This is a genomic window from Coleofasciculus sp. G2-EDA-02 (assembly GCF_040226375.1).
Classification (GTDB): Bacteria; Cyanobacteriota; Cyanobacteriia; order Cyanobacteriales; family Coleofasciculaceae; genus Coleofasciculus.
Genome location: NZ_JAVKEW010000193.1, coordinates 1 through 50806, shown reverse-complemented (window position 1 = coordinate 50806; position 50806 = coordinate 1). Strand labels below are relative to the sequence as shown.

General features: G+C 44.4%; 41 protein-coding genes, 1 tRNA gene and 1 pseudogene. 15 read left to right on the top strand and 28 right to left on the bottom strand.

Annotated elements, in window-relative coordinates; translation table 11 throughout:
* Window positions 1-315: 315 nt before the first annotated feature.
* The 4 genes from RLO19_RS22900 to trpS form a co-directional block, all read right to left on the bottom strand.
* Complete coding sequence (locus RLO19_RS22900) at window positions 316-510, bottom strand: hypothetical protein (protein ID WP_446359717.1); 195 nt, start codon at window positions 508-510, stop codon at window positions 316-318.
* A gap of 325 nt (window positions 511-835) precedes the next feature.
* A complete protein-coding gene (locus RLO19_RS22895) occupies window positions 836-2458 on the bottom strand; it encodes a mucoidy inhibitor MuiA family protein (protein WP_446359716.1) in 1623 nt (540 codons plus the stop codon).
* Window positions 2459-2789: 331 nt separating this feature from the next.
* The gene (locus tag RLO19_RS22890) at window positions 2790-3695 is read right to left on the bottom strand and encodes a methylenetetrahydrofolate reductase (RefSeq protein WP_446359715.1); all 906 of its coding nucleotides are present in this window, start codon (window positions 3693-3695) and stop codon (window positions 2790-2792) included.
* Between the two features lie 69 nt (window positions 3696-3764).
* Entirely contained in the window at window positions 3765-4775 is a 1011-nt protein-coding gene (gene trpS, locus RLO19_RS22885; protein ID WP_446359714.1) for a tryptophan--tRNA ligase, read from the bottom strand.
* A 657-nt stretch (window positions 4776-5432) separates the two neighbouring features.
* Here trpS and psb28 point away from each other — a divergent pair.
* The 3 genes from psb28 to RLO19_RS22870 all read left to right on the top strand — a co-directional run bounded on the left by psb28 (window position 5433) and on the right by RLO19_RS22870 (window position 6568).
* Entirely contained in the window at window positions 5433-5768 is a 336-nt protein-coding gene (gene psb28, locus RLO19_RS22880; RefSeq protein ID WP_446359719.1) for a photosystem II reaction center protein Psb28, read from the top strand.
* Window positions 5769-5912: 144 nt separating this feature from the next.
* The gene (locus RLO19_RS22875; RefSeq protein ID WP_446359713.1) at window positions 5913-6416 is read left to right on the top strand and encodes a MogA/MoaB family molybdenum cofactor biosynthesis protein; all 504 of its coding nucleotides are present in this window, start codon (window positions 5913-5915) and stop codon (window positions 6414-6416) included.
* 79 nt (window positions 6417-6495) lie between these two features.
* Window positions 6496-6568, top strand: a tRNA-Glu gene (locus RLO19_RS22870).
* Between the two features lie 148 nt (window positions 6569-6716).
* On the opposite strand, the gene RLO19_RS22865 is transcribed toward RLO19_RS22870, so the two are convergent.
* The 3 genes from RLO19_RS22865 to RLO19_RS22855 all read right to left on the bottom strand — a co-directional run bounded on the left by RLO19_RS22865 (window position 6717) and on the right by RLO19_RS22855 (window position 8959).
* The gene (locus RLO19_RS22865; protein WP_446359712.1) at window positions 6717-7064 is read right to left on the bottom strand and encodes a ribulose bisphosphate carboxylase small subunit; all 348 of its coding nucleotides are present in this window, start codon (window positions 7062-7064) and stop codon (window positions 6717-6719) included.
* A gap of 125 nt (window positions 7065-7189) precedes the next feature.
* Window positions 7190-7579, bottom strand: coding sequence for a RuBisCO chaperone RbcX (rcbX, locus tag RLO19_RS22860; protein ID WP_446359711.1), 390 nt, complete (start codon window positions 7577-7579; stop codon window positions 7190-7192).
* A 561-nt stretch (window positions 7580-8140) separates the two neighbouring features.
* Window positions 8141-8959 (bottom strand): RNA methyltransferase, encoded by an 819-nt coding sequence (locus RLO19_RS22855; protein WP_446359710.1) that lies wholly within the window; start codon window positions 8957-8959, stop codon window positions 8141-8143.
* Between the two features lie 418 nt (window positions 8960-9377).
* Here RLO19_RS22855 and RLO19_RS22850 point away from each other — a divergent pair, with 418 nt between their 5' ends.
* The 5 genes from RLO19_RS22850 (at window position 9378) to RLO19_RS22830 (ending at window position 15337) form a co-directional block, all read left to right on the top strand.
* On the top strand, window positions 9378-12137 hold the full coding sequence (locus RLO19_RS22850) for a putative Ig domain-containing protein (RefSeq protein WP_446359709.1): 2760 nt from the start codon (window positions 9378-9380) through the stop codon (window positions 12135-12137).
* A 105-nt stretch (window positions 12138-12242) separates the two neighbouring features.
* Window positions 12243-12395 (top strand): DUF2256 domain-containing protein, encoded by a 153-nt coding sequence (locus tag RLO19_RS22845; protein WP_446359708.1) that lies wholly within the window; start codon window positions 12243-12245, stop codon window positions 12393-12395.
* A gap of 34 nt (window positions 12396-12429) precedes the next feature.
* On the top strand, window positions 12430-13362 hold the full coding sequence (locus tag RLO19_RS22840; protein ID WP_446359707.1) for an isoaspartyl peptidase/L-asparaginase: 933 nt from the start codon (window positions 12430-12432) through the stop codon (window positions 13360-13362).
* A gap of 319 nt (window positions 13363-13681) precedes the next feature.
* The gene (locus RLO19_RS22835; protein WP_446359718.1) at window positions 13682-14674 is read left to right on the top strand and encodes an Rpn family recombination-promoting nuclease/putative transposase; all 993 of its coding nucleotides are present in this window, start codon (window positions 13682-13684) and stop codon (window positions 14672-14674) included.
* Between the two features lie 312 nt (window positions 14675-14986).
* Window positions 14987-15337 (top strand): Mo-dependent nitrogenase C-terminal domain-containing protein, encoded by a 351-nt coding sequence (locus RLO19_RS22830; RefSeq protein WP_446359706.1) that lies wholly within the window; start codon window positions 14987-14989, stop codon window positions 15335-15337.
* A gap of 18 nt (window positions 15338-15355) precedes the next feature.
* Here RLO19_RS22830 and RLO19_RS22825 read toward each other — a convergent pair whose 3' ends face one another.
* From RLO19_RS22825 to RLO19_RS22805, 5 genes are all read right to left on the bottom strand, one after another.
* Window positions 15356-17419 carry a prolyl oligopeptidase family serine peptidase gene (locus RLO19_RS22825; RefSeq protein WP_446359705.1) on the bottom strand — a complete coding sequence of 688 codons (2064 nt, stop codon included), beginning with the start codon at window positions 17417-17419 and terminating at the stop codon, window positions 15356-15358.
* 371 nt (window positions 17420-17790) lie between these two features.
* Window positions 17791-18042, bottom strand: coding sequence for a hypothetical protein (locus tag RLO19_RS22820; protein ID WP_446359704.1), 252 nt, complete (start codon window positions 18040-18042; stop codon window positions 17791-17793).
* An 85-nt stretch (window positions 18043-18127) separates the two neighbouring features.
* Complete coding sequence (locus RLO19_RS22815; protein ID WP_446359703.1) at window positions 18128-21508, bottom strand: ATP-binding protein; 3381 nt, start codon at window positions 21506-21508, stop codon at window positions 18128-18130.
* Window positions 21509-21666: 158 nt separating this feature from the next.
* A complete protein-coding gene (locus RLO19_RS22810) occupies window positions 21667-23028 on the bottom strand; it encodes a DUF3754 domain-containing protein (RefSeq protein WP_446359702.1) in 1362 nt (453 codons plus the stop codon).
* A 220-nt stretch (window positions 23029-23248) separates the two neighbouring features.
* Complete coding sequence (locus RLO19_RS22805) at window positions 23249-24994, bottom strand: LIC_10190 family membrane protein (RefSeq protein WP_446359701.1); 1746 nt, start codon at window positions 24992-24994, stop codon at window positions 23249-23251.
* A gap of 18 nt (window positions 24995-25012) precedes the next feature.
* Between RLO19_RS22805 and RLO19_RS22800 the strand changes: the two genes are divergently transcribed.
* Window positions 25013-25180, top strand: coding sequence for a hypothetical protein (locus RLO19_RS22800; protein ID WP_446359700.1), 168 nt, complete (start codon window positions 25013-25015; stop codon window positions 25178-25180).
* Between the two features lie 208 nt (window positions 25181-25388).
* Entirely contained in the window at window positions 25389-25772 is a 384-nt protein-coding gene (locus RLO19_RS22795; protein ID WP_446359699.1) for a response regulator transcription factor, read from the top strand.
* A 38-nt stretch (window positions 25773-25810) separates the two neighbouring features.
* On the opposite strand, the pseudogene RLO19_RS22790 reads toward RLO19_RS22795, so the two are convergent.
* The 11 genes and pseudogenes from RLO19_RS22790 to kaiC all read right to left on the bottom strand — a co-directional run.
* Window positions 25811-26236 (bottom strand): annotated as a pseudogene (locus tag RLO19_RS22790) (MFS transporter); the annotation flags it as partial.
* A gap of 33 nt (window positions 26237-26269) precedes the next feature.
* Window positions 26270-26494: a hypothetical protein gene (locus tag RLO19_RS22785; protein WP_446359698.1), complete on the bottom strand. Its 225-nt coding sequence runs from the start codon at window positions 26492-26494 to the stop codon at window positions 26270-26272.
* Window positions 26495-26641: 147 nt separating this feature from the next.
* Window positions 26642-26902, bottom strand: a complete 261-nt coding sequence (locus tag RLO19_RS22780; protein ID WP_446359697.1) for an MFS transporter — start codon at window positions 26900-26902, stop codon at window positions 26642-26644.
* A gap of 92 nt (window positions 26903-26994) precedes the next feature.
* Window positions 26995-27330, bottom strand: a complete 336-nt coding sequence (locus tag RLO19_RS22775) for a DUF760 domain-containing protein (protein ID WP_446359696.1) — start codon at window positions 27328-27330, stop codon at window positions 26995-26997.
* Between the two features lie 254 nt (window positions 27331-27584).
* Window positions 27585-28424: an HAD-IIB family hydrolase gene (locus RLO19_RS22770; RefSeq protein ID WP_446359695.1), complete on the bottom strand. Its 840-nt coding sequence runs from the start codon at window positions 28422-28424 to the stop codon at window positions 27585-27587.
* Between the two features lie 307 nt (window positions 28425-28731).
* Window positions 28732-30297 carry an ATP-binding response regulator gene (locus tag RLO19_RS22765; protein ID WP_446359694.1) on the bottom strand — a complete coding sequence of 522 codons (1566 nt, stop codon included), beginning with the start codon at window positions 30295-30297 and terminating at the stop codon, window positions 28732-28734.
* A gap of 29 nt (window positions 30298-30326) precedes the next feature.
* A complete protein-coding gene (locus tag RLO19_RS22760) occupies window positions 30327-31838 on the bottom strand; it encodes a diguanylate cyclase (protein ID WP_446359693.1) in 1512 nt (503 codons plus the stop codon).
* A 137-nt stretch (window positions 31839-31975) separates the two neighbouring features.
* Window positions 31976-35545, bottom strand: a complete 3570-nt coding sequence (locus tag RLO19_RS22755; RefSeq protein WP_446359692.1) for a PAS domain S-box protein — start codon at window positions 35543-35545, stop codon at window positions 31976-31978.
* A 187-nt stretch (window positions 35546-35732) separates the two neighbouring features.
* On the bottom strand, window positions 35733-36101 hold the full coding sequence (locus RLO19_RS22750) for a circadian clock KaiB family protein (RefSeq protein ID WP_446359691.1): 369 nt from the start codon (window positions 36099-36101) through the stop codon (window positions 35733-35735).
* Between the two features lie 68 nt (window positions 36102-36169).
* Window positions 36170-36484: a circadian clock KaiB family protein gene (locus RLO19_RS22745; protein ID WP_446359690.1), complete on the bottom strand. Its 315-nt coding sequence runs from the start codon at window positions 36482-36484 to the stop codon at window positions 36170-36172.
* 89 nt (window positions 36485-36573) lie between these two features.
* On the bottom strand, window positions 36574-38274 hold the full coding sequence (gene kaiC, locus RLO19_RS22740; RefSeq protein ID WP_446359689.1) for a circadian clock protein KaiC: 1701 nt from the start codon (window positions 38272-38274) through the stop codon (window positions 36574-36576).
* 286 nt (window positions 38275-38560) lie between these two features.
* Between kaiC and RLO19_RS22735 the strand changes: the two genes are divergently transcribed.
* On the top strand, window positions 38561-39697 hold the full coding sequence (locus RLO19_RS22735) for a flagellar assembly protein H (RefSeq protein ID WP_446359688.1): 1137 nt from the start codon (window positions 38561-38563) through the stop codon (window positions 39695-39697).
* Between the two features lie 33 nt (window positions 39698-39730).
* Here RLO19_RS22735 and RLO19_RS22730 read toward each other — a convergent pair whose 3' ends face one another.
* From RLO19_RS22730 to RLO19_RS22710, 5 genes are all read right to left on the bottom strand, one after another.
* A complete protein-coding gene (locus tag RLO19_RS22730; RefSeq protein ID WP_446359687.1) occupies window positions 39731-41329 on the bottom strand; it encodes a hybrid sensor histidine kinase/response regulator in 1599 nt (532 codons plus the stop codon).
* A gap of 161 nt (window positions 41330-41490) precedes the next feature.
* Window positions 41491-41682 carry a hypothetical protein gene (locus RLO19_RS22725; protein ID WP_446359686.1) on the bottom strand — a complete coding sequence of 64 codons (192 nt, stop codon included), beginning with the start codon at window positions 41680-41682 and terminating at the stop codon, window positions 41491-41493.
* Complete coding sequence (locus tag RLO19_RS22720) at window positions 41655-43448, bottom strand: PAS domain-containing protein (RefSeq protein WP_446359685.1); 1794 nt, start codon at window positions 43446-43448, stop codon at window positions 41655-41657. Before RLO19_RS22720 ends, RLO19_RS22725 begins: the two co-directional genes overlap by 28 nt.
* An 808-nt stretch (window positions 43449-44256) precedes the next feature.
* Entirely contained in the window at window positions 44257-48105 is a 3849-nt protein-coding gene (locus tag RLO19_RS22715) for a hydantoinase B/oxoprolinase family protein (protein WP_446359684.1), read from the bottom strand.
* 4 nt (window positions 48106-48109) lie between these two features.
* Window positions 48110-48472, bottom strand: coding sequence for a hypothetical protein (locus RLO19_RS22710; RefSeq protein WP_446359683.1), 363 nt, complete (start codon window positions 48470-48472; stop codon window positions 48110-48112).
* A gap of 198 nt (window positions 48473-48670) precedes the next feature.
* Between RLO19_RS22710 and RLO19_RS22705 the strand changes: the two genes are divergently transcribed.
* The 4 genes from RLO19_RS22705 to RLO19_RS22690 all read left to right on the top strand — a co-directional run bounded on the left by RLO19_RS22705 (window position 48671) and on the right by RLO19_RS22690 (window position 50547).
* Window positions 48671-48865, top strand: a complete 195-nt coding sequence (locus tag RLO19_RS22705; protein WP_446359682.1) for a hypothetical protein — start codon at window positions 48671-48673, stop codon at window positions 48863-48865.
* A 239-nt stretch (window positions 48866-49104) separates the two neighbouring features.
* Complete coding sequence (locus tag RLO19_RS22700; RefSeq protein WP_446359681.1) at window positions 49105-49656, top strand: hypothetical protein; 552 nt, start codon at window positions 49105-49107, stop codon at window positions 49654-49656.
* A gap of 12 nt (window positions 49657-49668) precedes the next feature.
* The gene (locus tag RLO19_RS22695; protein ID WP_446359680.1) at window positions 49669-50280 is read left to right on the top strand and encodes a hypothetical protein; all 612 of its coding nucleotides are present in this window, start codon (window positions 49669-49671) and stop codon (window positions 50278-50280) included.
* Between the two features lie 15 nt (window positions 50281-50295).
* Window positions 50296-50547, top strand: a complete 252-nt coding sequence (locus RLO19_RS22690) for a UPF0175 family protein (protein ID WP_446359679.1) — start codon at window positions 50296-50298, stop codon at window positions 50545-50547.
* Window positions 50548-50806 lie beyond the last annotated feature (259 nt).

The window sequence follows — 50806 nt, the reverse complement described above, 5'->3', positions numbered from 1 at the left end:
AAACCTAGACGGCTTTTAAACTATGAGCTGGCAAGCACCCATAGATTCCATGACCCCAATAACGTAGCGTTTGCTGAGACTGGCTATCCATCAATGGAATGATCGTGTTGTCCACGGTTGTCCAGTGTTAGGCGGATAGCTCTATTCCATCAGGCGACGACCTTTGCCAGCAGTGGACGCACAGACAAAGGCAGAAGTGGCAGCTTTAGAACAGCTCTTTGAACGGTCTGCTGAATCAGTCTTGTGGTGGAGGCAAGAAGCAGGAAGCAGGAGGGAATAGTAGTGCGAGCGAGACGCTCGCTATTAAATTATTAATTATCTCCTATCTCTAATCCTCTGCAAATCTTGCCAAAATTCCTCCCGCGTTACAGAATCAAGGATTTCTCCTCTTTCCTGAGTATAGTTACCATTTCCCCATCCCATTTGTTGCAAAAAGCGAATCGTATCGACTTGTCCCAAATGGCTAACCAAAATCTGATAACCCTTTTCTCTTAACTCCAATGGTGTCATAATTAACTTCTCCTTTTACTTAGGATTGCCATAAATTCATCAACCAAATAACAGGGTTGCTTACTGCTACTTTTAAAGCCTCTTGATGTCGGATAGCATTTTTTAGCAGGCGATCATCAGTAGAGAGAAATATGTCAGCCTGAGCCGCCTCCGCACAAGCTAGATGAAACGAATCATAAAGTCCAAAACCTAACCCCTCCAATTGTTGCGATCGCAGGTCAATATTTTCGTTAATTTACTGCGTCACTGTTGCTAATTCTAAGAGTTCTAATATATAGGCTTTTTTGTCCAGATTACGCATTTTTTCCCGTGATTAATTTTATGGCTAAATATCTAATCCTATCACCCTAAATTCCGGCAAATACTCCACCGTAAACTGATAAGATAACTCCTGAGAGGCAAGGGAAGGCAGAGCCAGTAACCATTCCAACACACCAAATTCACCAACTTGAACTTGGGGATTAGCATCAGTGAGCCGAACTTTCAGTTGGGAATGACAACTCACCGGCAGTTGTTCCATCACCTTAACTTGTGCATCTTGCTCCCGTAAATTCGCAACAGTTAACCGATAAGCATAAGTAGCCACTTCCCGCTGCTGACTCCCAATCAGCTTCTTATCCATCTGTCGTTCTACTAAATACCGCTCAATTTTCAGCCCATCGTCCACACCCAAATCGATTTGAAAATCCTGACCTGGGGCAATATTCTGGATTTCGGTTGTGCCAATAAACGTATTATCGCGAAAGATGGTAATCTGTCCCGGTAATAAAGTAACGCCATTCAACGGATTGGTAACCGTTGCTTTCAGGTAAGCAAAGTTAAGTTGGCGCGACATCGCCACATATTCAGCCCTACAGGGATAATCATCTCTGTAGAAAATAGAAACCTTATGGCTCACCCCATCACTAGGAATCGTGGCTTGACTATCGAGGGTAAAAGTAACAATACCCTTTTGTCCCGGACGTTCCCAGAGTTCCTTTTCGACTCTCAACCGCTCTAACTCTTCATCTATCTTCGGTTCGGGTTCTGGCGCTATCCCAGGAAAGGGCATATTCACCAAGGTGGGGCGAGGTGAGTTATGCTCCTTTGGGTTTGTGGTTGCCCGATTTGCCAAGGCGCTAGGCTGTTGCAAATCGATATACCAGGGTGTAATCGGGGGAATTTCCCGCCCAACTCCGGGCTGGGCGGTGGAAAGGGTAAGGGCTACACCTAACCAATCTTCACCCGTGTTTTGAGTAATTTGAGCCAAGTAACTAAGGCTAACGGCTTGGAGGTTATCTTGCCAATGTAAATCATAGACGGGTTGCCAACTTACCCCTGTAACTTTGTAAGAAACTTCGATGGCTAATTCCCCCGAACCCGATGGTTCTAGGGTGACAATGATATTAAAGCTGTCATGAATCTGGGGGGTAGAGAGCTGCTGAAACTGCCCTCGCACCGCCTGTAACTGAGTGTTAAGCTGTTTTTGCTCGTGATCCTGTTGCGCGATCGCACTAGATAAATCATGCCATCGTTCTCCCACAAAATCCAGCAATTCCCCAATTTGAGTCAAGTTTAAAGGCTCAGGGTTTTGGGATTTTGTCAAGCGCTCCAGATACTGATTCCCTAAATTTTTGATAAAATTCCGCTGTAGATTCAGCAACGTCAGCACATCTTGTCCCTGACGTTTTTGCTCTTCTAACTGACTAATTTCCTCAGAAAGTTGGCTAACTTTTGGGTGAGTCGCTTCACGAGTACTGCTTTGTTCCGTTCGCACCTCTAATAATCGCCCACCGACACAACCTGTACTCGACACCTGAACGGATTCGCTTAAAATCGTTATGGGTAAATTAGTAATGACCAGTTCCCGTTCCTCACCCGTTAGCTGTACAACGCCCCGGCGCTTAACTAGCGCCTGGTCATCATACACTGTAACGTTACAAATCTCGGTATCTACCGTCTTATTCATCCGTTCTTTTTCCTCAAATCAAGCCCCCTGCAATCATTTCGGCGCTTGAATACAGACCAAAAAATTAATTAAACGTCAAAATCCTTGGTGTTCAAGGAGCCTGATTTTTGACGTTTTAGCTACACCTGATTTCTCCTCATTCCCAGCCTGTCAATCAGGACATTGCCCAGAAAGTGAGCCATTGCGAGCAGCCAATCTCTCCTGCACGAATGCCGAAAGAGCTACGGTGAGGTATCTAAAAAACGATAATCTTTCCCTACTCCCAGACGCGCCATGGCACGTCTCTACATTAGCTCGCAACCAAAAACGTTTCGGTTCACTGAAATTCGTTTTACCTGTTCAGAGGAGGGATTCCCGCTAAATCGAGAATCTGGGGAATTAAATCTTCTCGCTTAATTACCATAATATGGACACCCTGACACAGTTGTTTCGCGAGTTGGATTTGCTCAGCGGCAATTTTCATCCCTTCTTGCAGTGGATCGACGGCGGCTGCCAGTCGATCAATAATAGACTGGGGAATGTTGACACCGGGAACGTATTTATTGAGAAATTGAGCATTTTTCGCCGATTTAATCAAAAATATCCCAGCTAAAATCGGCTTATCGGTGTCAGCCGCAATCTTATCCATAAACATTTCCAGCCGATGGAAATCAGCAATCAGTTGGCTCTGGAAAAACTGGGCACCCGCTTCTAGTTTACGCTCAAATCGACGCTGTAATCCAGACCAACTTTTTAACTGAGGGTCAACGGCTGCTCCAGCAAACAAGTCTGTATTTCCATCAGACAATGGTTTATCATTGGCATCGAAACCGCGATTGAGTTTACTGATTAGCTGGAGCAAACGTACTGATTCTAGATCAAAAACTGGCTTGGCGTCAGGATGATCACCGACTTTTACTGGATCGCCAGTAAGGGCAAGAATGTTACGAATACCCAATGCTTGCGCCCCCATAAGATCCGCCTGCAATCCCAGTCGATTGCGATCGCGGCAAGCCATCTGACAGATGGGTTCAATTCCATTTTGCTGTAAAATAGCGGCGGCTGCCAAGGAAGACATCCGCAGGACAGCCCTAGACCCATCCGTAATATTAACAGCATGAACACGCTGTTTAAGCGGTTTTGCCATGTCAAGCATGTGAATTGGATCACCTCCCTTGGGGGGGGTAACCTCAGCCGTAATTAAGAATTCCCCTGATTTAACGGCGTCGCGAAACGAGGGTTTAGTAAGGTTTGTCATTCGTCATTTGTCATTCGTCATTTGTAATCCTTGTGCTCCCCCAGCTAAGAGACGTACCATGCTACGTCTCTACAAGGGTGTAGAATACCCCATAGCCGCCTTGACTCTGGATAGGGTTGAGAGAGCGATCGCTTCAGCTTTCTCGCGCCCTTGGCGTAACACCGACTCTAGATAGCCTTTATCTTCCATCACAGCTTGATAGTTTTGCTGAATCGGTTTGAGGGCTTCAATGGTTGCTTCACTCAACACCGCTTTGAACTGTCCCCACCCCATATCCTGACATTCGGCGGCGACAGCTTCCTTGGTTTTCCCCGAAAGCAGGGTATAAAGGGTGAGCAAGTTATTACACTCTGGACGTTCTGGATTGTCAAATTCTAGACCCTTAATTGGATCAGTTTTACAGCGCTTAATTTTCTTTTGAATCTCCTCTGGAGTATCCAGTAGATTAATCCGACTCATTTCGGATGGGTCAGATTTGGACATTTTCTTTGTACCATCGGTGAGACTCATCACCCGCGCTCCTTCTTTACCGATCAAGGGTTCAGGCAGTTTCAACACCGGCTTTTTTTTGCTGCCATACTGGTCATTAATCCGAATTACAATATCACGAGTGAGTTCGATATGTTGCTTTTGGTCTTCTCCCACGGGTACTAAATCCGCATCATAGAGCAAAATATCCGCTGCCATCAGCACAGGGTAGTCTAGTAAACCCGTACTGACATTTTCTCCCTGCTTCAGAGCCTTTTCTTTAAACTGAATCATGCGTTCGAGCCAATTGATTGGCGTGATGCAATTAAACAGCCAGGTGAGTTCACAGTGGGCGGGGATGTGAGATTGGACAAAAATGGTTGCATCGTTTAAATCTACCCCACAAGCTAGATATAACGCCGCGATCGTATAGGTATCTGCGGCTAAAGTTGCTGGATTATGGGGAACCGTAATCGCATGTAAATCGACGACGCAAAAGAAATTTTCATACTGACTCTGAGCTTCTACCCAATTACGGATTGCTCCGAGATAGTTACCCAGGTGAAGATTGCCAGTTGGTTGAACTCCAGAGAGAACGCGCTTTTTGCCCATTGATATTGGTTAAGGATTTGGAAGAGCAAAGGTGGCGAGAGTCCCAGGCTTGTACCCGCTTTCGTGTCAAGCACTGGAGGAATCGCCGTGAAACGGTGCAGATTTTTGGCAGGAATCTACAAAACCGTCTCCCCTCAGGGGTAAGGCAAGCTGGATTCCGCTAACCTACGCTAACACCAATGAGGGGACGCCTGATAATTCTTTGATGATCTGCTCTATCAATTTTGCCATTACCTTGGTCGTTATGGCAGAAGAATCGTGCTTTTTTTGTTAATTGTAGGGTTTTTGGTATGATTACTATGAACTTAATCTAACTAAAATTCTAGCCGTACAAAGGTATGGACATTTGTATTGTTCAAGTGGGGCTGGACGTGTCCTCACTATAAAACGCCGTAGAGTGAAGTGAAGTAACTCGCCGGAAGTTCTGATCGTCTTAATTTAAGGCATCAGTTGCCTAGGCTGTCTCAAGGGATCAGCGCTAGGTACGTTAGGTAAGTTTTAAAGGAGCAATTCCTGGGGTTGACGATTAGAGGCGGTTTCGACGTAGAAACGGATCAACCCCTGGAGGAAAATGCAAGCTCCAGTTGTTGTGCAAATGGCAAGCACGGCTGATAATTCAATTGGTGATAATTTTCTTAAATTTTGACTGAACGGCTCATGGCTAAAATTCAATTTATTAGAGGCATTGACGAAGAAGTTGTACCTGATGTGCGCCTGACTCGCTCTCGTGATGGCAGCAATGGTACGGCAACCTTTTATTTTGATAATCCCAAGGCGCTTAATGGCAACTATGGTGAAGAAATAACAGGTATATTCCTGATGGATGAAGAAGGGGAGCTGGTTAGCCGTGAGGTTAAAGGCAAATTTGTCAATGGACAGCCGACGGCATTAGAAGCAATTGTGATTATGAAATCGACAGAAGAATGGGAGCGCTTTATGCGTTTCATGGAGCGCTATGCTGAGGAGAATGGTTTAGGATTTAGTAAGTCTTGATTCTCCCACGGCTCAATGGATGAGTAACTCAATGGTATTCTTGTGGGCATTGAACCTGTAGCTCTCAATTCTTTGTGATCTACGGGGCTTTAGTCTCAGATTTCAGATTAAATATCCCCTTGCATACGCCTAAACACCGCCGATATGACTCATCAGCCTCATCCCGATACAGGCTCAAGCTCGATTGCTTGTGCTGTGGTGACAGTCAGCGATACGCGATCGCACGAATCAGATCGCAGTGGTTCCCTGATCCAGCAATTGCTGCGTGACGCGGGTCATGCTGTTGTCGCTTACTCCATTCTTAAGGATGAACCGAACCAGATTCAGACTTATCTGCAAGTCTTGGCGAAGCGTTCGGATATTCAGGCGGTTGTGGTTAACGGGGGTACGGGGATTGCTGAGCGAGATACAACCTATGACGCCTTAGTCGGTTTGTTAGAGAAGACCTTACCAGGATTTGGTGAGGTCTTTCGTTGGCTCAGTTACCAAGAGATTGGCTCACGCGCGATCGCTTCACGGGCTGTCGCAGGAGTGTATCACCGTAAGCTGATTTTCTCCATTCCTGGTTCTACCGGAGCAGTCACCCTTGCCATGGAAAGGCTTATCTTACCAGAATTGATTCATCTGGTCACTCAGGTGGAGCCATAAAAGTTTCCGCTTAATTTGTTGGCTCAGGAGTTGACAAACCCAAAAATGTTCGTTATATTTATTAAGGTCTGAGAAATAAGCCCCCATCGTCTAGAGGCCTAGGACACCTCCCTTTCACGGAGGCGACAGGGATTCGAATTCCCTTGGGGGTATTAATAATAAGGTAGAGAAAGGTAGAGATGTTGCAGGCAACGTCTCTACTATTATTTTGGTGATTATTAAGAAAAAAAGAGAGGTCATAAAACCTCTCCTCTCTATCTCAGCAGATTTCAAAGCAGGGCAACTTAGTAGTACCCAAGACTACCACCGACTACCACCACGATTGTCACCGGGCTTATAGATAATGAAGCTCAGAACTTGGCACTGCTTAATGTTGTCAAAACCCACAACGCGGATATAATTGTCGCGATATTCAGAGCGACAAGCATCCACCTCAGCCATGACTTCTTTAGCAGAAGTGGCGTTGAACAGAGGAAGTTTCCACAATGTCCAGTAGTGCTGTGTTGGTTCAGAGCTTTCGCTAAATTCGATGGCTGGAATATAGCCCTGTTCCAAAATGTATTCAACCTGTCGGACAATTTGCTGATCGCTCAGAGGCGGCAAATAAGACAGAGTTTCAAAACGACGCTCTTTAGGTAACGTTTGCATGGGTAATTCTGTGATGGTTGTGTTTTTGACGATCTCCTTTTTAGAAAAAGGGAGATTATATGGAACTCACATTCCATAAGTAGGGGTATTTCAGCAGATGGCAGAGTACCCGCTTTAATTGCCAACTAGGTATCCGAATCAGCTGGCTGTTCGGTTGAGGCTGGGTGTTCAGAGATACTGAGTTGCGTCATTCGCTCGAGATACTGACGTCGATATTCCATATTCGACTGTTGAATGCTCGTGCGAACCATTTCTGGCAAGAAGTCTGCCACTTCCTCACTCAGATGCTGTCGCACAGTCATGATCCGAAACGCCAGTTCTTGTTTTTCCACCAAGAGTGCTTGGAGATAGGCATCTCCATCTTGAACTCCTTGGTTTGCCGAAAAAGAATGCAGCCACAGAGCCTGGGGCGGGTCAGTTTCACCCAATTGATCCAGGACAATCCTCAGTGCTTGGTAGGTCATGTAACTAGTCAGCACTTTGGCTGTATCTTTGGCAACTCGTTTTAGATCCATAGTCTGAACCCAGCCCTATAACAGTATGAAGTATCAATGATGAAGTATTAAGTTCTACACTTCATACTTCACACTTCATAAAAACTCCTTCGTTGTAGGAAACCCTGTGTCCCTTCGCTTCGCTTATCGGGCAAGCTTTAGACCAGGGAGGAACACGCGGTAGTGGTTTTAACCGCATACTTTTTTAGGGGGTGGAGGGGTATGGTTGCCCCTCCAATTGTCTCCCATTTCTGGGGTAAAGTTAGCCTCGCCAATGTTATCAGTCGGTAACTATCCAAAAGCACTGTTTCAGTGACCTTAAAACTGTTTAACTTTTTGGTTCTAGAGCAGTAGACTGGCTATCGCATCTACTGGTAGGTCTTTAACTCTTGCCGATAACGTAGTGCGCGTGACACTTAGGCTGGTAAGCATAACCTCAGCTAATTAGCTGAAGCTCCGTGTCCCTTCGCTTCGCTCGAGGGCAAGCTTTAGACCGGGGTTGCTTACCAATACATTCCTGATGGTGTGAACATGGCTATTTTCACAATTTATCGACTAAAAGTCTATATCCTAAGACAGTAGCTAGGATTCTGACTCATCCTGTTGTGACCTCGGCATAAATTGTACCGCCCATTCTGTCTGACGGAGAATACCTCTAAGCATGGCGACGTCTTCTGGGGTGAGCATGGCTCGGTAATACAGGCGTCTGAACTTTTCCATGCGGGATGTCGAGGTGTGGGGATGTAGGTAGCCAATCTCTAATAATACGGCTTCTAAGTGTTGGAAGTAAGCCTCTATTTCATCTAAGGAAGCGGTGGTATGTAGAGACGTACCATGGTGCGTCTGGGGAGTATGTAGAGACGCACCATGGTGCGTCTTACCATGGTACGTCTTACCCTGGCTCATCTGAGAAGATGGGGAGGCGAGTTGAGCCAGCTCATAACAGCAAATTGCCACAGCCTGAGCTAAGTTTAACGAGGGATACTCTGGATTGGCTGGGATACAGACAAATCGCTGGGCATAGTTGAGTTCATCATTACTTAAACCCCGATCTTCGGGTCCAAAAATCAAGGCAGAGGTGATATCATCCTCCAATAACCAGGGTAATGCCAAGCGGGGAGGCTCCAGAGTCGTCGGCAAATGACGAGTACGGGCAGTGGTTGCGATCGCGCGTTGACATCCCTGTAACGCTTCAGGTAACGTTGCCACCTGTTGGGCTGATTCTAAAACATCGACACCATGAACCGCCATCTGCCGCGCTGGTGATGCCTTCGGATTACAATGGGGATTGACAAGCCATAACTGGTGCAACCCCATATTTTTCATCACACGGGCAACTGATCCTACGTTTAAAGCACCTGCGGGTTCAACCAAGATAATTCGCACATTCGCTAATGTCATGCCTTGTCTGCGGACAGATAGTCTGCTAATTTACTGCCTTTGTTCCTATTCTCGGATAAATCGCGGCTTTTTCCCGACACAATCGCCTAAATCCCCTTCTCCAGCCCTTCTCTTCCCTGTCTTCAGGTTTATTCTACTTTAGCTTGATAAAGCATTCATCATAGAAATACAAAAATTTTATTAAGATTTAGTAAAATATCATCAATTCAACCTGTCATTTTTTGATTCTTGTCCTATTGATAGATATAGAGGGTGTAATTCCAATGCGTTAAACTAGAAACAGGAGCGGAACTTGTTGATCTCATTTTGTTGGAGAAGAATAATTCATCACCTATCGCTACACGAATCTCTCCTACCTTAAACCTGCTAAAAACGACAAAAAGACCGTAATTCGCCAAAAATTCTCGGAGATTGAATTATGCCACAACAGCTCATTGTTACCAATACAAAAAACAATGGCTCAGGTTCCTTAAGAGATGCGATTTCCTTAGCTCAATCAGGAGATACGATTAAATTCAGTTCCAGCCTTGCCGGAAAGACCATTACCCTCAGAACAGGTCAACTAGAAATTCGTCCAGGGAAAAATATAACAATTGATGGGGCTGACGCTCCAGGGCTGAGGATTAGCGGGAACAAACAATCCCGCCTATTTTTTGTTAACTCAAATCAAGATTTCAACGCCAGCCTGACCTTAAAAAACCTTAACCTGATCAACGGATATACTAAGGAACGCGGCGGCGCGATCGAGATCACTCACCAAGGCGCCTTAACGGTCGATAATGTTCAATTTAAGAACAACGTCGCTGATAACGGTGGCGGTGCAATCTACAGCGCCTGGGAAACCGAATTAACGATTAATGGCAGTACCTTTGATAAAAATAAAGCCGTTGCTGGAAATGATGAACGCGGCGCCGGTGCTATTGCCTTTGTCAGTCCCGGAAAATTCACCGTTACCAATAGTGAATTTACCAACAACCAAGGCATTAACGGTGGGGCAATTAATAGTCTCCAAGGTAAGTTAACCATTGAAAACTCCAAGTTCATCAACAACAATACCACTGCAGCATTCTATGACAAGGGAAACAAAAATCCGTCCTTAAGAGGTTACGGCGGTGCAGTTTACACGGATCGCGCCAGTAGTGGAAGTAATTTAACTTCTGGCACAATTCGGATTATCAATAGTGTCTTTGAAGGAAATAAAGGTCGGGCTGAAGGCGGTGCTGCTTATCTCTACACGGGTACGCAAGACAATGTAAGTATTCAAGGTAGCCTCTTTAAAAATAACGAAGTTTTAGCACTCCCTAATGGAGGAAATAAAGGGAACGGAGGTGCCGTTGTTCAACTCAGCAATGGACTCAACAAAGGATTAGTCGTCCGCGATACAACCTTTGCCAATAATAAAGCAGCCAATCAGGGCGGTGCTTTATGGACTTATGACGCTCCAACTAAAATTATTAACAGCACCTTTTCGGGTAATCAAACCACTGGAGATACATCAGGGAGTGTCGGTGGTGGAATGACACTCTACAGTCCCACCGAAATTACCAACTCAACCATCGCTTACAATAACGCTAGCTGGGTTGGTGGCGGTGTATCGGCTGGTAAGAATGCTAAGGTCAGCGTCAAGAATACCATCTTTTACAAGAATACAGCAGATAATGGCACAAACGATTGGGGAATTCAACAACACACGAATAAGGAATTAATTGACAAGGGTGGGAATGTTCAGTTTCCGCCGAAAGCCACAAAGAACTGGAATGATTACAATGCAACTGCCGGGATTAAAATTATCGATGCCCAACTGAATCCGTTGCAGGATAACGGTGGTTTAGTTCCGACGCATACTGTGGGGAATCCCCTGGTTAAAGTGGGGGCTTTATTGGCAAATTCCGGCTTAACTGGTGGCGGTAATGTGATTAATAATGTTCCCCTGTTAGTCACCGCTATTGCTGACCAAACGGCTGAAGTAGACGAATCCTTCAGTTTAGATATCAACAATAAGTTTAGTGACACTGATGGAAAGGATTTAACTTACTCTGCCACATTAAAAGATGGAGGCGAACTTCCTTCGTGGTTAAGTTTTGACCCAGATCAAGGTACATTCAGAGGTACACCGAATAATGGGGATGAAACCCTGAATATCTTGGTCACAGCCGATGATAGTCAAGGTGAGACAAAAAGCGATGGGTTTAAACTCGATATCGCCGCCGCACCGGTGGTTAACAATGACCCCACCTTACTCTCTCCCATTGCTGACCAAACAGCTCAAACCAAACAATTTTACAGTTTAGACATCAGTGACTATTTCACTGACCCCGATGGTGACTCCCTTACCTACTCGGCTATCGGTTTACCCAAAGGATTAAACCTGAATCCGGAAACGGGTTTAATTAGTGGCAATCCCCGCAATAAAGCCGTCGGCACGAATTCGATTACTCTCACCGCTAATGATGGTAATGGAGGAGAAATCAGTGATGTCTTTGACTTAACGGTAAATCGTGGGACAAAGAATAACGGCAATGCCAAGCCTCAACTCAGTTCCCAAAATGATTGGTTGAACAGCAATCAGTTTACTCTCAATGGGCAAAACCCGATGGTAGAGGGTAACGATAGTCTTACCTTAACAGGTGAACCAACGAATGAGTCTCCTGTCTTAGGAACTCAATTACAAGGGGAAAAAGAACTCATTGATTTACGAGGACAAACCAGTCCGGTAGAGGCGAATTTTATCGAGATTAAGAGTGAGGCTCGCTTTGATAATTCTGTCGGCTTGTACGTGATTGAAAATGAAGAGGGAGCAGTTAAAGATCCAATGACAGGTCAACTAATTCACCCAGGAAACGAAGGTTATGCCCAAGCAGCCATTGCCCAACGGGTGGTTAGCGATGTGAATCGAGGTATGGTGACGTTTAACACCCAGTTACAGGGAGGAAGTCTTCTCGCTCCTTATATTATTGCCAATGGCACGACGGAGGAATGGCTAACCGAGAATTCAACGAATCAGTACCTGGGTTATCGGGAACCCATTGCCTACTTTGCCTACTTGGGTGCGAATCCTGATAAAGTTGATCACATTCGGCTATTGGGTGATAACACCTTTGGCTTTGAGGATTTGTATAAAGGTGGTGACAATGATTTTGATGATTTAACCTTCCAGGTTGACTTAACTGTTGCCTAACTTCTGGGCTCAGATTATCTGATTTTCTCCCCAAGCAACTGCCTGTTTCCGTTCCGCTTGGGGAGATTATTTATAGAATAATACTTATTGGCTCCTTAACCCAAGATGGCACGAGTTCATTCTAAGTCAGATCTACCGACTAAAATCTGCCCCGTCTGCGAACGTCCTTTTACTTGGCGCAAAAAATGGGCAAAATGCTGGGATAATGTGAAGTTCTGCTCGGAACGCTGTCGCCGACGCAAATCCCAAGCCAGTTAGCTGTCTTAAGCCATAAAGGAGGTTCGTGAATTCGATGCAACCCAAATTAATTATCCATGGTGGTGCAGGAAGCGCCCTGAAAACCAAAGACGCCACCCAAGCGGTGCGCGATTCTCTTTATAAAATACTCGATGAGATATATGCTCTGTTATTAGCCGGTGCAAATGCCCGTGAAGCAGTGATTCGAGGCTGTCAACTCCTAGAAGATGAACCTCGCTATAATGCCGGAACGGGTTCGGTATTGCAATCTGATGGACAGATTCGCATGAGTGCATCGCTGATGGATGGTAAATATCAGCGCTTTAGTGGTGTGATTAATGTATCGCGGATCAAAAATCCCATCGAGTTGGCGAAGATTTTGCAAGATTGTCCCGATCGCGTCCTCTCGGATTATGGAGCGGCGGAACTGGTGCGCCAAGTGAATGCACCCATTTTCAACCCGTTAACCGAGAAACGATTACAGGAGTGGCTACAGGAGAGACAGGACAACTTTGAACGGGCGATGGCGGATGTGGTTAGCGAACCTGAACTCCTTTCCTCGGAAGCCGGACGGGGTACGATTGGGGTAGTCGCGTTAGATAGTCAGGGATGCTTGGCGGCGGGTACATCGACCGGCGGGAAAGGGTTTGAACGGATTGGTCGGGTCAGTGATTCGGCAATGCCTGCGGGGAATTACGCCAACCTGAAAGCCGGCGTAAGCTGTACCGGGATTGGTGAAGATATCATTGATGAATGCTTCGCCGCACGGGTTGTGGTGCGCGTCACCGACGGTTTATCCTTAGCCGATGCCATGGCACGTTCCATAAAAGAAGCAAAGGAGAATCAGCGGGATTTAGGTGCGATCGCGATTGATGCTACGGGTGCGATCGCCTGGGGCAAAACCAGCCAAATTCTCCTCGCTGCTTACCATACCGGTCACCAAAAGGGAGACACACTCGAAATAATTGAGGAGGTGCAAACGGTATAGCAGAGGTTATCCTTCATCAATAGGCTCGCATCAACCAATCTCGCAGGTTGCCTGGATGGGGACAGTATTTCTGGGCAAGACATGCTGTTCCATCTCAGCTTCCAGCTAATTTTGGATCAATCAGCCTAGTCGAGTTAACCACAACTGACGTAATACAGTGGAAACAGACGTATTACGCTCTTGTCTGTAGTTTCGCTGATCAATTCCCTTGAGTCAAGTTTTGTTTGCAAATCTTTATAAGGGTCGCGATAGTCGCATCTGGGTGTAACGGAAAAGATATAATCATTTTTTACTCTTAAATTATTAAGAAATTATGACACTGAGATTTATTAGCCCAAAAACTGACTTTGCCTTCAAGAAAATATTTGGGTCAAACGACAGCAAAGATATTCTGATTAGCTTTTTAAATGCCTTGATTTATGAGAGCAATCCCGTGATTCAGGATTTAGAAATCATTGATCCCTATAATCCCAGGGATGTCGTTGATCTAAAAGATAGCTATCTAGATGTCAAAGCTTTGCTGGATAATGGCTCAACGGTGTTAATTGAAATGCAGGTACTCAATGTGGCGTTCTTTGAGAAGCGCGTCATTTATAACCTGACCAAAACTTATGCGAATCAATTAAAATATGGGGAAGGATATTCTCACCTTAAACCAGCCATTGCCTTAACCATTACCGATTTCCCAATGTTTAACCAGACTCAACGATTCCTAACGCGCTTTTGCTTAAAGGAAAAACAGGAGTTGTTTGATTATCCTGATCCGGAAATCGAGTTAATCTTTGTTGAATTACCCAAATTTACTAAAACCCTTGATGAATTAGACAGTTTAACTGATAAATGGATTTACTTTATTAAAGAGGCTCCCAGCTTGGAAGTCATTCCACCCACATTTAGGCAACTTCCGGAACTGGATAAAGCCATGAATATCGCGAATCAAGCGAATTTAAGTGTAGAGGAATTGGAAAAATTGCGTAAGCAAGAAATGTTTCTCGAAGACCAACGAGGTTTTATTATTAAGGCAAAGCAGGATGGATTAGCAGAAGGATTAGAGCAAGGATTAGAGCAAGGATTAGAGCAAGGATTAGAGCAAGGATTAGAGCAAGGATTAGCACGAGGGCGTCGAGAGGGAGAAATCCGAGCGATGTTACGTTTACTGGAGCGACAGTTTGGGTCAATGTCTCCAGAAATCATTAACCAGATTCAAAATTTATCTTTTGAACAATTGGAACATCTAGGAGAAGATGTTTTAGACTTCAATAGTGTAGAAGAATTATCAAATTGGTTAGAAGACAATGGGATGAACAGGTGATTAATACCAAGTTGCATTCAAAGATATAACTTTCTCTCCCCCAGCCTCCCCCAGCTCCCCCAGCTCCCCCAGCTTCCCCAGCCTCCCCAGCTTCCCCAGCTCCCCCTGCCTCCCCCAGCTCCCCCTGCCTCCCCTGCTTCCAGACGTAGCATGCTACGTCTCTACATTGCTCCCCCAGCCTCCCCAGCTCCCAACAGGACGATGCCTAAAAGCAGAGCTAATGAATGATAATAGTTTTTTATATTTGCACCGGAGCAAAATTGGTTTAAATTATGAATAGAGACAAACAAACCACACGGAGCAAATCAAACCATGTATACCACCTACCAAAACGGACTGATCAATTCCACCCCTGTTGAAACCAAGACAAACCCCACCAACTCTCCCACCTCACCCCAACAACCCATCAAGCCACTGCAAACCATCAAGCAATGGTTAGAGAACATCGAAATTCACAACCCCGCCAAAGCTAGATTCTTCTGCAAAATGATTCCCGCCCAGTGCCCATTTGAACGCGATATCTGCCTCTTTGGGCGTCGGGTTGCTCACATTCCTCCCTTGTGCAAACTCAATCCTTTCTATGACGAATTCGTTAGCCTTCGCTTTCGCGCCCTTTGCTACTTAGCGGATCAATGTGGGGAAGATATCAGTGCTTATTGTTAGTCAATTCGTCATGGGAGACTATACCTCCATTACGCGCAGCAAAAATGCCCACTTATCGGCAATCTCTTCAATAATCTTAGCCGTCGGTTTTCCCGCACCATGACCCGCCTTAGTTTCAATGCGAATTAAGACTGGATTATCCCCAGCATGGGCTGCTTGTAACGCCGCTGCAAACTTAAAACTATGGGCTGGAACTACGCGGTCATCATGATCCGCTGTCGTAATTAATGTTGCTGGATAAGCCGTCCCTGGCTTGAGATTATGTAACGGAGAATAGGCATAAAGCGCCTTAAACTCCTCCTGATTTTCCGGTGAACCATAATCAGAACACCACGCCCAACCAATCGTAAACTTATGGAAGCGCAGCATATCCATGACACCAACTGAAGGAAGGGCAGCACGGAATAAATCGGGACGCTGAGTCATGCAAGCCCCAACTAATAAACCACCATTACTTCCCCCACCAATTGCTAGTTTTTGCGGACGAGTATATTTATTCTCAATTAACCACTCCGCTGCGGCAATAAAATCATCAAACACATTTTGCTTATTCAGCTTTGTTCCAGCTTGATGCCAATCTTCGCCATACTCACCACCGCCTCGGAGATTCGGAATCGCATACACGCCTCCCATCTCCATCCAAACCAGATTACTAATCGAAAAGCTGGGAGTTAGGGAGACATTAAAACCACCATAACCATAGAGATAGGTGGGATTATTACCATCCAATGTCAACCCCTTCTTGTGGGTAATAAACATCGGTACTTGTGTCCCATCTTTACTCGGGTAAAACACTTGCCGCGTTTCGTATTGAGTCGGATCAAAGTCTACTGTCGGTTGGCGAAATAGGGAACTTTCCCCCGTTACCATATCGTAGCGGTAAATCGTGGCTGGGGTAGTGAAACTGGTAAACACATAGAAGGTTTCCGTATCATACCGCTTCCCGCCAAATCCCCCGGCTGAACCAATTCCCGGTAATTCTACCTCCCGAACCAAGGCACCATTGAGGTCAAAAATCTTAATGGCAGAACGGGCATCTTTGAGGTAATCGGCAACAAATTGGTTATTCAGAACGCCGACAGATTCTAACGTTTCTTCGGCTTGGGGAATAAGTTCTTGCCAGTTCTCCCGTGCTGGGTTATGAATATCAATTGCAATCACCCGACTTCGTGGTGCGTCTAAGTCTGTTTGGAACCAGAAGATTGACCCGTCATTGTCAATCAGACTGAAATTCGCTTCAAATTCTGAAATCAATTCGACGATGGGAGCATCGGGGGTTTGTAAGTCTTTGTAGAAGACCAGATTCTTCGGATCACTTCCTTGACTGACATAAATAATTAGATAATGACCATCTTCTGTGACTGAGCCATTAAACATCCATTCTTTCTGGTCAGGGCGATGATAAATTAGCAGATCATCGGATTGGGCTGTGCCGAGTTGGTGATAATAGAGTTTGTGATAATAATTAGCATCTTCTAATTTTGTGGCATCATTGGGTTCGTCATAACGGCTATAGAAAAAGCCTTGATTATCCGTTGTCCAGGATGCACCGGAAAACTTTACCCATTGGAGATGATCTGATAAATCTTCTCCCGTTTCCACATCCCGCACTTTCCATTCTTGCCAATCGGAACCGGAGGTAGATAAACCATACGCCATACGGTTTCCATCATCACTCATAGCGGCACCCGATAGGGCGACAGTCCCGTCTTCGGAGAGGGTATTGGGGTCAATCAGGACTCTGGGTTCTCCATCGAGAGAGGTTAAGGTATAGAGAACGCTTTGGTTCTGAAGTCCATCATTTTTGAAATAGAAGTAGCGGTTCCCTTCTTTATAGGGAATGCCATATTTTTCGTAATTCCAGACTTTGGTGATGCGCTGCTTCAGGGGTTCCCGTTGGGGGATGTCTTCGAGATAGCCGAAGGTGACTTTATTTTGCGCTTCTACCCAGGCTTTGGTTTCCTCGGAGTCGGGATCTTCTAACCAGCGATAGGGGTCAGCGACTTGCGTGCCATGATAGTCGTCTACTTGATCAGCTTGGCGGGTGGTGGGGTAGTTCAGAGGTTGGTGAGAAGATGGCATAGTCTGGAATATGAGGCAGCGTTTTCTAGTGTAGCGCTCTTTGGGGAAGGGTTAGGCAGTGTGTGGGGGATAGGGTGCGATCGCGTAAAGATTACCATAAGCTGTCATGCCTTTAAATTGGGTATTAGTAGCGAGCTTTCCGGCTCGCATTACAAGGATTTCACCATTGTTAACATTAAGGTTTAAATGCCGAACAGTTTACCAGAACACAAGTAACGTCGTAACGTAGGGTGGGTTAGGCGGGATTTCAACGGAAGCGATAACCATTTAATGAACAATCCAACCTAACCCACCGATGTTAACTGGGAGGTGTATTATTTAATCAACGTTCTATCGGTATCCAATCCCCGATGGAATGAATAGCACAGAATTTAGTAAGAGCGATCGCGAATTATATAAAGGTCAGGATGCCGATGACTGTTAGGGGAATGATTTAGAGTGGGAATAATTGCTTCATTGCAGTATTCGCTGAGTGTTTCAGATACGATATTCTGGCATTTGTTGGATAATTTCCTGGGAAGTTGAATAGTCGCCATGATGTAGGGGGCGGGTTTAGTCACATCGGGGTTAGGCGAAGAAACGATAATAGTAAAACCCGCCCCTACAGATGTACCATAAGGCAAACGTCAGTCTTTTGGTGGAGTGCGATCGCGTATCAGTCGATTTTACCAGAATGTGAGCATCCTAACTCATATCTGATTAATTTCTTCACAACGTATCATTAAATGTTTCCATTTCCTGCCAATCCTGAGACATGCCATAAATCTGCATTTGCTGGCAACGTTTCACATAGAATTTAGCCGCGTGATCACCAGAATTCACTTGCACGATAGACTGAAAAATCGCCAGCGCCTCAGCAAACTGCTCCTGATGATACAGACAAACACCTCGCTCAAACTCCCCACGAGTTTGCGTCTTTAACGTAATCAAAGATGGTGGCTCACCATCATACACTTCATACACGCCCACCGCCGTCTTTTTCCCTTTCACCCGCACTTGCCCTAAAAATCGATAACTAAACTCCCCAGGTTGTTCTAAACAAGATAACGTTTGTTCACTGATTAAAATACCAGCCTTATAAACCTTAGTTAACCCCTCTAACCGAGATGCCAAATTCACCGCATCGGCAATCACCGTGCTTTCCATCCGCTGTTCTTCGCCAATTGTGCCTAACATTAATGTTCCCGTATGTAACCCAACACCAATAGCAATCGGGGCATAGCTAAGACTGCCACGATGTTGATTATAAATCACCACTTGTCTTTGCATTTCCACCGCTGCCCTCACCGCTGCTTGGGCTGACTCTGGAAACAGCGCCATCACCGCATCCCCAATATATTTATCAATAAATCCCTGATGATTGCGGATCACAGGACCGACTCGTTTCAGGTAGGAGTTGAGAAAGTTAAAATTATCCTTGGGTGACATATTTTCTGACAAACTGGTAAAGTCGCGAATGTCAGAAAACAAAACCGTCATATTTTCCAGAACCTGATCACCCAGTTGCACATCTAAAATGCTTTCTTTTTGGAGGAAGCGCAAAAACTCACGCGGCACAAAACGACCATAGGCTAAGTTAATTTTCGATAAATGGATATGGGTTTTAATCCGTGCCAAAAGTTCCTTTTTATAAATCGGTTTCGTCAGATAATCATTCGCCCCAGATTCCAACCCTTCCACCAAATCCGAGACTTGATTCTTTGCCGTTAGCAGCACCACCGGCAGTTCATTCGGCGGGAACTGTTCGCGAATTTTTTGACACACCTCATACCCTGTCATCCGAGGCATCATCACATCCAGTAAAATTAGATCCGGTTTAAATCCTCTTTGAATAATGTTTAATGCCTCCATCCCATTAGACGCTTGGGTAATCCCATAGTTCTCTAAGGATAAATGATTCACCAAAACCTGAATATTAATCGGTTCATCATCCACGACTAAAATTTTTAACTTGTTCTGGTTTACCGCAAACTCAGCCGCAGTCGTGGTTATTTCATCAGTGACAATTTGGTTTGTTTTAACCTCTGTTGCACTTCCATTCAGGGTGAACCCTTTCCATAGAGTTGGAGTAGCAGATTCTATGGGTTGAGGTGCCGTTAAGTTATCAGAATCCAAGGATTCAACAAATTCAGATAGCGGTAACGTAAATGTAAATCGGGAACCCACCCCCAATGTTGATTCCACCCAAATTTGACCCCCATGTAATTCCACCAACTGTTTGGTAATTGCCAATCCCAAACCTGTCCCCCCGTATTCCCGCGCAGTTGATCCATCGGCTTGTTCAAAGGACTCAAAAATTCGCGGTATTTGCGTCTCCGGAATACCAATTCCCCTATCTGCAACTGTAATCTCTAAGTAAGAATTTACCACGTTGGCGGAAACCTCTACCACCCCTTTATCGGTAAATTTAATTGCATTTCCCACCAGGTTATACAAAATCTGTTGCACCCGATTTTCATCGGCTTTAACTGGGGGAATGTCTATGCCAATCCTATTGATAAGCTGGATATGTTTTTGACCCAATAGGGGTTGAGACAGTCGCAAGACAATATCGGTGACTTCCCGAATTCCTACAGGTTTAATTTGCAGTTCAATGGTTTTATGTTTCAGCTTAGCAAAATCTAAGATATCGTTAATCAAATGAGACAGACGCCGACCACTCGATACCACCATCGACAGATTCGTTCGTTGTTTCTCTGTCAAGGAACCTGTCGCACCATCAATCATCGATTCAGCAATGCCAATCATGCCATTTAACGGCGTTCTCAGTTCATGGGATGTATTGGCTAAAAACTCATCTTTCAGCTTATCCATGCGTTCTAATGCTGCATTTTTAGACTCTAATTCTTGGGAATACGCTTGCAGCCGCACGCGGGCTTCCATAAACCGACGTTCTAAAATCAATCCCAGAAAGAGGATAAAGACTAACATTCCCCAAGGGTAAAGTTCTTGCTGATTGTATAGGTCTTTAATTCCCACTAAAAGGTCATGAATTCCCAAAAGGCAAAAAATAATAAATCCGGTTGTAAATAATTTTGCCTCGACATTACCCCGCACCGAAAATTTCAGGGCAATGATCAGGATAACAATAATTGTCGCTAAAATAGAAAATTGCAGAAAAGTATTAAGCGGCTTGACATACTCTAATTGGATGACGAGTAACGTAAAAGCAATCATGGCACAAACTAAATTAATTTGCCATAACCGCCGCACGATTCCCTTATAGCCTCGCCCAAATATCTGCTCAAAAAATAGACAGATAACCACAGGCACTAAATAGAACGAAGCAAAGTAGGTATAAAGAATTACTGAGCGCGGTAGCGGAAAGAATAGAAGTGTGAGTTCATTGCCTAAAATGCTAAATACACCAATGACCGTGGCTAAAATCCCAAATAAAAAGTAGGCTTTCCATTCCTTTTGCTGCCAAGACAAGCCGATAGCCACCAAGCCGATTAGGGTAAAAAAGCAGCCCAAAACAAACTTGCTGATATTTTGTTGAACTAAATTTTGCATCAACGTCCGTTGAGCTCCCAGGCTGACTGGGCGATAGGTTCCAACTCGAATAGGCTCCTGGTTTGTTACATGGACTTTAAAATAAAGTGTTTTTCCGGCAAAATTGTCGTCCAATGGAATAAGGAACCAATAGGGATTGAGTAATTTAAGCTGATTTGAAGCATTAACTACGGCAAATTCATCGATAAGCTGACTATCCAGATAGGCTTCTAGATAGGGAATACCACGCCTATCTAAACTAGGATATCGCCATTGACCTGGGGGTAATTTTATCCGCAACCAAGCAAAACGTTCCCCCTTTGGCACTTCAAGTTTGCCAGGAACTTGAAAGGGTTGCCAAGCAGAATTATACCAATCCTCCTGTGTCCAAATCGGAACACCATCCTCATTGACTGGAGAATCCCCCCAACGATATTGCCATCCTTGAGTCAGTTGGATAGGCGGCGACTCGGTGAAACGCTGAGACGGAAGCTGATTCGGCGTCCGCCAAAGCAGTAAGCCAAACAGTACAGCCAGCCAGAAAGCGCCTAGGGTTAAGGCAATCCGAGTACGGTTCCATCTGACTCTAAACCTCATTGTGTCCCTCTCTATCGGCGCTATTACCTCTCCTTGCAGGGTAGCAATTTTTGACCCTTCATTTCGCTTAGGGAACCTGGTTTTGAGTTAGTGTTCGGCGCACTATTGCCTATTCCCTGTTCCCTATTCTCTGTTCCCTAAACGAAGCGCTTGATGATTTAGGTGTAAAGAAAGATATGATCCCAGATGTAATCAATTAATCCTTTAGCATCATCTAAAGGCAAAACTTGACAACATCCTTGCTTATCTTTTGTCAATAAGGGGATTTCCGAAAGACTTGCCGTATCTTTACCATCTTGCACCAATTTACCCCGAATATCTTCTAAATTATGAATCGGACCATTGATATCAAAATCAATCTTTGTGCCAAATTTCTCATCCATCCAGGTTTCAATTTGGTTATCCAACTGTTCAGGGGTTAGGGGCTTAGGGCTAGTTAACAGATGGTAATAAACCAGAATGATTTCTTTACATTCCTCTTCTTCCGCCGCATCAATTAAGGCATGAAACACGCTGGCATTATTTGCCATATTCTTAAAAAATAGGGTTTCGGTTACGGTTTTGCGGAATTTAATCTGCTTACTCTTATAATTGCTATACTGCTTGTAGGCAAATCCCCCTAATGTCACCAGTAGCGATAACACAGCAACGAGGACGGGCATAATATCCCGGACATCTTCTTCACTTGCCTGGACTATCTCCAAAACCGATGGTCCCATCGTAAAAAATAAAATAGCCCCAATAACAATTAGAAGTTTAGGCAGAACTCTCAGGATGATTGGAATAGCGGCACCAATAGCTGGAACGATTAAGAGAAGACGGTCTTTCCAGGTCATGCTAATTTTGATATTGGGGAAAAGGAGTTCTAGGTCAAATTTAGGGATATTCTTGTAAAAATAGAGGTACATCTTACCGGGTGTAAATTGGAGGGAGGCTAATTTGTCGCCTTTGCTTTGAAAATAATCGGCGTCTTTGAATTTAATCAATAAAACGACTCGTTCAAAAACATTTATTTTTTTCTGTTTTTTCCTAAAAAACTTTTTAATCTGAATGGTTTCTTCATAATCTCCCCGACAGTAGCAGACGAGTTGATCAAATTCATCAAAATCAACAGCAGTTTTCAGTTGAATTAAGGATTTTTCTTTAAAGGCGCGTTGTAAACTATTCGGAGAGAGGGGAACATAATTGGCGCGTTCGAGAATCGTCTGAAAGTCTGTAACCACATTCGCCTCGCGTTCGGCTAATTTATCGGGAGTGAGTTCAACTCTCGATTGAGTATCAGCATCAGGGTTGAACGGATCATAATTATTCTTTAACCGTTCCAAATAGGCATGAAACTTAAAATGATAATAGGCGGAAAGTAAAGTACAGAAATCCCGGAACTGTTGCACCTTCTCGTTAGGCAACTGTCCATCGTCTAGGCACAGTTCGATTAAATCTCTGCGACGATAGGGAATAAATGCTTCTCGGTCTTGATAAGTCGCCATATCTGAAAATAGACTAAGTAGTCGGACTTTCATTAAAGTTTACTGTTGAGACTAGGGAACAGGGTACAGAAATGACCCTTCACTTCGCGCATAGGAAACCTGGTTTTGACAATCTTTAACTCGAATGGGAATGACTGGTATGCTGGTGGGCATTGCCCACCCTACGGTATATCAAGGGTTTCGGCGATCTAAAAATGCTTATTTCAGGGTGATTAATCTTTAAATCAGCCTGACAAAATAGATGTCTCGGTGCTTATTTCACATACACAAACCCAGCACCAATTCCCTGTGACGGGTCGCGAAGCTTGATATTTTTAATCGGTACGGCTGAACAGGGTAATGGAGATGCCCAGCATCGGAGTTTCCAGTTTGCTGGATAGACATAAGTAACATCATTCACTTGGTCAGATACTAGATTAGCACTAGGTAAGGGAGGAGGTAAAATTAACCGGGATTGAGCATTATCCTGAATCAGACCAACAGTAGTCAAGCCAATGACAAATAGGGAAGCCAATAAGATTGTTTGAGGTTGTTTTAGGGTGTGAGTGAATCTAGACAGGGGCTGGGTCAATTTAGAGGGGATTTTTTCAAACAGACTTTGACCATATATTGCCCCAAATAAAGCCGGAATAAGCAGGAAATAGCCCAAGCCAAACCGGAGTAAAGGACTTTGAATCATAATAAATGTAATGCCGAGTAATCCTAATAATAATATCCAGGCAGTTCCTAATTTAAGGTGTTTTCTAAATTGACGGAATATAGGGATAGAGAAAATAATAACGAAAATTGTAATCAAAGTCATGATTTTAGATTTAACTGAACCTTTTAGCCATCGCCCAACTCCTAAAGCTATAGCCGTCAATCCTGACTCCTCTGAATCCGAAAACACCCACCAAAACTTGATGGGTTTACTTTCCTTTATGGCTTTTTCGATGGGAACTGACCAAGGCAGGTCGAGGCACATAAAGGTTGAAGGATACAGGGGGCATCCGGATATGGTCAGGCTATATAAAACCATGGGTGATAGGATTAATATAGTAATACCACTGCCTGTGAATAGCCGCTTAATTTTTAGTTTAAACTGATTACCCATTAGATAAAAAAGAAATCCTAGGGGGAGCAGCGGTAGAGCCGAAAGCTTAATGGTTACGGCTCCGGCTGATAGAATTAGGGGGATAGTTTTAGCATCGAAAAGAGGCGTTTTGGCATTAGTATTCCTTAAAGTAGACTGAGCGTTGTGTGAAATAACCAGAATTGTCCAGGCTGTCACTCCAATAAGGAAAGCAACTGTGACATCAGGAGAAAATGAGATGAGTATTGGTGAACCAGTCAATACGGTTCCCGTGTAAACGAGAATGGCAATAGCTGAAAAGATCAATAAAAACCAGTCCGATAAGCGTCCTTTACGGCTGAGTATTTGATTGAGCGTAATTAGAGATTGTAAAATAGCAAGAAGGAAGATAAAGCCATTGGTAATCGCACTGACTCGACTGCCAAAAATTGGAGATGTAAGCGGCGCAGCGAGAGCAAACCAAGAAGAGGTAAAGCCAAACTTACCATTGATTAGCGCTAACCCATTAACCGCGCCAAATTGAGACATCCAGCGGATAGAACCAAAGTGATAGAGTCCGGTGTCAAACCAGACTATTTTTTGACTGGTAAAAGCGGCAATAATTAGTTCTAAGGTAATAAATGCAACGATAAAGCTGGGAGAAAGACGCGATCGCACCGCAGCCAGTTCACTCCGGGTTGGCTGAGACAACAGAGATAGGGCGACTAAACCGAGGGCAAGGAGGAAGCCAACGGCGCTAGATAATGGTAAAATCAAGGAAGTTGCCAGCAGGGAGAGGCACAGGACAATGATTCCCAGCCAGACGGCGGCGATGAAGCGATCGCTTCTACGATCAATGCGATCGGCTTTCAACCGATTCACAATAGCTGTGCCAATTGAGAAACAAACACCAATCAGAAAAAGCCAAGTGATCATAAAATAAAGCATTCAGTACCTCTAGTCCTAATGAGCGCGATCGCGATCGTTGCTATCTCTTTTCATTTAGAAGTCTATCAACAGAGATTGGGCGTTGGGGATGTAGTGGCTAGGATTCTGGGGGATTTCTTGCAAGTGCAACCGGAGGTGGAAAAAGACACAACCCGGATGAAAGAACAGAGAGTGTTGAATGTATAGGGGTGGGTTTAGGTGATGCGATCGCAAGCTACTAATGATAACCTTTCCTCAAACCCGCCCTGAGTGAGTTTTGAGGTCCCATCTCCCCCCAATTCAGCCAGATTGCGGAACCGGAGTCACCAGAATCCGCCTGATGGCGATATTTATTGCGATAGAGTAAATGTTATAATGCTTGAAAGCTAGAGAGCCAGGGTAGGTATAGGTTTTTATGAGTACAGTGTTAGTCGTAGAGGACGATCTCACCCAACAACATTTGCTCTCAAAGCTGCTTGAGCGTGTAGGGCTGACGGTAATTGTGGCTGGGGATGGTGTGGAGGCGCTGGAGAAAATTCAGCAATTTCACCCGGACTTGGTGATTTTGGATATTGTCCTCCCCCGCATGAATGGCTATGAAGTCTGTCGTCGCCTGAAATCGGAACCGGAAACCCAGACTATCCCGGTGTTAATGTGTTCGGCGAAAAAAGAGGATTTTGACCGCTACTGGGGGATGAAGCAAGGGGCGGATGCTTATTTAGCCAAGCCTTGTCATCCCCAAGAAATCGTGGAGACTGTAAAGAAATTGTTAAAGTCCCATGATCGAGCTGTAAGCTGATTGGTGATTAGGAACTGGAGTATATCCTACCTCTGCATCTACATTCCCGTATTCCGGCGTTCGATGAGTTTCAGGAGGATTTCTCCATGGAAAGAGCGACTAATTGGATAGAAGTACGCCCAAACTAAACCTCCCATGAGGACAATAGCGGGAATCGGACCAATCAGCAGGCGAATCGTCCACAACGCTGATTCTGGTTGAGTCGTGGGTAACTGTTCAGACGTGGTGGAGATGAACCCAGACATATCTAAGGCTTTACCCACGAGGAACAGTGCGATCGCAACGGCAATTTTATGTAATTGTACAACTAACCCATAGAAAATTCCCTCACGTCGTTGTCCGGTGTTGAGTTCGTCAAAATCAACGACATCGGGAAGCATCGACCAGGGTACAATATAAGCCGTAGACAAACCCAATCCAACCAATACGGCTAGAGTGTACATTAATCCCACTTGATTGGGTTTTGACTTCTCCCCTGGTTAAAAACCCAGGGGATTCTAAGAGGATACTGCGGGACGAGCTAAAGCCGCGTCCCGACCTTTCATCTTCTTAGAGTTCCAGAGGAAAACTCTGGATGGCGCAGTCAAAAACGCCCTACAGACCTTAGCTAGGTCAAGACCTAGCTGTATCTCTACTTTGCGGAGGATATTAGCAGCACCGTTAGCATCGGCGTTGATAAATTCTCCTTTTTTCGTGCGGTACATTCCTCGTTTTACTCTCATCCAGTTGTTGAGTCCGGGGTCGATTCCTAGTACCCGTGAGGAGTCTACATCTGCTGTTATAGAAGGTAGGAGGTAGACAAACTCAGCATAGAAGCAACCGTTGCGGGGAAGGATTACCGTACAAGAACATTCCCTCCTTGTTTATTGTTATATTATATCACTTGAGGGAATTATTGCGCTTAAATACCCAATCATCGGATCGTTAATCGCATCCCAAACCTTGCCAATCAGCAAAACACTCCCCGCTAAGGTGGGATTTAATCCCGCGACATTGGTTAGGAAAAACAGCAAGAAAAAGACTAAGATGTTACCCGGAATTTCCCCTCCCAATTCTCCAGCTCCATAAGCGAGTTTGGTGGGCAAATTCAATTGCTCAGGGAGACTTTTCTGGGGGACAGGATTAGCCATCAGGGATGTTTACAACTCATGCATGAGTGATCATCTCACTTCTGATGGCAGATGACAAGTTTGTCCTTTGTCCTTCCTGCACAGGTTATCAATTAATTATCATACACTTGTGCTACTTCATGCAGCGACTTTTCAAATTCCATGCGCTGTTGAGCATTGCGGAGAAAGTAACCGTTCATCATTGCAGAAACTAATAACCGACTCAGATTTTCACGGTTGGTAGTAACGGTGACATTAAAGTGCTCGTGAGGTAGGGCGCCTAACATTCCGATTAGGTTGCGTTCCATCACCTGAAGCACTTCAGGATCGGGTTTAGAGAGTTGTGCAATTGTTTCTGGATGCAGAGACTGGACATATTGCCAGAGGAAGTTACCGCCTTCGCCTTCACTACCAAAGAATTCTGGAACTCGATTTGACAGATTGTTCATGGTAATAATCGAAAATGGGTAGAGTCGTTTGTGTTTCTATCTCTTATCTCTTAACTTTAATCAATCTCATCGCCATCGCCTAGTGAGTGCAACCGAACACCGATGGCGGATTTTACGACGTGTTGAACCATAAACTCACATTAACATAGGTGGACACAATAAAAGCTAACGGTGAAGATCGTCATTTGTCATTTAGTCGGGGCGGGTTTAGTTACATCTGGGTATAACCAAAAAGATAGTGGTGAAACCCGCCCCTACACACTCTCCCCCAGCTCCCCCAAGACAATTTCCCTCACCGCTTCCGCCCAACCCTGAGAACCGGGTGCGGGTGCGACTTGCCATCCTTTACCGGATAATCCGGGATGGATACCTTTGTTTCCGGGAACAATTACCGGAATATCCACGGCTTTGAGCATCTCCAAGTCATTGGGACTATTTCCTAAACCCAGGGTGGTAATTTGGGCATCGGGTTGAGCAGATTTGCAGGAGTCTACTAACCACTGTACCGCTTTTCCTTTGCCGGCTCCAGCGCCGATCAAATGACAGAAGCGATCGCCAACCACAATCCGGTATCCTAAGTTTTGTACAATTTCATTAAGGCGTTCTGGTGTTACCTTCTTAGGAGTCACAAATGGTTCGGTAAACTCCCGCGCCTTTGCCTTTTTTGCTTCTTCCAAGGACAATCCTGTTAAGTGACAAATCTCGACTTCACTCATATCCCCAAATCCCCGTAATGGTTCATTGAGAATGGTGGCTATTTTCTCTAATCCAAGTCTGGCTTCACTATAGATACAACCTAAATGATGCAGATGATAACCCGCCCATTGGTTCCTTTTGGGTAAGGTTAAGTGGTTATAATCTAAGGGAATAAAGATACCACTACCATTTTCCACAATAAACGGCTCATGGAGTTGTAGTGATTGGCGCAGCGTTTCGACTTCTGGGCGTGTCTTACTGGTAACCGGAATTACCGGAACTTGATTTTCCTTGAGGGTATTGATCACTGGAATAGCTTTCTGATAACTATAGGTTTCAGGATCTAGAAGTGTGCCATCTAAGTCGGTGAAAATGATTAAAAATTTTGAGTTTTTCATCCTATAATTTTATAGTATAGAACCCCTTTTTTGCCCTGGCGACTAGAAGTCGCAGCTACACAAACTTTCGTCCGCCTGCGCGGACTAGCTTATAAAGGGGGTGGCTAACCCGGATTTGGTATAAGCCCCCCTTTTTAAGGGGGGTTTGGGGGGATCTCCCAGTATTGAATACAATAACCCACGTATTGTTCACTTTCTCGTACTCAAAAATCCCGGTATAAAACTTAGATTACCGAATAGGGGTTAAATTATCCCAAGATTCAACTACTAATTTACCTCTAATCTAGACAGGTAGGATGATACATTTCTACAGTCTCAAGATACTCATTTGCTCCACATAATAATTATCAATTAGTTGTATAATTTCTTCATAGTCAAAATTATCCGCCAGTTTCAGCACCTGCGTGACAAAGGCAAAATAGTCAGAATTTAACTGTTGGAGTCTCTCAATTACCTGCTGTACACCTTCAACGTCACCAATTTGAGCAGCTTCATACAGCGGAAGCAGTTCTTCTAGAGGTGGTACTATTATATCTGATTCTGTAAAAAAACTTGTTATAATTTGATTGGAATTATTACCAACTTCCTGTGATATAGTTGGGTTCTGGTTGGCATCAATTCCGGTAAAATATGACCAGGATAAGTTCGTGGGTACGTCTAAGTCAAACCAAAATTTGCTGCCCACATTAGGAATACTTTCCAGAAAAATTTCGCTTCCCATCAAGGCGATGATTTTTTGGCTAATGGTTAGTCCTAATCCGGTTCCTTCTGGGCTATGTGAACTCTCCATCAGTTGCTCGAAGGGTAAGAATATTTTTACCCATTGTTCTGGGTTAATTCCTATGCCTGTATCCTCGATTTCAAAGCGAATTTTTGCACAAGTTATTGGTGCTTTATCCGTTTTAGTGGGTAAGGTTCTTTTAAGTTCACAACTGTAACTCATGACACTCACTTTTAAAGTTACAGTACCTTGATGAGTAAAGTTAATCGCATTAGAAAGCAGATTAATTAAAACTTGTCGCAGTCGCTTTTCATCAATATATATTTCTGGAGGTAGTGAGTTGAAGGGGAGATAGGTGAATTTAATTTTTTTTTCTTGGGCTTTGAACTGGAAGAGTTCAGCGAGATTCGTTAAGAACAAACAAAAATCAATATAATCGGGAAATAATTCGAGTTTTTGAGCTTCAATTTTAGATAGATCTAAAATATCGTTAATCAGCGTGAGTAGGTGACTACCGCACTGATAAATAACGCCAAGCCCCTTCTGTTGCAAAGGAGTGCAGTCTGTAGCTTTTTGCAGTAGTTGAGCGTAACCCAAAATCCCTGTGAGGGGGGAACGGAGTTCATGACTCATGTTAGCGAGAAACACCGTTTTGGCTCGATTGGCGGCTTCAGTTTGCTCAATTGCTTGGTGTAATGCGGCTTCGGTTTGCTGGCGAATCTGAATTTCTTTGAGTAACTGTGTATTTTGCTCAACGAGTTGTTGAGAAAGTCTCTGGAGACGCAATTGATTCTCAACTCGCGCCACGACTTCTGGGGCTTGAAATGGTTTAGTAATGTAGTCAACACCGCCAACGGCAAAGGCTTTTAGTTTATCTGTTATTTCATTTAAAGCACTTAAAAAAATGACAGGAATTGAACAAGTGGCTGCGTCTTGTTTTAAGGTAGAGCAGACGGTATAGCCATCCATTTGCGGCATTTTGATGTCGAGGAGAATTAAGTCGGGCGGGTGAGAACGAACGGTTTCTAGTGCAACCTGTCCACTAATTGCTTTTCTGACTTTGTAACCCTCTAACCTGAGAATGGCAGCCAAGGAGCGCAGGTTATCTATATTATCATCTACAATTAGAATACTCGTTAGTTTGTCTGACATAAATTCTCTCTTATTGCGTTGAACTCATTTTAAAATTGGCATGATAAATTGGCAGGAATGGAGTATTCAGCGACTGTTTGATTTCTTCCTCCGGCTTTAGCTCGATACAGGGCTTTATCGGTTTGATTAATTAAGGTTTCTAGGTTAACTAAAGGGTTAGGAATTAGACTGTACACGCCTAAACTTAAAGTAACATAGTGACTGATATTTGAACTAGGATGAATAATCTTGAGATTTTCCACGCTTTGGCGGATAGTTTCGGCAACATGAATCGCCCCCTGAGCATCTGTATTGGGTAAAATGACCGCAAATTCTTCACCGCCGTATCGAGCGACTAAATCGGCGGGACGTTTGACTATTAGGCGGATTTTCGTGGCTACTTTTCGCAGACAATCATCTCCAGCTTGATGTCCATAGGTATCGTTATAGCGCTTAAAAAAATCGATATCCCCTAAAATTAAGGAAAGGGGGAGTTGCTCTCGAAAAAGTCGTTTCCATTCTCGATGAATGTATTGGTCAAATTTGCGGCGATTGGCGATTCCGGTTAAGCCATCAATAGTCACTAACTGTTTGAGTTTCTGATTTGCCTCAAATAAGGCAGTTTCGACTTTGATCCGCTGCATTAATGTGCCTAACTGAGCGGCGATAAGCTGAATCAATTCGATTAATCCGGGTTCGGGTTCACTCCTGGCTTGTTTGAAAAAGACTAAAATAGCTAACACGCGATCGCGAAATAAAATCGGAACACCTACACTCGTATTCATATCCAGATTTAACCCCTTCTCAACACAAAGATAATAGCCAGCAGATTCGGCAGAAATCTCTGTACTCCATTCCGGCTTTTTCGACAACCAAATCCGCCCCGGTAGCCCTATATTCGGGGCAAACGTGGTAGTTGTTCGATGATATCTGAATAAGTCAAAAGTGGGAGCGCGACTGTACCATCCCCGACTACATTCTAGGATAGTTCCTTTGGCATTGGGAATCCAAGCTTCGGCAAAATCCCAACCAATCGTCTGGCAAATTTTCGTTAACGTGATGGTTAGGGCAGAGTGAAAATCATCGGTTTGACTAATCCTGTGGGTAAGGGTGAGTAAAAGCTGTAATTGAGCATTTTGTTCCTGAAGTTTCTTTTTTTGAGCGAGGAGTTCTTGGCGTTGATGGGCGATTATTAAGTTATTGTTAACGCGGATTAATACTTCTTGCGCCTGGAAGGGTTTGACAATGTAATCCGCCCCACCAACGGTAAAAGCTTTTAGTTTATCTGCTATATCATCTAAGGCGCTCAAAAAGATAATTGGAATCCTTTGAGTGGCGGCGTTGGCTTTTAGAGTTGAGCAAACGGTATAGCCATCCATCTGCGGCATTTTGATGTCAAGGAGAATTAAGTCAGGCGGGTGGGAACGAATGGTTTCTAATGCCATCTTGCCACTAATCGCTTTTCTCACTTTATACCCAGCGCGGCTGAGGATGGCAGCCAGAGAGCGGAGATTATCGGGATGGTCATCTACAATTAAGATATTCGCTTTAACCTCTAACATCGCTGCCCTCCTCCGTCATAAGTAATAAGTCTATTGTATAGCCAGGTTTAGGAACTGTAGGGGCGGGTTTAGGGACTAAATTCAGATATTCACCGATAACGGAACAACAAAACCCGCCCTCCTCAAGAATAACGGAACTAATTATCTGAATTAATGACAGCTTGAGCGAGCTGAATAATCAGAGGAAACTGGAAATTGTGGGCAAGATGCCTTAGAGTATTGATCACAATACTTTGATCTGGCGGAATTTTATCAATCAGCGACAAGATTTCTTCATCATCACAAAGCTGTGCCGCTTCAGAGAGGCTTTCAATCCAGGATAGAGGCATCACCGATAACCGTTCAGGAGTTAGCTGATTAACGTTAACGGGTTGATCTTTTGAGTCAGAATCTGCATAAATATAGCGCACTCCTAAATAGTTTTCCATCTTGGCAAACAAGGTTTCGACTTGAAAAGGTTTGCTCACATAATCATTACAGCCAGCTTGGAGTGCCGAGGTGCGATCGCCCTTGGAGGCATAAGCAGTTAGGGCGATAATAATGGGGGTTTTACCGTCTCCTTGGCAACGAATCTGTTGCGTCGCCTGATAGCCATCCATAACCGGCATCCGCATATCCATCCAGATTAGATGGGGTTGCCACTCCTGCCACAATGTCACGGCTTCTTGTCCATTTTTCGCCTCATGCACCTCTAATCCTGGAAAGGTTAACAGCTTGAGGATAATTTTGCGGTTTTCGGGTTTGTCGTCAACAACGAGAATCCGGTAGCCGGGTTGATTGGGAGCTAATCCAATAACTCGGCGGTAAGTTTGAACGGGTTCTATATCTGATGCATCAGCCAGGTAAACCGGAATCTCAAAGCTAAACGTGCTACCTTGATTCAGTTGGCTACTCACCTGAATATCACCACCCATGAGTTGGACAAACTTACGACTAATCGCTAACCCTAAACCTGTCCCTTCATTTGCCACTTTCCCGGCGTGAGTTTGGATAAAGGCATTAAAGATAATTCCTAATTCCGTTGGCGCAATTCCCACGCCGGTGTCGGAAATTTCAAAGCGAAGATGGTAAGCTTCTGCCTCCTGCTCTGTGTCTTCTGCCTGCTGAGGCTGAGGGTGGAGCGCTACTCGTAACCTAATACTACCCTTTTGGGTAAATTTAATCCCATTACTGAGCAGATTGATCAGAACTTGGCGCAATTTGTTACTATCTGCCTGGATATATTGGGGAACCTCAGCCGCCATATCCAAGTAAAGCTGCAACCCTTTAGCCACTGCTCTTTGCTGAAACATCTCCTGGAGCGATCGCACCAAGGCAATTAGGTCAAAACGGCTCTCCTCAATGCTAATACATCCGGCTTCGATTTTCGATAAATCCAAGACATCATTAATTAAACTGAGTAAATGATTACCACTCTTATTAATAATGTCCAAATTTTCTTGTTCCTCTGGGGTAATCACCGGATCACGACTCATCACCTGGGTAAACCCCAAAATAATATTGAGGGGAGTACGCAATTCATGGCTCATATTCGCCAGAAACATACTTTTTGCCAGATTCGCGGCTTCGGCGGCGGCTTTTGCCTGTTGTAGAGTTAACTCTGTCTGTTTGCGTTGAGTAATGTCTCGTAAGGCAATCACATAGGCAGGTTTTGATAACCATTGAATCGGAGTTGCCTTCATTTCTGCCATCCGCAATTCCCCACTCGATTGCACCAACTCGATTTCTGTGGTTTCTGCCAAGGGCATTCCCCACTCATACTTAAGTAACGTGTCTAGAGTCATATCAAAAAGCTGAGCGGCGGCGGGGTTGGCAAAACAAACCTGACCCTGGTTATCGACTATCATGATCCCGTCGGAGGTAGCGGTAATAATGGTTTTGAGTCGGGTTTCACTTTGCTGGAGTTGTGCCTCAAACTGTTTGCGCTCCGTAATGTCGCGCACAAAGGCGGTGAATACCACCTGATTACCTAGTATTAGCTTAGAGACAGAGGCTTCCGCCGGAAACTCTGTGCCGTCTTTGCGGCGGCCAAAAATAGCTTGGCGCTCTCCCATACGCAGTGCTTTCCCCTGAGACTGACTGAAGCTTTTAATATGCTGATGATGGGCAATAGTGTAGCGGTTGGGTAGGAGTAAAGCCAAGGGTTGATTCAACACTTCACTTACCCTATAGCCAAACATCTTTTCTGCCCCTTGATTAAATAAGATAATCCGTTGATTGGCATCGACGGAAATAATCCCATCACTGGCGATTTCTAAAATACCCGCAAATCGAGCCTGGGAAGCCCGGAGTTTCTGTTCAATTTGGTGGCGGATTTGCAGTTGCTGTTGCAGTGCCTTGGTGCGTTCAGCTACCCGAACTTCTAGGGTGGCTTTTGCCTTTTGCAGATCGAGTTCGGCTTGCTTGCGAAGCGTCACATCCAGGGCGGTGCTAATCACCATGTGCCGCCCATCACTCAGTTTACCCAAGGGGGCGGAATAGAAATCCCAGATGCGAGTTGAGCCATTACGAGTCATAATGGTATATTCGCCTTCGGCAATGGAGCGATCGAGGCTATAGAGTTGCTCAATCTTTTCCCGAATTAACTCTTGGCGAGTGCCGTGGGCTTTTTGGGTCCAATGTGCGATCGTGGGTATGTCTTGATGGGTGTAACCTGTAAGTTGGGTCCAAGCCTGGTTAATCTGCAAAACTTCGCCATCTTCAGCATGGAGAATCATCGGTATGGGTGAATAGAGTACAGCACGACGAAAGCGTTCCTGACTCTCTTGCAGCCTTTGTTCTGACTGTTTACGAGAGGTAATATCCGTCAGCGTCACCACACAGCCTTGAACCTCTTTGTTGGAGTTCAACAACGCCCGCCCACTTAGGAGCAAATGGAATTGTTGCCCATCTTCTCGCCCCAAAATGACTTCAACCCCCTGAAAGGTTTCCCCATTCAAAATAGTTGTCATCGAAAAGGGTTGGCTTGAGGTAGAAGACGATGATAAAATATCATCTGTCTCATCTTCCCTCTGATTAGATGGGGGAAAAACAAGTGGAAATACTACATCGAAGGGTTGAAATATAGGATTTTTTTCACAAAGTTTATGAGTGGCAAGACTGGTGCGGATAATGGTGCCTCTTTGATCACAGACCACAATCGCATCAGCCACTTGTTCTAGAATGGAACGAGCCAGTTTTTCTGCTTCAACTATTTTCTTTTGTCGTTTATTTTCAGTTAAGTCTGTTACGATTAAGCAATTTACCTCAACTCCCTCTAGGGTTATTTTGGTGACCGATAGATGTACGGGTATCTCTGTTTTGTCACTGGCGATGAGGCAGAATTTCCCTTGACTACATCCCGCTTCATCTTGCTGCAATAGGGCTTCAAATATGGGCATTTCCAGGGGGAGTAGGTATTGTTGAAAGTTAGAGCCAATAACGGTTTCTAAGTTTCTTTTCAAAAGTTTGGCTAAACGATGATTACAATACAGCAGCATTCCTGTAGATGTCAGGGTAGCGGCTCCTTCTTTCATTTGTTCCACAAAGAGTCGATAGGGTTCATCGGCACTCTGTAAGGTAAAAATCTGGTCGCCTTTAGGTCCTGATACGACTAATGCATCCACCTCACCCTGGCGAATTGCCTGCAATGTTTCTTCCGCGACACTCAGGCGATCGCGTAAGTCTTGAATTTCTTTTTCTAATTCCTCCCGTGTTTTTTCTTTCATCGATTTAATCCCAATTCTCTATGATCAATTGATAATTGATAATTGATAATTGATAATTGATAATTGATAATTGATAATTGATAATTGATAATTGGGTCTAATACCTCTTTGTTTACGAAGAAATTAAGAAAGATTTTACTTAATTTCAATCATCTTCTTTTAAGGAGAGTTCATTATCCATTGTTCATTATCCATTGTCAATTTGTGAACAGGGATTATTTTTCGGTACAATATCTAGCCCCACAATAATTTTTTCGGTTTTGGACATATCACCAATAATTCGTTGTAATGGCAGGGGCAGTGTTTTAATCAGGGTGGGTGTGGCAAAAATTTGCGCTTGCTGAGCCAGTTCCGGCTGTTGATAAATATCAATAATATCCAAGGTGTATCGTTGGGGTAGATAGTCTTCACAGATACTCTTGATCGTTTCAATGGCGCGGATAGACTTTAATGTCGTCCCAGCAATATACAAGCGGAGACAGTAGTCAGCCCTGTTGTTTTGAATCAGGGCTTGCTCAAAGGCGTCTGTGGAACTTTTTAGGTTTTTTTCATCCATGATTTTATCCTATTTCTTTACCATAATAGTCCTATGCCCTTAAGCCTGCTACCTCCTCGCCTCTGCATTCATGTAGTGGCTCGCCGCAAATCGAGTCCCACTAAAACTTTTTCGGTATTGGATAAATCACCAATAATTTGTTTAATCGGTGGCGGGAGTTTTCGCACTAATGTCGGAATTGCCACAATTTTGTCTCCTTTGGCAAGTTGAGGATTTTCTAATAAATCAATCACTTCGATATGATATTGACTATTCAGGTGTTCATCACAGATTTTTTTTAAGTTAGCAAAGGCTTTAATTGATTTCGGGGTTTGTCCTGCCACATAGAGGCGCAATTGCCAAATTTCTGGTACGGGATTGCTGATTTCTGTTTGAATTTCCATAATTAAAAATACTTGATAGTATCTGTTGGTTTTAATTGACTGATACTAGGGAAAAGAAATTCCCCACACCCCAAAAACTACCCGCCTCTTCAAGTGAGATCCGCCTGACGAAGCTGCGCGATCGCGACTCGGTTATGTTGTAGATTATCGTAGTGGGATTGCTCCTGTTGTATCATCGTCTCTATATCTTCCTGTTCCCGTTCCAGTTGCGCTTGCAAGGCGGTAATTTGGGATTGGATAACCGCTTTCTGGCGGGCAAAATCCCGGCGCTTGCGTTCAAACTCCTGTTTTCGGGTCAAATTGGCGGCGTTTTCTTTTTCCTCTTGAATTCTTCGCGCCGTACCCGTCAGCACCATTCCTTCTCCCAAATACACATCGACTAACTCGACTCCCTGCTTGGTGAATTTTAATTCCCGCACCTGATGGGAGTGTTCCATCCCACGAGATTTAAGGATAAAAAATACACGGTTGCGTTCGCCATTAGTCTCCACAAAGCGCACCTCTAACCACGTATCCATTAACGAAGAAACACCCATCTCAGTCTGCTCCATCGGCATCCCCCCTTGAATTAAATTCGTTAATAAAACGGTAATTTGTTGAGATTTTAGCAGATCAATCAGACGAAAAAGAAAAGCTTTTGCCTGAGAGACAGTACCCCCCATGGCAAGATTACTCATTGGGTCAATAATCACAACCGTTGGCTGAAATTCTTTGATTAAACTGTGGATTTGTACCAGATGCATTTCTAAGCCAAAAGCCGTCGGGCGTTTCGCCTGAAACCGTAACAAGTCTTGGCTGACAAATTCGGCTAAATTAATGCCAACTGAGCGCATATTGCGGATAATTTGCTGCGGGGCTTCTTCAAAGGCAAAATAGAGACAGCGTTCGCCCCGCCGACAAGTGGCTTCAGCAAAATGGGCGGCTAGGGTAGTTTTCCCCGTTCCCGCCGTACCCGTGATCAGAATACTGCTACCGCGAAAGTATCCCTCCCCTCCCAGCATGGTGTCGAGGCGTTCAATACCACTCGATATTCGTTCCTCGGTTACGGTATGATCTAATCCCACTGATGTAATCGGTAACACAGTAATCCCCTCTGAATTAATCAGAAAAGGATAGTCATTTGTGCCGTGATTAGAACCCCGGTACTTGACAATTTGCAACTTACGGGTTGAGATATCTTCAAAGAGGCGGTGATCGAGGCGAATCACGCAATCTGAAACATACTCCTCAATGCCATAACGAGTCAGGGATTTTTCCCCTTTTTCCCCCGTAACAATCGCTGTAACCCCTTTTGTTTTCAACCAGCGAAACAACCGCCGCAACTCTGCCCGGACAATCGCTGTATTCGATAAGCCGGAAAAGAGCACTTCAACGGTATCTAAAACAACTCGCTTAGCACCGATGGTGTCAATGGCACTTCCGAGGCGAATAAATAAGGCTTCTAAATCATAGTCCCCGGTTTCTTCAATCTCCTGGGGGTCAATATAAACATAATCAATCGAGAGTTTTTTCTCCGCCGTCAGTTCGTCCAAATCCCAACCCAAGGAGGCGACATTTTGGGTCAATTCTGCCGCCGTTTCTTCAAACGCCATGAACACACCGGGTTGTGAGTAGTCTAGGATACCTCGGACGAGAAACTCCATCCCCATTAAGGTCTTACCACACCCGGCTGTTCCACAAACTAGGGTGGTTCGCCCTAAGGGTAATCCCCCATCAGTAATGTCATCCAATCCTTTGATCCCCGTGGGGCATTTGCGAAGTTGATTTTTGGCTAATGTGGTTTGTGACAAGGATTGCCTCTCCTAGAATTTTGTCAGTGGTGGATGGGTGAAAATTAGCCACCATTATCCATCACCTCATTTTATCGGGAAAAAATGAGGAATTTATGACGGAGGCAGGAGGATTTACGCCATTGTGGTTAAAGGGGAGAGGGTGAGGGGGAGAGGGCAGAGGGCTCCAAGGGAAGAGGGTTTTAGTCTCTTAACATTTGTTGACATTAAGGTTTAAATGCCGAACAGCTTAGACTGGTAATAATTAAGATAAACTTCTACACTCGTAGACTATTCCCATGCCCCAATGACTCGATTTCCTCACGACCAATTCGCCAAGGACTATCTTGAGCAACTCTTGTCCCCAATCGGAAAAGTGGAAACCAGTCGCGACATTGCTGGGGAAGTGCGAGAGGTTGACGTTTTATTTATCCCCACCTCTATCTCAGATGACTACCTCCTCTCTCTGGGACTTTTAGGGCGCTTTGTCACAACTGCTGCTGTCTTTGAACCCTTTCGCAACGCCGTCACTGCCGATCAAATTTGTGATTGTCTGGCTAAACTGTTTGACCTACATCGGGAATTGAGACGACGCGCCAGACGGGAATCCACTTCCATTAATCTGAATGAACTCTCCCAATTATGGATACTCACCCCCACCGCCTCAACACCCTTACTCGATAGCTTTGCAGCCTTCAGTGATGAGCAAAACTGGTTAAGTGGACTCTACTTTCTCCCCCAGGCTTTCCGAACAGCCATCGTTGTCATCCACCAACTCCCCCGTACTCCCCAAACCCTATGGCTGAGACTTCTGGGAAAGGGCAGAGTCCAACAGCAAGCCATCGCGGAAATCACCGCATTACCCGAAAACAGCCAACGGCGGGAGTCTACGCTAGAGTTATTGTATAACTTGCAAGCCAACTTACAAGCCAATCAAGAACAACCCTTAGATACAGAGGAGAGGGAGTTAATTATGGCATTAGCACCCCTTTATCGGCAACAACTGGATGCGGCTAGACAACAAGCCAGGGAAGAAGCTATGCAACAGGGATTACAACAGGGATTACAACAAGGATTACAACAGGGATTACAACAGGGACAACGGCTGATTATCGAAAACGTTCTCCAGACTCGCTTGGGACAGTTAACCTCTACCCTCGCTGCTTTAATCACTCCCTTATCGGCATTGCCCTCTCAGCAGTTAACTCCCTTTCTACTGCAACTGTCTCAACTCGAAAATAGTGAATCAGGAATTCAACAGGCACAGCGTTTCATTGTCGAAAATTTACTCAGAATTCGTTTTGGAGAATTGGATGCTCAACTCACCGCACTGGTTACTCCTTTATTAGGATTACCCCCCCAAGACTTAAGCCAATACCTCTCACAATTGTCTCAGTTATCCCGTGAGCAACTCCTGGCTCGATTTCCCCAAGCCGGTTCTTAAACGTGCCGTTGTCATTCCCTCACAGGTTCGGTTTCATCCCCCGCTTAAAAGACGGGGGCTTTCACTATCACTTATCCTGTAAACTGGCAATGTAAAATAAAAGGTACTCCCAGAACCGAGGGTACTTTCTGCCCAAATTTTCCCCCCATGTTGCTGTATAATACTGCGGCAAATTGCTAATCCTAAACCAGTACCTCCTTTTTGGCGAGAGTCGGAAACATCGACTTGCTGAAATCGCCCAAAGATGCGTTCAAGATGCTCAGGGGGAATTCCGCGTCCTTGATCTGTAACTTGAAATAAAATAGAATCTGAGTAATAGTTGGCACTCACGGTGATCGTCGTATTGCTATCAGAGAACTTGATTGCATTACTCAACAGATTTGTCAGGGTTTGAATAATGGTATCAGGGGCAACATAGACTTTAGCCGATAGGGGAGTCACCCGGATAGAAATTAAGGCTGCATCCGCGATCGCATCTATCGCCTCCACGGAATGTTTGATTAAATCTGCCACATCACAAAGTTCCTTGACTAGCGTCACTTGACCGGAATCCAAGCGTTCTAAGCTGAGGATGTCATTCACCAGGCGCCCTAAGCGATCGCAGTCTCCCACCGCAATCTCTAGCATCCGTTTGGCTTTTTCGGGTTGATTGTCATAGACTCCCATTTTGAGTAAACCTAGAGCACCACGCATTGAGGTGAGTGGGGTGCGAAGTTCATGACTAACTAGGGAGATGAATTCATTTTTCATCCTTTCTATGGCTTGACGCTGGGTAATATCTTCACCAATACTCATGGTTCCTGCGATCGCGCCAGTAATATCTCGTAACACACTATTATTCCAAGCAATCAGTCGTTCTTCACCGGATTTCGTTAGAATGAAGTGCTGATAGTAGGTGTGGCTGTTGTGGTATAAGAGTTCATGAAAAACCTGTTTAAGCTGCTGCCCATCGGAGGATGGGATAAACGTATTGAACCAGTTTTTGCCTAAAACTTCCTCTTGAGTATAGCCAGTTAAGCCTAAGCCGAAGGGGTTCATATACTCCACATCCCCCTTCCAGTCTAAGCCGACAACCATCAGTTGCACATTCTCCAACAACGAGCGCCATCGACGTTCAGTTTCTTGCAGGATCTGTTGTGTCTGATGATGTACACGAATCTCTTGCTGTAAGCAGGTATTTTGTTCGGTGAGTTGCTGGGTTAAAGCCCGCAGTTTCAGGTGAGTCTTGACGCGAGCTAAAATCTCTTCAAGCTGAATCGGCTTGCTGATATAGTCTACAGCGCCCAGATTTAGCCCCTTGATCTTGTAACTGGGATTCGCGCGATCGGCAACCGCTGTCATAAAAATAACGGGAATATCTTTAGTTTTCTCCTGAGATTTTAAACGACGACAGACTTCAAACCCGTCCATTTTTGGCATCACCACATCCAACAAGATCAGATCCGGTAAGGTTATTGCCAAAGTTTTTAACGCTTGGACACCACTTTTAACCGCGAGGACGTTAAACCCTGCCTTAATTAAACAATCTGAGACTAATTGAAGATTAGCCACAGTATCATCAACTAATAATATTTTGGGCAATAGGGAGGACATGAAAGGACTGGCATGACTGAATTGGGCAAAAAGCGGCACGTTGCCATTTTTATTTTTACATAATTTGGCGGGTCTGAACTCAGACCTTGTACCGTTTTGCTCAATCCTATTTTCGTCATCAAGTCATCTTTATTTATTGCCGCTTGAGTGCTAATTCATGTTAATGACTCACCATCCAAGGGCGTCCATTCTGCTGCTGACTATACTGGGGCGTTGTTGATTCCGTAGAACGCTTTACCAGTCGCGGTTCCTTTTGTTTGGGTAAACTCCCCGAACTCAAATTCACCATGGGCGCAGAAAATACCCGTAAATCCCCATTCATCCCCCGGTAATGCACCAATATCTAATAAATCATTCATCTGACTCAAGCGCCGATGGCTTGACGTAACCATTGAACTTGACTCCATTGTTCCGTTTTATGGGTTAGCTTTATGGGGATTTCAATGATAAACTCTGTCCCGATACCAGATTGAGAATTAAAGGTAATTTTTCCTTTGTGTTTTTCAATGATTTGATAACTTATCGCCAATCCCAATCCTGTCCCTTGTCCTACAGGTTTGGTGGTGAAAAAAGGTTCAAATAAATGCTCTTGCAAATGGGCAGGAATGCCTAAGCCATTATCGGCTATCCGAATAATAACGGTCGAGTTTAACTCAGAAATTTCCGTACTAATCTTAATCTGGGGTTGAAAGGAATCATTCTGTTTATTTTTTTCTTCTAACGCATCAATGGCATTATTCAAGATATTGATGAACACTTGATTAAGTTGACCAGGATAACATTCAATTTTAGGTAATTTACTGAATACTTTAGTGAATTCAATAGCCGCTAGGTTGGGCTTTTTATTGAATCGATTTTGTAAAATTATTAAAGTATTAGCCAACCCCTGATGTAAATCAATTGTCTTCATTTGTGCTTCATTCAAGTGCGAAAAATGCTGTAGCGATCGCACAATTTGCTGAATCCGAACTACGCCGTCTCGAATAGAGTTGAGGGCTTTGGGAAAGTCTGTTCTGAGAAAGTCAAGCTCAACGGCTTCCATTGCATCTTGAATTGGGGCATTTGGGTGAGGATAATGCTGTTGATAGAGATCGATCAACTTGAGCAAATCCCGCCCATATTGATGGGCAAAGCTAACATTTCCGGCAATAAAGCTGATCGGATTATTAATCTCATGAGCAATACCCGCCACTAACTGTCCCAAGGATGCCATTTTTTTCGTTTGTACCAACTGCGCTTGGGTATTTTTAAGTTCACACAAGGCAAGTTCTAACTGATAGGCTTTTTTTCGTTCCCCGGCTTCTGACTCCCGCAAAGCCTCCTCAGCTTTTCTGCGATCGCTAATATCCCGATGAGTCCCCGTCATCCGTACTGGGTTACCCGCTTCATCCCACTCAAAGACTTTACCACGAGATAAAATCCACCTCCATTCCCCAGTTTTACATTGCATACGAAATTCGACTTCATAGGTAGGAATTAACCGCTCAAGATAAGCATTCAATACCGCTTTCATTCTCAGAAAATCATCAGGATGCACCAACTGTTGAAAGGATTTAAAATTATTCTCAATCTCGTCTTGTTCATACCCCAGCATTGTTTTCCACTGAGGATTAAAATAAATATATCCAGTGGTTAATTGCCAATCCCACAAACCCAAATCGCTACCCGATAACGCCATTTGCAGTCGTTCTTCAGAAATGCGTAAGGCTGACTGAGTTAAAACCTGATTCAGACGTTGAGATTCTTGGCGTTGCTGTTCGTCAATAGCATGACGCAATGCCCGAATAAATCGGTAACTTTTGAGATTTTCTGTCACCTGATCATCGGGTGTCCCCGCTTGAATAACTTGTAGGTTTACTATTTGATCTTCCTTAGTGCTTAATCCGAGAATTGGCAGAGTTAAGCCTAAATGTTTGATCTGAGTAACAGTATCGAAAACGTGAGGATCAGCCGGGGAAACATGAACAACCAGAAGATCAAACTCTTCCTGACTTAATCGAGCTAGGGCTTGACGGCTCTGCCTAACTTGTTGAATAATAAACGCATATTTAATTTCAGAACATAATCCTTCTCCCAGTAGTTTTAGGGTTTGGTAACCCTCTTCGACGATGAGAACCTTTAGCGATATAGGGTTGGGGTTGAGCGTAGGGTCTAGCACGGATAAGATATGCCTAAGAATCTGTTTCTACTCAGTTGGACTGTTATTTAACAGGGAAGATAGTGCTGTAACAAGTTAAACTGTGATAGTTTATTAACTGAACTACAGTTAGCACGCCTACCCTGATTATAATTTCTATTCACAATGCTTGAAAAGCTCTGCCAATTTATTCAAATCCAGATAAATTTGGTAATGGGTTTGCTCTAGATAGAACCTCAGTTCAATAACCAAAATTGGAGGTTACACTACGCCGAACTTGGGTATTTTTTGTAGCTTTTGTTACTCTTTTTCAGGAATGCCAGCCTACAATTTTAATAACTGAACGGGTACTCTAGAGGCAGTAAGACAACACCCACAAAGTCGGTCAAGAACCTAGTATCAGTGATCCCTTCAGTAAATGCATTCACCTTTCCTAGCTTAGGGCTGATTACAGGCTTATTGGCTTTTCCCGCACTGGACTACTCATTCCCTTGAACCTTTTTCTCTGAACTTGACCGAAGTTGTGACTTCATGATAGTTAGGGATTTGGTGATCAATTCATATTTTTAATATAGATTTAATTTATGCTTAATATAACTTAAACTTTCCAACAAACTATTCGTTGTTCGTTGTCATTTATCCGGGGTAATTGACTCGACTTACCTAGGGCGGCGGGAACTATTTTAATACTGCTCGGATAAGCCTTGAGCAGAAGGGCAGGTAGGTTGGGTTGAGGTAAAGAAACCCAAGGTTTTACTGGGTTTGTTGGGTAACGCTTGCGCTCTACCCAACCTACAATTTTTCTTAACCGAGCAGTATTGGGAACTATTTAATCAGAAACACCAAATCCTCCACCTCCAGGCGTCTCAATCACAAAAACATCTCCCGCCTTCATTTCCACAACCGCCGTATTTCCTAATTCCTCAATCGTTCCATCCTGACGTTCCACATAATTCTTCCCCACAGCACCCGCTTCGCCACCCTGTAACCCAAACGGTGCAACAATCCGATGTCCCGATAAAATTGCGGCTGTCATCGGTTGCAAAAACCGCATCCGCCGAATCACACCATTTCCCCCACAATGCTTTCCATTTCCACCACTATTCCCCCGAATACCAAACTGTTCTAATACCACCGGAAACCGCCATTCTAAAACTTCTGGGTCCGTTAAACGAGAATTAGTCATGTGGGTATGTACAGCATCCGCCCCATCAAACTCCGCCCCAGCACCAGAACCGCCACAAATGGTTTCATAATATTGATAATTCTGATTACCAAAGGTAAAATTATTCATCGTCCCCTGAGATGCAGCTATTACCCCCAACGCCCCATATAGCGCATCGGTAATCACCTGGGATGTTTCCACATTCCCCGCCACAACCGCCGCCGGATAACGGGGATTTAATAGACAACCTTCGGGAATAATAATGTCTAGAGGTTTGAGACATCCAGCATTCAGGGGAATATCATCATCGACTAAAGTACGGAACACATAGAGAACCGCCGCTTTACACACCGCCGCCGGGGCATTAAAGTTATTCGATAACTGGGCGGATGTCCCGGTAAAATCAATCGTAGCACGGCGATTTTTCCGGTCAATGCGAATGGCAACTTGAATCTGTCCACCTGTATCTAATTTGTAGGTAAAGTTGCCATCTTTGAGAACATCAATCACCCGCCGCACCGACTCTTCCGCATTATTCTGAACGTGTCCCATATAGGCTTGTACTGTTTCTAATCCCGACTGTGCCACCATTCGCCGCAACTCTTGCACGCCTTTTTCATTGGCAGCAATTTGGGCTTGTAAGTCCGCGATATTTTGGGTGATATTTCGCACTGGATAGGTGCTTTGTAGGAGTAATTCAGATAATTCTTTTTCGCGGAAACGTCCGGATTCTACTACCTTAAAATTATCAATTAATACCCCTTCTTCGTCAACGGTTGTACTATCCGGGGGCATCGAACCGGGGGTAATTCCACCAATATCCCCATGGTGTCCCCGTGAGGCAACGTAGAACAATGGCGACGAATTTTTATCCCCCCTTGCCCCCCTTTGAAAGGGGGGTGTATTTGAGTCAGGGGAGGATATAGGAGTGGGTTTTGTCGAAGATTGATTGGTTTTATCAATAGTATCACTAATCCCGCTTTCTTCCAGAAAAACTGGGGTAATTACCGTGACATCAGGTAAATGTGTCCCACCATTATAGGGATTATTAATCGCGTAAACATCTCCAGGTTTGAGACTATCACCATACGCCTCAATTAGACTGCGAACGCTTTCACTCATTGAACCCAAATGTACAGGAATATGAGGGGCGTTGGCAACCAGTTGTCCTTGTCCATCAAAAATAGCACAGGAAAAATCTAACCGTTCTTTAATATTGACCGAGTAACTGGTATTTTGTAGCGTGGTTCCCATTTGTTCGGCAATGGAACGAAATAGATTATTAAAGATTTCTAGCGTAACTGGATCAGATTGGGAGAGTTTTGATGCTTGAGTGTTAAGTGTGTAGGGGCTGGTTTCACTACTATCATTTTCTTTGCCCCCAGATGTAACTAAACCCGCCCTGACTAAATTTTGTGTCTTCTTTAAAATCAAATAATTCCGTTCAGTTACTTCAGCTTGCCAACCTGGTTCAATAACATTGGTTCCCGTTGTTTCAATAATTAACGCCGGCGCGGGAATAGAGTCTCCCGGTTGTAATTCCTCTCGCTGAAATACAGGTGTCTCGTGCCATGCATCGGCTGTATACATTTGCACCTTGGCGACAGATTGCGGCGGTTCTAATCGGTGACGCTGAATCACGGGTTCTTCTGGCACATTCATCTGTTGGATCACTTCCACAGATACCGAATCCACAATTAAGGCTTTCTCTTCCACAATAAAACCATAACGCTGGCGATGCGCCTCCTCAAATTGCTGCCGCATCTCATCCACGCTACCAAAATCGACAATTAAGGGTGAGTCTGTCCCCTGATATTTCAAATGCACTTTGCGGATGACTTGACTATCAATTGGTGTGAATTCTCCTATATGAGTCGTCGCAATTTCATCTTTACCGGCTGTTGTTAACTCGGCGAATATTTCCGCTAACGTAGTAATATCTGATGTCCCTACCGATAGTAACTCCTCGGTTAATTGGGCTTCTACCGAACGTTCCCGCAATGTCCGCACATCTGCCAATCCCATCCCATAGGCAGATAATACCCCCGCATAAGGATGAAGAAATACCTGTTTCATCCCCAAGGCATCAGCAATTAAACAGGCATGTTGTCCCCCCGCGCCACCAAAGCAACACAAGGTATAGTTTGATACGTCATAACCTCGTTGTAAGGAGATTTTTTTTATCGCATTTGCCATTTTTTCGACTGCAATTGCCAAAAACCCTGCGGCGACGGCTTCGGGTGTTCGGTTATCGCCAATATCTGCGGCTAGTTGACTAAATTTCTCTCGCACCACCTGATCATTTAAGGGTAAATTGCCATCAGATCCAAACACTTTAGGAAAGAACTCAGGTTGCAATTTCCCTACCATCACATTGCAATCGGTTACTGTTAACGGACCCCCCTGAGAATAAGCAGCAGGACCCGGATTTGCCCCTGCCGATTCTGGTCCCACTCGATACCGCGCCCCATCAAATTTCACGATTGAACCGCCACCCGCCGCTACGGTATGAATGGACATCATGGGGGTGCGTAATCGGACACCTGCAATTTCAGTTTCAAAGGTGCGTTCGTATTCGCCGTTGTAATGGGCGACATCGGTAGAAGTACCGCCCATATCGAAACTGATAATCTGATCAAATCCGGCTAGTTGACTGGTTTGTACTGCCCCGACAATACCACCCGCAGGACCGGATAAAATACTGTCTTTTCCCTGAAATGTGCGGGCGTCTGTGAGTCCACCATTGGACTGCATAAACATTAATCGGAGGGATTGTTGATTGTTAATTGTTAATTGTTGATTGTTGATTTCTCCGGCTAACTGACTAGAAACTTGGTTAACATACCGCCGGAGAATGGGGGATAAATAGGCATCGACAACGGTGGTGTCACCCCGGCTGACTATTTTCATCAAGGGTGTGACATTATGGGAAACTGAGATTTGAGTAAACCCGATCGCACTCGCTAAGTTGGCAAGTTCTTGTTCGTGGCTATTATAGCGATAGCCATGCATTAAGACGATGGCACAACTGCGAATTCCGCTATCATAAGCGGCTTGTAACTGTTGACGAGTGGCGTCTATCTGAAGGGGAATTAATTCGTCTCCGTGGGCGCTGTAGCGTTCCTCGACTTCAATCACCCGTTCGTAGAGCATTTCTGGCAAGATAATCTCACGGGCAAATATATCGGGGCGGTTTTGATAGCCGATGCGGAGGGCATCTCGGAAGCCTTTGGTAATAATTAGAATAGTGCGATCGCCTTTTCTCTCTAGTAAGGCATTTGTGGCTACGGTTGTCCCCATTTTCACGGCGTCAATCTGTTCGGTGGGAATTGGTGCATCAGCCTTAATTCCCATCACCTCGCGGATTCCCTGTACTGGCGCATCGGTGTAGCGATCGGGATTTTCTGAGAGTAGCTTGTGAATTACCAATTGTCCATCAGGGCGACGCGCCACAATATCGGTAAATGTGCCGCCGCGATCAATCCAAAATTGCCAGCCGTTATTAGATGTCATGGGTCTATTGCGAATGCCCTACTGTATGCCAGCACCTTTTCCAAAAATTGTATAATAATTCGGCATCCTGGTCATTGTATTGCTTGTTGTGCCGTTTGCGATCGCGCTCAATCGCCACCCACAATTGCTGTAGTTGTTGGCAGGTGGTGCAGTGTTGAATTTGGCAGGCGATGGCGTTGAACCATTGGCGTAATTTGCGATAGCTGATGAATTGTCCGCCTTTGTCGCGGCGATGAACAAAGACGATATATGCCCAAGATTCCACACGCACAATCAAATGTCTGGGGATTTTCAGGAGTCGGGCGATACTGCTGGGGCTGATCCGGAATTTCTGGGCGGGTTGGAGGCGGCGAAATAAAGGTGTCATGATGGCTTACCCTGTTGATTGATGGCTGCAATATCCGTGGCGACGCGATGAATTTCGGTCACTTGGGATGATTTTCTTATGCTTCAATATACAATGACACGCTTAATCACGTCAATACTTGCTTAAGCACAAGAGCCAACTGTAATGAATCGTAAGGTGTTACCATTAGACGAAGTAGTTAATCATTCGTGAACTTGAGTGCCTAGAGCCAGCACTGCTATAGGGGTTAGTCCCCTTATTAAGGAACAAGTACAGAAACAGGCGCAATCAACCCGATTGACCCTGAAAGAGGTTATTTACATGGGAATGCTGGCGATTGATGAACTCAGCGAACAGCGCCGCCAGGAATTAGCTGATAAAGTTCATCAGATGCAAATCAACGGCGAAATTTGAGCTTTAGCGACACAGGCGCGGGAATTTCGGCAGGTATTGCTGTGGTGGATTGAGGATTAACTTAGCACGAGTGCGATCGCAAGCCACGAAAAGATTCCGCCGATTAAACGACCCTGATCACTTTTCCCTCCACATCCAATTATCAGAGGTACGTGATATTACACAATAATTGCTCCAGCATCTCCTGTACAAGTGAAGGTGTACACAGTCCCTACATAGGACATAACAGGATATGACTGATGCTAAAAAAAGCTTTTGCATATAGCCAGGTAGGTAAAAAGGGAGTTCGTGTTGCATCGGGTGTTGCAGAGAATCCCTCAGAATTCGTCGGCATAAGACAAGGTGAAATTACTCCACGCTGGCAGGATTTTATAGAGCGACTAGCCGCTCAGGATGATTTTGGTATAGGATTGGCTGAGGTAGGTAAGCGCGAGGTTACAGCAACAGATCTGGCAGCACTTACAGCCTTAACAGGATACGAACACGCAATTGTTATATTAACAGATAACAGAAGAGTTCTAATTAATATGGGTTCTTACAAAGGAGGAGAGCTACCACCTAACACTAAAATACTACTAATGCACTCACACCCTGATGATCATGGCACTGGAATGGCAAAATTCATCTCTGAGGATGATGTAAACGCTTTAGTGTACTTGAATCAACGTTACAGCTATATGGTCACAGTTGATGGAACAGTCTACTGTTTCACCAGGGATACACCTTCATGTAGTGTGGCAAGGATTGTCAGGGAACTTAAGTACAGTGGATGGGTCAAACCAGAAACTTAAGAGGATGAAACCATGCCATTTTTTATTCAAAATGTAACAAAATGTGCTATCTGCGATCAGGTAATTGATAATCGTTATGATGCAGCACAACTTCCTTATATTCATCCAAAGGTCTCAAGCTCCCTGGCACAGTTAGCAAGAAGTTTTGTACATCGGTCATGTTGGCAAGAATGGAAAGACGCGAACTTATTTTCAACGGCAGCATTTAATTTAGCCAAACAGGTAAATTCTCACGACACCGCCCTCCAAATTGAGTTTGCCAGCGATGGATTAATTGTATTTTGGGTCGCGGCTATGAATAGCTATCGATTGCAAGATTTTAAGTTACTTGTGACGATAGATATTCCTGTATCAGAAGCATTCAGAATGGGGAATCATATTGTTTCGGCGTTTTTGAAAAAGGATTTTCCCAGTACGTTTTTAATTGAGGATTATATCTGGAAAGTCAGACGCGATGATTCGGGAAATGTTGAATTCACTATCAAGGAAGGGGGGCAGATTGCAGATAAATTTGTCGTTCCCATAGATAGACAGAGTTGCTGGGTAGATGCGATGAAAGAAATTATAGAGCAAGGAACTCAGAAGTTAGGTGAGATTCCGACGGTGAGTACATCGGGTTACTAGAGGTTAGGTGTGTTCATGAGTACAATTCAACTCGATATTCCTGAAGAAATATTAATCATTCTCAAAGAAACACCCGAAACCATTGCTAGAGAACTCCAGATATTAGCCGCCGTCAAACTATTTGAACTGGGAAAACTTTCATCCGGACGCGCCGCTCAATTAGCCGAAATCTCACGAGTAGAATTTCTGATATTACTAGGGCGTTATCAGGTATCTCCCTTCTCTTTAACCCCAGAAGAATTAGAACAGGATATCAATAATGCTTGAATCCCTGCTCATTGTCAACATATCACCCCTACTCTATCTCCACCAAGTTACTCCGCCTCGGAATCAATTCCGAGGCTCATAGCGAAAGTCGTCTGAAGACGACTAATAATAAACAGAGATTCAAAAATTGACAATGGATAATGAACAATGGATAATGACCTCTCCTTAAAAGAAGAGGATTGAAATTAAGGAAAATCTTTTTTAATTTCTTCGTAAACGAAGAGGTCTTAGACCCAATTAATCAATTGTCAATTATCAA

What these genes read in the sequence shown, in the direction of transcription:
- RLO19_RS22830 (WP_446359706.1), top strand. Translation starts at nt 14,987, where the DNA reads ATGTATACCACCTACCAAAACGGACTGATCAATTCCACCCCTGTTGAA.
- RLO19_RS22765 (WP_446359694.1), bottom strand. Translation starts at nt 30,297, where the DNA reads ATGTCAGACAAACTAACGAGTATTCTAATTGTAGATGATAATATAGAT.
- RLO19_RS22760 (WP_446359693.1), bottom strand. Translation starts at nt 31,838, where the DNA reads ATGTTAGAGGTTAAAGCGAATATCTTAATTGTAGATGACCATCCCGAT.
- RLO19_RS22795 (WP_446359699.1), top strand. Translation starts at nt 25,389, where the DNA reads ATGAGTACAGTGTTAGTCGTAGAGGACGATCTCACCCAACAACATTTG.
- RLO19_RS22725 (WP_446359686.1), bottom strand. Translation starts at nt 41,682, where the DNA reads ATGGTTACGTCAAGCCATCGGCGCTTGAGTCAGATGAATGATTTATTA.
- RLO19_RS22895 (WP_446359716.1), bottom strand. Translation starts at nt 2,458, where the DNA reads ATGAATAAGACGGTAGATACCGAGATTTGTAACGTTACAGTGTATGAT.
- RLO19_RS22780 (WP_446359697.1), bottom strand. Translation starts at nt 26,902, where the DNA reads ATGGCTAATCCTGTCCCCCAGAAAAGTCTCCCTGAGCAATTGAATTTG.
- RLO19_RS22810 (WP_446359702.1), bottom strand. Translation starts at nt 23,028, where the DNA reads ATGAAAGTCCGACTACTTAGTCTATTTTCAGATATGGCGACTTATCAA.
- RLO19_RS22710 (WP_446359683.1), bottom strand. Translation starts at nt 48,472, where the DNA reads ATGACACCTTTATTTCGCCGCCTCCAACCCGCCCAGAAATTCCGGATC.
- RLO19_RS22840 (WP_446359707.1), top strand. Translation starts at nt 12,430, where the DNA reads ATGCAACCCAAATTAATTATCCATGGTGGTGCAGGAAGCGCCCTGAAA.
- RLO19_RS22770 (WP_446359695.1), bottom strand. Translation starts at nt 28,424, where the DNA reads ATGAAAAACTCAAAATTTTTAATCATTTTCACCGACTTAGATGGCACA.
- RLO19_RS22850 (WP_446359709.1), top strand. Translation starts at nt 9,378, where the DNA reads ATGCCACAACAGCTCATTGTTACCAATACAAAAAACAATGGCTCAGGT.
- RLO19_RS22755 (WP_446359692.1), bottom strand. Translation starts at nt 35,545, where the DNA reads ATGAAAGAAAAAACACGGGAGGAATTAGAAAAAGAAATTCAAGACTTA.
- RLO19_RS22900 (WP_446359717.1), bottom strand. Translation starts at nt 510, where the DNA reads ATGACACCATTGGAGTTAAGAGAAAAGGGTTATCAGATTTTGGTTAGC.
- RLO19_RS22735 (WP_446359688.1), top strand. Translation starts at nt 38,561, where the DNA reads ATGACTCGATTTCCTCACGACCAATTCGCCAAGGACTATCTTGAGCAA.
- RLO19_RS22825 (WP_446359705.1), bottom strand. Translation starts at nt 17,419, where the DNA reads ATGCCATCTTCTCACCAACCTCTGAACTACCCCACCACCCGCCAAGCT.
- RLO19_RS22775 (WP_446359696.1), bottom strand. Translation starts at nt 27,330, where the DNA reads ATGAACAATCTGTCAAATCGAGTTCCAGAATTCTTTGGTAGTGAAGGC.
- rcbX (WP_446359711.1), bottom strand. Translation starts at nt 7,579, where the DNA reads ATGGATCTAAAACGAGTTGCCAAAGATACAGCCAAAGTGCTGACTAGT.
- psb28 (WP_446359719.1), top strand. Translation starts at nt 5,433, where the DNA reads ATGGCTAAAATTCAATTTATTAGAGGCATTGACGAAGAAGTTGTACCT.
- RLO19_RS22815 (WP_446359703.1), bottom strand. Translation starts at nt 21,508, where the DNA reads ATGAGGTTTAGAGTCAGATGGAACCGTACTCGGATTGCCTTAACCCTA.
- RLO19_RS22700 (WP_446359681.1), top strand. Translation starts at nt 49,105, where the DNA reads ATGCTAAAAAAAGCTTTTGCATATAGCCAGGTAGGTAAAAAGGGAGTT.
- RLO19_RS22695 (WP_446359680.1), top strand. Translation starts at nt 49,669, where the DNA reads ATGCCATTTTTTATTCAAAATGTAACAAAATGTGCTATCTGCGATCAG.
- RLO19_RS22890 (WP_446359715.1), bottom strand. Translation starts at nt 3,695, where the DNA reads ATGACAAACCTTACTAAACCCTCGTTTCGCGACGCCGTTAAATCAGGG.
- RLO19_RS22715 (WP_446359684.1), bottom strand. Translation starts at nt 48,105, where the DNA reads ATGACATCTAATAACGGCTGGCAATTTTGGATTGATCGCGGCGGCACA.
- RLO19_RS22690 (WP_446359679.1), top strand. Translation starts at nt 50,296, where the DNA reads ATGAGTACAATTCAACTCGATATTCCTGAAGAAATATTAATCATTCTC.
- RLO19_RS22845 (WP_446359708.1), top strand. Translation starts at nt 12,243, where the DNA reads ATGGCACGAGTTCATTCTAAGTCAGATCTACCGACTAAAATCTGCCCC.
- trpS (WP_446359714.1), bottom strand. Translation starts at nt 4,775, where the DNA reads ATGGGCAAAAAGCGCGTTCTCTCTGGAGTTCAACCAACTGGCAATCTT.
- RLO19_RS22805 (WP_446359701.1), bottom strand. Translation starts at nt 24,994, where the DNA reads ATGCTTTATTTTATGATCACTTGGCTTTTTCTGATTGGTGTTTGTTTC.
- RLO19_RS22785 (WP_446359698.1), bottom strand. Translation starts at nt 26,494, where the DNA reads ATGAGAGTAAAACGAGGAATGTACCGCACGAAAAAAGGAGAATTTATC.
- RLO19_RS22800 (WP_446359700.1), top strand. Translation starts at nt 25,013, where the DNA reads ATGAGCGCGATCGCGATCGTTGCTATCTCTTTTCATTTAGAAGTCTAT.
- RLO19_RS22750 (WP_446359691.1), bottom strand. Translation starts at nt 36,101, where the DNA reads ATGGATGAAAAAAACCTAAAAAGTTCCACAGACGCCTTTGAGCAAGCC.
- RLO19_RS22855 (WP_446359710.1), bottom strand. Translation starts at nt 8,959, where the DNA reads ATGACATTAGCGAATGTGCGAATTATCTTGGTTGAACCCGCAGGTGCT.
- RLO19_RS22745 (WP_446359690.1), bottom strand. Translation starts at nt 36,484, where the DNA reads ATGGAAATTCAAACAGAAATCAGCAATCCCGTACCAGAAATTTGGCAA.
- RLO19_RS22865 (WP_446359712.1), bottom strand. Translation starts at nt 7,064, where the DNA reads ATGCAAACGTTACCTAAAGAGCGTCGTTTTGAAACTCTGTCTTATTTG.
- RLO19_RS22875 (WP_446359713.1), top strand. Translation starts at nt 5,913, where the DNA reads ATGACTCATCAGCCTCATCCCGATACAGGCTCAAGCTCGATTGCTTGT.